The sequence below is a fragment of the Kordiimonas sp. SCSIO 12603 genome, assembly GCF_024398035.1.
GTDB lineage: Bacteria > Pseudomonadota > Alphaproteobacteria > Sphingomonadales > Kordiimonadaceae > Kordiimonas.
In genome coordinates, this window is record NZ_CP073748.1 from 3,710,393 (window position 1) to 3,768,063 (window position 57,671).

Annotated in this window: 57 protein-coding genes (1 of these 57 cut by a window edge); 20 read left to right on the top strand and 37 right to left on the bottom strand. The window is 46.9% G+C overall.

The window, feature by feature from the left end:
- Window positions 1–6 precede the first annotated feature (6 nt).
- The 7 genes from ahcY to KFE96_RS17475 all read right to left on the bottom strand — a co-directional run bounded on the left by ahcY (window position 7) and on the right by KFE96_RS17475 (window position 5,886).
- A complete protein-coding gene (gene ahcY, locus KFE96_RS17445; protein ID WP_255833820.1) occupies window positions 7–1,293 on the bottom strand; it encodes an adenosylhomocysteinase in 1,287 nt (428 codons plus the stop codon).
- A 126-nt stretch (window positions 1,294–1,419) separates the two neighbouring features.
- Window positions 1,420–1,701 (bottom strand): HPr family phosphocarrier protein, encoded by a 282-nt coding sequence (locus KFE96_RS17450; protein WP_255833821.1) that lies wholly within the window; start codon window positions 1,699–1,701, stop codon window positions 1,420–1,422.
- A 7-nt stretch (window positions 1,702–1,708) separates the two neighbouring features.
- The gene (locus tag KFE96_RS17455; RefSeq protein ID WP_255833822.1) at window positions 1,709–2,107 is read right to left on the bottom strand and encodes a PTS sugar transporter subunit IIA; all 399 of its coding nucleotides are present in this window, start codon (window positions 2,105–2,107) and stop codon (window positions 1,709–1,711) included.
- Between the two features lie 38 nt (window positions 2,108–2,145).
- Entirely contained in the window at window positions 2,146–3,045 is a 900-nt protein-coding gene (gene rapZ, locus KFE96_RS17460; RefSeq protein ID WP_255833823.1) for an RNase adapter RapZ, read from the bottom strand.
- Window positions 3,038–3,478 carry an HPr kinase/phosphorylase gene (locus tag KFE96_RS17465; RefSeq protein WP_255833824.1) on the bottom strand — a complete coding sequence of 147 codons (441 nt, stop codon included), beginning with the start codon at window positions 3,476–3,478 and terminating at the stop codon, window positions 3,038–3,040. The genes rapZ and KFE96_RS17465 overlap by 8 nt, the downstream gene beginning before the upstream one ends.
- Before the next feature lie 39 nt (window positions 3,479–3,517).
- Window positions 3,518–5,074 (bottom strand): stimulus-sensing domain-containing protein, encoded by a 1,557-nt coding sequence (locus KFE96_RS17470; RefSeq protein WP_255833825.1) that lies wholly within the window; start codon window positions 5,072–5,074, stop codon window positions 3,518–3,520.
- Window positions 5,075–5,175: 101 nt separating this feature from the next.
- Window positions 5,176–5,886, bottom strand: coding sequence for a response regulator transcription factor (locus KFE96_RS17475; RefSeq protein ID WP_255833826.1), 711 nt, complete (start codon window positions 5,884–5,886; stop codon window positions 5,176–5,178).
- Window positions 5,887–6,239: 353 nt separating this feature from the next.
- Here KFE96_RS17475 and KFE96_RS17480 point away from each other — a divergent pair, with 353 nt between their 5' ends.
- Entirely contained in the window at window positions 6,240–7,799 is a 1,560-nt protein-coding gene (locus KFE96_RS17480) for a phosphoenolpyruvate carboxykinase (RefSeq protein WP_370650606.1), read from the top strand.
- Window positions 7,800–7,940: 141 nt separating this feature from the next.
- Window positions 7,941–8,474, top strand: coding sequence for a hypothetical protein (locus KFE96_RS17485; protein ID WP_255833828.1), 534 nt, complete (start codon window positions 7,941–7,943; stop codon window positions 8,472–8,474).
- Window positions 8,475–8,706: 232 nt separating this feature from the next.
- Here KFE96_RS17485 and KFE96_RS17490 read toward each other — a convergent pair whose 3' ends face one another.
- The 4 genes from KFE96_RS17490 to KFE96_RS17505 are packed head-to-tail and all read right to left on the bottom strand — an operon-like array spanning window position 8,707 to window position 13,166.
- Window positions 8,707–9,945 carry a PepSY domain-containing protein gene (locus KFE96_RS17490; RefSeq protein WP_255833829.1) on the bottom strand — a complete coding sequence of 413 codons (1,239 nt, stop codon included), beginning with the start codon at window positions 9,943–9,945 and terminating at the stop codon, window positions 8,707–8,709.
- 18 nt (window positions 9,946–9,963) lie between these two features.
- Entirely contained in the window at window positions 9,964–12,000 is a 2,037-nt protein-coding gene (locus tag KFE96_RS17495) for a TonB-dependent receptor (RefSeq protein ID WP_255833830.1), read from the bottom strand.
- A 45-nt stretch (window positions 12,001–12,045) separates the two neighbouring features.
- Window positions 12,046–12,441 (bottom strand): hypothetical protein, encoded by a 396-nt coding sequence (locus KFE96_RS17500; protein WP_255833832.1) that lies wholly within the window; start codon window positions 12,439–12,441, stop codon window positions 12,046–12,048.
- Between the two features lie 47 nt (window positions 12,442–12,488).
- A complete protein-coding gene (locus KFE96_RS17505) occupies window positions 12,489–13,166 on the bottom strand; it encodes a DNA-3-methyladenine glycosylase I (protein WP_255833833.1) in 678 nt (225 codons plus the stop codon).
- Window positions 13,167–13,351: 185 nt separating this feature from the next.
- Here KFE96_RS17505 and KFE96_RS17510 point away from each other — a divergent pair, with 185 nt between their 5' ends.
- The gene (locus KFE96_RS17510) at window positions 13,352–13,873 is read left to right on the top strand and encodes a DnaJ domain-containing protein (RefSeq protein ID WP_255833834.1); all 522 of its coding nucleotides are present in this window, start codon (window positions 13,352–13,354) and stop codon (window positions 13,871–13,873) included.
- A 66-nt stretch (window positions 13,874–13,939) separates the two neighbouring features.
- Window positions 13,940–14,848 (top strand): DMT family transporter, encoded by a 909-nt coding sequence (locus tag KFE96_RS17515; protein WP_255833835.1) that lies wholly within the window; start codon window positions 13,940–13,942, stop codon window positions 14,846–14,848.
- Here the strand turns inward: KFE96_RS17515 and KFE96_RS17520 are convergent.
- The 3 genes from KFE96_RS17520 to KFE96_RS17530 are packed head-to-tail and all read right to left on the bottom strand — an operon-like array spanning window position 14,845 to window position 16,484.
- On the bottom strand, window positions 14,845–15,516 hold the full coding sequence (locus KFE96_RS17520) for a GNAT family N-acetyltransferase (protein WP_255833836.1): 672 nt from the start codon (window positions 15,514–15,516) through the stop codon (window positions 14,845–14,847). The genes KFE96_RS17515 and KFE96_RS17520 overlap by 4 nt on opposite strands.
- Window positions 15,517–15,825 carry a DUF1272 domain-containing protein gene (locus KFE96_RS17525; protein WP_370650525.1) on the bottom strand — a complete coding sequence of 103 codons (309 nt, stop codon included), beginning with the start codon at window positions 15,823–15,825 and terminating at the stop codon, window positions 15,517–15,519. It lies immediately after the preceding gene.
- A complete protein-coding gene (locus tag KFE96_RS17530) occupies window positions 15,825–16,484 on the bottom strand; it encodes a pyridoxamine 5'-phosphate oxidase family protein (RefSeq protein ID WP_255833837.1) in 660 nt (219 codons plus the stop codon). The genes KFE96_RS17525 and KFE96_RS17530 overlap by 1 nt, the downstream gene beginning before the upstream one ends.
- Before the next feature lie 93 nt (window positions 16,485–16,577).
- Between KFE96_RS17530 and KFE96_RS17535 the strand changes: the two genes are divergently transcribed.
- The 4 genes from KFE96_RS17535 (at window position 16,578) to KFE96_RS17550 (ending at window position 21,111) form a co-directional block, all read left to right on the top strand.
- Window positions 16,578–17,996 (top strand): PLP-dependent aminotransferase family protein, encoded by a 1,419-nt coding sequence (locus tag KFE96_RS17535; RefSeq protein WP_255833838.1) that lies wholly within the window; start codon window positions 16,578–16,580, stop codon window positions 17,994–17,996.
- 72 nt (window positions 17,997–18,068) lie between these two features.
- Window positions 18,069–18,818 (top strand): carbonic anhydrase, encoded by a 750-nt coding sequence (locus KFE96_RS17540; RefSeq protein ID WP_255833839.1) that lies wholly within the window; start codon window positions 18,069–18,071, stop codon window positions 18,816–18,818.
- Window positions 18,802–19,620, top strand: a complete 819-nt coding sequence (locus tag KFE96_RS17545; protein ID WP_255833840.1) for an SPOR domain-containing protein — start codon at window positions 18,802–18,804, stop codon at window positions 19,618–19,620. Before KFE96_RS17540 ends, KFE96_RS17545 begins: the two co-directional genes overlap by 17 nt.
- A gap of 147 nt (window positions 19,621–19,767) precedes the next feature.
- The gene (locus tag KFE96_RS17550; protein WP_255833841.1) at window positions 19,768–21,111 is read left to right on the top strand and encodes a sodium-dependent transporter; all 1,344 of its coding nucleotides are present in this window, start codon (window positions 19,768–19,770) and stop codon (window positions 21,109–21,111) included.
- 48 nt (window positions 21,112–21,159) lie between these two features.
- On the opposite strand, the gene KFE96_RS17555 is transcribed toward KFE96_RS17550, so the two are convergent.
- Together KFE96_RS17555 and KFE96_RS17560 are read right to left on the bottom strand one after the other, a co-directional pair.
- On the bottom strand, window positions 21,160–21,579 hold the full coding sequence (locus tag KFE96_RS17555) for an XRE family transcriptional regulator (protein WP_255833842.1): 420 nt from the start codon (window positions 21,577–21,579) through the stop codon (window positions 21,160–21,162).
- A gap of 138 nt (window positions 21,580–21,717) precedes the next feature.
- Window positions 21,718–23,436 (bottom strand): amidohydrolase, encoded by a 1,719-nt coding sequence (locus KFE96_RS17560; RefSeq protein ID WP_255833843.1) that lies wholly within the window; start codon window positions 23,434–23,436, stop codon window positions 21,718–21,720.
- 169 nt (window positions 23,437–23,605) lie between these two features.
- On the opposite strand from KFE96_RS17560, the gene KFE96_RS17565 reads away from it, so the two are divergent.
- Entirely contained in the window at window positions 23,606–24,982 is a 1,377-nt protein-coding gene (locus tag KFE96_RS17565) for a putative O-glycosylation ligase, exosortase A system-associated (protein ID WP_255833844.1), read from the top strand.
- Here KFE96_RS17565 and KFE96_RS17570 read toward each other — a convergent pair.
- Complete coding sequence (locus tag KFE96_RS17570; RefSeq protein ID WP_255833845.1) at window positions 24,979–25,308, bottom strand: hypothetical protein; 330 nt, start codon at window positions 25,306–25,308, stop codon at window positions 24,979–24,981. The genes KFE96_RS17565 and KFE96_RS17570 overlap by 4 nt on opposite strands.
- A 39-nt stretch (window positions 25,309–25,347) precedes the next feature.
- Window positions 25,348–26,382 (bottom strand): phage shock protein operon transcriptional activator, encoded by a 1,035-nt coding sequence (pspF, locus tag KFE96_RS17575; protein ID WP_255833846.1) that lies wholly within the window; start codon window positions 26,380–26,382, stop codon window positions 25,348–25,350.
- A gap of 486 nt (window positions 26,383–26,868) precedes the next feature.
- Between pspF and pspA the strand changes: the two genes are divergently transcribed.
- The 3 genes from pspA to pspC are packed head-to-tail and all read left to right on the top strand — an operon-like array spanning window position 26,869 to window position 28,233.
- Entirely contained in the window at window positions 26,869–27,576 is a 708-nt protein-coding gene (pspA, locus tag KFE96_RS17580) for a phage shock protein PspA (protein WP_255833847.1), read from the top strand.
- A 47-nt stretch (window positions 27,577–27,623) separates the two neighbouring features.
- Window positions 27,624–27,854, top strand: a complete 231-nt coding sequence (gene pspB / locus KFE96_RS17585) for an envelope stress response membrane protein PspB (protein WP_247017534.1) — start codon at window positions 27,624–27,626, stop codon at window positions 27,852–27,854.
- A complete protein-coding gene (gene pspC, locus KFE96_RS17590) occupies window positions 27,841–28,233 on the top strand; it encodes an envelope stress response membrane protein PspC (protein ID WP_255833848.1) in 393 nt (130 codons plus the stop codon). The genes pspB and pspC overlap by 14 nt, the downstream gene beginning before the upstream one ends.
- 58 nt (window positions 28,234–28,291) lie before the next feature.
- On the opposite strand, the gene KFE96_RS17595 is transcribed toward pspC, so the two are convergent.
- Complete coding sequence (locus tag KFE96_RS17595) at window positions 28,292–29,626, bottom strand: MFS transporter (protein WP_255833849.1); 1,335 nt, start codon at window positions 29,624–29,626, stop codon at window positions 28,292–28,294.
- Between the two features lie 148 nt (window positions 29,627–29,774).
- On the opposite strand from KFE96_RS17595, the gene KFE96_RS17600 reads away from it, so the two are divergent.
- A complete protein-coding gene (locus tag KFE96_RS17600) occupies window positions 29,775–30,185 on the top strand; it encodes a SufE family protein (protein ID WP_255833850.1) in 411 nt (136 codons plus the stop codon).
- 57 nt (window positions 30,186–30,242) lie between these two features.
- Here the strand turns inward: KFE96_RS17600 and KFE96_RS17605 are convergent, their stop codons facing one another.
- On the bottom strand, window positions 30,243–32,270 hold the full coding sequence (locus tag KFE96_RS17605; RefSeq protein WP_255833851.1) for a S9 family peptidase: 2,028 nt from the start codon (window positions 32,268–32,270) through the stop codon (window positions 30,243–30,245).
- Between the two features lie 166 nt (window positions 32,271–32,436).
- Here KFE96_RS17605 and KFE96_RS17610 point away from each other — a divergent pair, with 166 nt between their 5' ends.
- Window positions 32,437–34,050: an EAL domain-containing protein gene (locus KFE96_RS17610; protein WP_255833852.1), complete on the top strand. Its 1,614-nt coding sequence runs from the start codon at window positions 32,437–32,439 to the stop codon at window positions 34,048–34,050.
- 225 nt (window positions 34,051–34,275) lie between these two features.
- Here the strand turns inward: KFE96_RS17610 and KFE96_RS17615 are convergent, their stop codons facing one another.
- From KFE96_RS17615 to KFE96_RS17625, 3 genes are all read right to left on the bottom strand, one after another.
- Window positions 34,276–35,109, bottom strand: a complete 834-nt coding sequence (locus KFE96_RS17615) for a hypothetical protein (RefSeq protein WP_255833853.1) — start codon at window positions 35,107–35,109, stop codon at window positions 34,276–34,278.
- A 317-nt stretch (window positions 35,110–35,426) separates the two neighbouring features.
- Window positions 35,427–37,229 (bottom strand): translation elongation factor 4, encoded by a 1,803-nt coding sequence (lepA, locus tag KFE96_RS17620; RefSeq protein WP_255833854.1) that lies wholly within the window; start codon window positions 37,227–37,229, stop codon window positions 35,427–35,429.
- Between the two features lie 69 nt (window positions 37,230–37,298).
- A complete protein-coding gene (locus KFE96_RS17625) occupies window positions 37,299–38,291 on the bottom strand; it encodes a D-glycerate dehydrogenase (RefSeq protein ID WP_255833855.1) in 993 nt (330 codons plus the stop codon).
- A gap of 113 nt (window positions 38,292–38,404) precedes the next feature.
- Between KFE96_RS17625 and KFE96_RS17630 the strand changes: the two genes are divergently transcribed.
- The 5 genes from KFE96_RS17630 (at window position 38,405) to KFE96_RS17650 (ending at window position 41,420) form a co-directional block, all read left to right on the top strand.
- The gene (locus KFE96_RS17630) at window positions 38,405–38,899 is read left to right on the top strand and encodes an SH3 domain-containing protein (RefSeq protein ID WP_255833856.1); all 495 of its coding nucleotides are present in this window, start codon (window positions 38,405–38,407) and stop codon (window positions 38,897–38,899) included.
- A gap of 124 nt (window positions 38,900–39,023) precedes the next feature.
- Window positions 39,024–39,977, top strand: a complete 954-nt coding sequence (locus tag KFE96_RS17635) for a helix-turn-helix domain-containing GNAT family N-acetyltransferase (RefSeq protein ID WP_255833857.1) — start codon at window positions 39,024–39,026, stop codon at window positions 39,975–39,977.
- Window positions 39,978–40,451, top strand: coding sequence for a GNAT family N-acetyltransferase (locus KFE96_RS17640; protein ID WP_255833858.1), 474 nt, complete (start codon window positions 39,978–39,980; stop codon window positions 40,449–40,451).
- The gene (locus tag KFE96_RS17645; RefSeq protein WP_255833859.1) at window positions 40,441–40,902 is read left to right on the top strand and encodes a GNAT family N-acetyltransferase; all 462 of its coding nucleotides are present in this window, start codon (window positions 40,441–40,443) and stop codon (window positions 40,900–40,902) included. The genes KFE96_RS17640 and KFE96_RS17645 overlap by 11 nt, the downstream gene beginning before the upstream one ends.
- Window positions 40,899–41,420: a GNAT family N-acetyltransferase gene (locus tag KFE96_RS17650; protein WP_255833860.1), complete on the top strand. Its 522-nt coding sequence runs from the start codon at window positions 40,899–40,901 to the stop codon at window positions 41,418–41,420. The genes KFE96_RS17645 and KFE96_RS17650 overlap by 4 nt, the downstream gene beginning before the upstream one ends.
- On the opposite strand, the gene KFE96_RS17655 is transcribed toward KFE96_RS17650, so the two are convergent.
- The gene (locus tag KFE96_RS17655) at window positions 41,417–41,986 is read right to left on the bottom strand and encodes a hypothetical protein (RefSeq protein ID WP_255833861.1); all 570 of its coding nucleotides are present in this window, start codon (window positions 41,984–41,986) and stop codon (window positions 41,417–41,419) included. The two genes, KFE96_RS17650 and KFE96_RS17655, sit on opposite strands and share 4 nt — an antisense overlap.
- 184 nt (window positions 41,987–42,170) lie before the next feature.
- Here KFE96_RS17655 and KFE96_RS17660 point away from each other — a divergent pair, with 184 nt between their 5' ends.
- Window positions 42,171–42,545 carry a DUF4440 domain-containing protein gene (locus tag KFE96_RS17660; protein WP_255833862.1) on the top strand — a complete coding sequence of 125 codons (375 nt, stop codon included), beginning with the start codon at window positions 42,171–42,173 and terminating at the stop codon, window positions 42,543–42,545.
- A gap of 49 nt (window positions 42,546–42,594) precedes the next feature.
- On the opposite strand, the gene KFE96_RS17665 is transcribed toward KFE96_RS17660, so the two are convergent.
- From KFE96_RS17665 to ybeY, 13 genes are all read right to left on the bottom strand, one after another.
- Window positions 42,595–43,989 carry a nitronate monooxygenase family protein gene (locus tag KFE96_RS17665; RefSeq protein ID WP_255833863.1) on the bottom strand — a complete coding sequence of 465 codons (1,395 nt, stop codon included), beginning with the start codon at window positions 43,987–43,989 and terminating at the stop codon, window positions 42,595–42,597.
- An 83-nt stretch (window positions 43,990–44,072) separates the two neighbouring features.
- Window positions 44,073–46,247 (bottom strand): polyribonucleotide nucleotidyltransferase, encoded by a 2,175-nt coding sequence (gene pnp, locus KFE96_RS17670; RefSeq protein WP_255833864.1) that lies wholly within the window; start codon window positions 46,245–46,247, stop codon window positions 44,073–44,075.
- 193 nt (window positions 46,248–46,440) lie between these two features.
- Window positions 46,441–46,710 (bottom strand): 30S ribosomal protein S15, encoded by a 270-nt coding sequence (rpsO, locus tag KFE96_RS17675; RefSeq protein WP_247017570.1) that lies wholly within the window; start codon window positions 46,708–46,710, stop codon window positions 46,441–46,443.
- 22 nt (window positions 46,711–46,732) lie between these two features.
- A complete protein-coding gene (gene truB, locus KFE96_RS17680; RefSeq protein WP_255833865.1) occupies window positions 46,733–47,635 on the bottom strand; it encodes a tRNA pseudouridine(55) synthase TruB in 903 nt (300 codons plus the stop codon).
- A gap of 9 nt (window positions 47,636–47,644) precedes the next feature.
- Window positions 47,645–48,067: a 30S ribosome-binding factor RbfA gene (gene rbfA / locus KFE96_RS17685; protein ID WP_247017574.1), complete on the bottom strand. Its 423-nt coding sequence runs from the start codon at window positions 48,065–48,067 to the stop codon at window positions 47,645–47,647.
- A gap of 40 nt (window positions 48,068–48,107) precedes the next feature.
- Window positions 48,108–50,789, bottom strand: coding sequence for a translation initiation factor IF-2 (gene infB / locus KFE96_RS17690; protein WP_255833866.1), 2,682 nt, complete (start codon window positions 50,787–50,789; stop codon window positions 48,108–48,110).
- A 1-nt stretch (window position 50,790) separates the two neighbouring features.
- Complete coding sequence (locus KFE96_RS17695) at window positions 50,791–51,474, bottom strand: DUF448 domain-containing protein (RefSeq protein WP_255833868.1); 684 nt, start codon at window positions 51,472–51,474, stop codon at window positions 50,791–50,793.
- A 39-nt stretch (window positions 51,475–51,513) separates the two neighbouring features.
- Window positions 51,514–53,142, bottom strand: coding sequence for a transcription termination factor NusA (gene nusA, locus KFE96_RS17700; protein ID WP_255833869.1), 1,629 nt, complete (start codon window positions 53,140–53,142; stop codon window positions 51,514–51,516).
- A 57-nt stretch (window positions 53,143–53,199) separates the two neighbouring features.
- The gene (gene rimP / locus KFE96_RS17705; protein WP_255833870.1) at window positions 53,200–53,706 is read right to left on the bottom strand and encodes a ribosome maturation factor RimP; all 507 of its coding nucleotides are present in this window, start codon (window positions 53,704–53,706) and stop codon (window positions 53,200–53,202) included.
- Window positions 53,707–53,980: 274 nt separating this feature from the next.
- The gene (gene trmB, locus KFE96_RS17710) at window positions 53,981–54,703 is read right to left on the bottom strand and encodes a tRNA (guanosine(46)-N7)-methyltransferase TrmB (RefSeq protein WP_255833871.1); all 723 of its coding nucleotides are present in this window, start codon (window positions 54,701–54,703) and stop codon (window positions 53,981–53,983) included.
- A gap of 40 nt (window positions 54,704–54,743) precedes the next feature.
- Entirely contained in the window at window positions 54,744–56,354 is a 1,611-nt protein-coding gene (lnt, locus tag KFE96_RS17715) for an apolipoprotein N-acyltransferase (protein ID WP_255833872.1), read from the bottom strand.
- On the bottom strand, window positions 56,344–57,255 hold the full coding sequence (locus KFE96_RS17720) for a hemolysin family protein (protein ID WP_255833873.1): 912 nt from the start codon (window positions 57,253–57,255) through the stop codon (window positions 56,344–56,346). The genes lnt and KFE96_RS17720 overlap by 11 nt, the downstream gene beginning before the upstream one ends.
- Window positions 57,255–57,671 carry the 3' portion of an rRNA maturation RNase YbeY gene (ybeY, locus tag KFE96_RS17725; RefSeq protein WP_255835616.1) on the bottom strand. The gene runs 144 nt beyond the window's last position, so 417 of the gene's 561 nt are visible here — the last part of the coding sequence; its start codon lies beyond the right edge, outside the window; the stop codon is at window positions 57,255–57,257. Before ybeY ends, KFE96_RS17720 begins: the two co-directional genes overlap by 1 nt.

Sequence of the window (57,671 nt, forward strand, 5' to 3'; positions counted from 1 at the left end):
CACCGCTTAGTAGCGGTAGTGCTCCGGCTTGAATGGGCCTGCTACATTGAGGCCAAGATATTTTGCTTGATCTTCAGTAAGCTCGGTTAACTTTGCACCAAGTTTTGCTAAATGTAGCTTCGCAACTTTTTCATCAAGGTGCTTCGGCAGAACGTACACTTCCTTACCGTAGCTTTCAGAATTATTCCAAAGCTCAATTTGCGCCAGAACCTGGTTCGTGAAGCTTGCAGACATCACAAAACTTGGGTGACCAGTTGCACAACCAAGGTTCACAAGACGACCTTTTGCAAGAACAATCAAACGCTTACCGTCAGGGAAAATAACTTCATCTACCTGTGGCTTCACTTCTTCCCACTTGTAGTTATCAAGTGCAGCAATTTGGATTTCGCTGTCAAAGTGCCCGATATTACAAACAATCGCACGGTCTTTCATCTCGCGCATATGATCAAGTGTAATAACGTCTTTATTGCCTGTTGTTGTAACGAAGATATCGCCGTAGGAAGCAGCTTCTTCCATAGTTGTCACTTCATAGCCTTCCATAGCAGCCTGAAGCGCACAAATTGGATCAATCTCGGTAACAAGAACACGCGCACCCTGGCTACGCATAGATTCAGCAGAACCTTTACCTACATCACCATAACCACAGATAACCGCAACTTTACCAGCGATCATCACGTCAGTCGCACGCTTAACACCGTCTACAAGGCTTTCACGGCAACCATAAAGGTTATCGAACTTAGATTTAGTAACACTGTCATTCACATTGATAGCCGGCACCATCAAACGGCCTTCTTTCGCCATTTCATAGAGGCGAAGAACACCTGTTGTTGTTTCTTCAGAGATACCTTTGATATCTGCCATCAATTCCGGGTAATCATCGTGCATGATCTGTGTAAGATCACCGCCATCATCGAGAATGATATTTGGCACCCAGCCATCGGGACCTTTAATGGTTTGGTGGATACACCATACAGCTTCTTCTTCTGTTTCGCCTTTCCAAGCGAACACCGGAATACCTGAAGCAGCCATTGCAGCGGCCGCCTGATCCTGTGTTGAAAAGATGTTACAGCTAGACCAACGCACTTCAGCGCCAAGTGCTGTAAGCGTTTCAATAAGAACAGCTGTTTGAATTGTCATGTGCAGACAACCAGCGATACGTGCGCCTTTAAGAGGCTGGCTTTCACCATATTCTTCACGCAGAGCCATCAGGCCCGGCATTTCAGTTTCTGCAATATTGATTTCCTTGCGGCCCCATTCAGCCAGAGAAATATCCGCAATCTTATAATCAGTCATGATGGCTCCTGCATACAGAATAACTTTATTCAGCATGACTTATAACAGCAGAAGCTAAAAAGATAAAGATTTCTTTATATAATGGTTAATTGATACTTAACGGCAAATATTAAAGCCTTGATTTTACTATTCTTCTTCGCCAAACAAATCACTCACAAGAGCAATAAGTGTATCGAGAGCCTGTTGTGCCTGCAGGCCAGATGCCGCAATCGTAATACTATCGCCCTTGGCAGCACCCAGCATCATCAACCCCATAATAGATGTACCAACAACACTGTTCCCATCTTTGGAGACCTGGACTTTTGCATCAAAAAGCCCAGCTTCCTTAGCAAAGCGAGCAGAAGCACGTGCATGCAAACCACGACGATTCGCAATCTGCACTTCATTTGAAATTTCTGTATCGGTCATAAAAGAATCAAGCTCCAAGAACTTGGCTAGCTACATTAATATATTTGATACCTGCTTCTTTCGCTGCTTCAACTGCTTCCTGCAGAGAAAGATCAGCCCGAACACTTGCAAGCTTGATAAGCATTGGTAGGTTGATGCCAGCTACGACCTCTACACGATCTTTTTCAAGAAGCGATATCGCAAGATTGGAAGGTGTCCCTCCAAACATATCTGTAAGAAGTACAACACCATCACCTTTATCGGTGTCCTTGATAGCATCCATAATATCCTGGCGGCGCTTTTCCATATCATCATCAGGACCAATACATATTGCTTTCATTTGATCCTGTGCGCCAACTACATGTTCTGTAGCAGCTACAAATTCATCGGCCAAACGTCCGTGGGTTACTAGCACCATGCCTATCATAAGGATTCCTCTATATACTCTACTTACCCAAACACGGGTTACCTCTTTTCATCACCAATCAACTCACGGTGATAAAGATTAACAGCCATATTATCGCCTGTTGCGCGTGCGGCAAGTGCTTCTGCTGTTGCTACAGATCGGTGGCGACCACCAGTGCACCCAAATGCAATGGTCAAATATGATTTTCCTTCATCTTTATAGCGCGGCAATAGAAAATCAAACAAGTCCTCAACCTTATTTAAAAACGGTGCAAACCCTTCATCTGCCCTTACATAGTTGGAAACCTTTTTATCCCTACCCGTGAAGGGGCGTAGCTCTTCTACATAGTGAGGGTTACGGAGAAAGCGCACATCCAGAACCAAATCTGCATCACGTGGTACACCATTGGAAAAGCCAAACGACATAAAGGTTACAATGAGTTTTGGTTCATTATCGCCAGCGAATCTTCGGCGAATAATACGTCTGGTTTCAGCGCCTGTTCGAGCACTTGTATCAAGAATACCATCGATATAATCGCGCACAATAACCATCATTTCGCGCTCTTGCTTTATGGCTGCTCTCAGCAGCTGTCCTTCCCCGAGCGGATGTGGTCTTCGTGTTTCAGAAAATCGCTTCATCAACACTTCGTCTGAAGCATCCATAAACAATACATGCAGGTTTACATCATCGCATGTGCGTAGCTGCTTGATAGTTCCTACAAAGTCTTCAGGCGAGAAATGCAAAGTGCGCGAATCAACACCGATCGCCAGTGAGCTTTCTTCAGCGCCAGCGACTGCATCATTTACCAATCCCGCAACCATGGTAAGTGGCAAATTATCGATTGCCTGAAAACCTATATCCTCAAAAGCGTGTAAAGCTGCGGATTTTCCGGCGCCAGAAAGGCCCGTAACAATGACAAGTTGACGCTTACTGTTCTTCGCAGGTTTAGTATCAGTCACCAGGCCCTCCCCCACCAATACGAGATAAATCTCTGAGCGCTAATTCTATTTTAATAGGAGTGGAATGTTCAAATGCATTTAACTTTAAACAGTGAATTTCTGCTCCAAGGATGTGTTCAACCTCCCTATCTGGCAGACGCGGAACATTTAATGCTGAGGTTAAATGCACAATAAGACGTATATAGGAGCCACCTGTAACTGGCATTGAAACAACACCCAGCCCTCTAATTTCCAGATACCCCCTTATTGCTTTTGGCGCTGTTGCATATACGCCCTTCTCACGAGACGTTAAGCATATTTGATCATCTGTCACCAGACAGGCACCTCGATCTATAAGCCGCAAAGCCAGATCGGATTTCCCACTCCCGGATTCGCCACAAAGCATGACACCGCTTCCCGCGATATCAACCACTGTTCCGTGTACTCTCTGCATACCTAATTCCGTTATTCTCCGGAATTTAATCCGGGGTGACTATAGACCAACAGGCAATCGAACTCTAAAACAGGCCCCCATAACATTGCCTTCTTCATTCATTCGGTTTTCAGCAAATATTTGACCGCCGTGAGCCTCAATCACCTGCTTACAAATTGACAGCCCAAGTCCTGAATGGCTACCAAATTCTTCACTATTTGGTCGCTCGGAATAGAAACGCTTAAAGACTTTATTTTCAGCCCCATTAGGTAACCCCGGGCCTTCATCTTCTACGGTCAACGTAACAAAGCGATCCTTGGTGCTGAGGCTTATGAAAACAGTGCCACTTTCAGGGCTGAAACTAAGTGCATTATCGATAAGGTTCCGCCACACCTGTCCAAGGCGACTTTCAATGCCTTTCACAACAAACACATCGGCTTCTTGTTCAGAATACTCAAGCTGGGTGCCATCCTTGCAAGCTGTTGTATGGTATGCGTCTGCAAGCATATTGAGCATAACACCCAAATCAATTCGAGCCATCTTACCTCGGGTGAGTTCCGCATCCACCCGAGACGCATCGGAAATATCAGTGATCAATCTGTCGATGCGCTTTACATCATCCTCAAGGATACCAAACAGTTTCTGCTGTACCTCTGGCTTATCAGTCATCTGAATAGTCTCAAGGGCACTGCGCATACTGGAAAGCGGATTTTTGATTTCGTGAGCCACATCTGCAGCAAATCGCTCCACGCCATCAATTTGCCTGTATAAAGCACTGGTCATATCAGAGAGTGATCGGGAGAGGTCGCCAATTTCATCCATACGCTCAGCAAATTCAGGAATACGCTCTTCCTGACCAATGCCGCGCCTTACCCGTTCTGCAGCACGAGCGAGAACTCGAATTGGCCGCACCAATGTTCGGCCAAGGAAGAAGGATAGAAAAATTGTAAAGATTAATGTTCCGAGAAAAATCTTCACTGTCAGCATCTGTTCCGCACGAACAATTTTCTGAATATTCTCGGTTTGAGCCGTGAGAAGCATGACACCCAGTACACGCCTGAAACGCTGAACAGGCACTGCAATGTTAATTACAAGGTTACCATCTTCACGTACCCTCAGCTGAGTTGTAAGTTCCCCTTCCAGCGCGGTCGACACCTCAAGAAAATCACTGGCCCTTACCGAAGGACGATCAATAGAAGGCGGCACATCTGGTTGCCGTGTGAAGCTATCAAGAAATGCATGAAGGCTTTCGGTAATACGTTCCCGAAAACCAGCTCTATAACCAATATTTTCAAGTCGTTCTTCAACAAGCCGTTTATCGCCCGCAAGAAACTGGCTATCCGCAAGCAAACCGCCATTGGGTGCAAAAAGGCGTGCACGATTTTCCGTGGGGCTTACAAGGCGTGTGATAATATCCCGTGCTGGCGCGATATCAATTTCTGTCGCCTCAGGCCCAACAGACGCGCTTTCTCCAAGTGCTCCCGCAATAATTTCCGCCTGAATGGTGAGGCTCTCCACTTCAGCTTCAATAAGATTACGCTGGAATTGGTTCAGGTAAAGAACGCTACCCACAAGAATAACAAGCGCCATCACATTCACCGCCATAATACGGGTCATAAGGGGCGAAAGCCCTCGGGTATAGTGCCGAGGGCGTGTTGCTTGGCGATCAGTATTCGCTGTATTTTGTGGTGTCGGTTGCGTAACCGCCTCCTTCAGGCTTATTCTTTATAACGGTAACCAACACCATACAGTGTTTCAATAGCGGTAAAATCATCCGCCACCGCACGGAACTTACGGCGCAGGCGTTTGATGTGGCTATCAATTGTGCGGTCATCTACATATACATCATCAGAATAAGCGGCATCCATCAATTGGTCACGGCTTTTTACGTGCCCTGGATGCTGAGCCAGCGTTTGCAAAATGAGAAACTCTGTTACCGTAAGAGTCACATCTTTACCGTCCCAAGTTACGCTGTGACGGAGCGAATCAAGCACAAGCTTGCCACGCACCATCTGGCTTTCTTCTTCCTCTTCAACAGGTATTTCCACTTTATCCTGCTGACGCATTTCAGAACGACGTAACAAAGCCCGGATTCGCTCGATCAAAAGACGCTGAGAAAATGGCTTGCCAATATAATCATCCGCCCCCATCCGAAGCCCAAGAAGCTGATCAATCTCTTCATCCTTAGATGTAAGGAGAATGATAGGCATATCAGTTACTTCCCGAAGTTTCCGAAGAAGCTCCATACCATCCATACGCGGCATTTTTACGTCAAGAACCGCTAGATCAGCTGGGTTTTTCGACAAGGCTTCCCAGCCTTTCTGCCCATCAGGGTACGTGCGAACACGGAAACCTTCCGCTTCAAGCGCGATTGTAACAGATGTCAGAATATTGCGATCATCATCAACAAGTGCGATGGAATGCGTCATAAAAACCCTCTTATTATTATGTGCCTATCCGTTTGGTACACACTACTCACTTTCAGTCTCTGAGTTAAGTACGATTTACGACAAAATAATGGCGCGGTTGCGCCTTGATTGTGACCTATGTGCAATCATCTGCAATGAAATTTAGAATCCGGTTGATTTTGAAGCTTTTATGAGCATCCTAAGCGGACTCATCCGTTCGTTAGAAACGGAGTATAAAATAAAGGAACCCACCCATAATAAAAACAGGGTTCCGTACGGTTTTATCGGTTGCGATAAAGCAGCCCCAAAAGTTACTGGAAGGAAAGACGTTGCAAGTCTTTGGCGCCTGCTCGAACAGAGTGAGCCTTGATGCTATGGGTATCACAGGCACTGGGAATCAATTTTGGAATTTAGGTACAGAAGCGCTTTATGAAGAAGCTATCAGCCGCGGTGAAGGCAAGATGGCAAAAGGCGGTGCTCTTGTTGTTAAAACAGGGAAGCATACTGGCCGTTCCGCAAATGATAAATTTACTGTTCGTGACGAACATACGGAAAATACGGTTGATTGGGGCAAAGTAAACCGCCCAATGACATCCGAGCAGTTCGATACACTGCACGAAGCATTTCTTGAGCACATCAAAGGTAAAGATGTATTTGTTCAGGATCTATGGGGTGGTTCTGACCCTGAGAACCGCGTTGCGGTTCGCACGATCGGTGAATATGCATGGCACAGCCTTTTCTGCCGCACCATGCTTGTGCGCCCGGAAGCTGCTGAACAGCAGGAAATGAACCCGCAGTTCACAATCATCAATCTACCAAGTTTTCGCGCGAACCCAGAGACGATGGGTTGCCGCAGCGAAACAGTGATTGCTGTGAACTTCGCCAAAGGCCTTGTGCTTATCGGCGGTACAGAATACGCAGGCGAGAATAAGAAATCTGTCTTCTCAATCCTTAATTACCTGCTGCCTGAAAAAGGCATTATGCCAATGCACTGTTCTGCCAACATTGGTCCTGACGGTGACGTAGCTATCTTCTTTGGTCTTTCTGGCACAGGTAAAACAACACTCTCAGCTGATAGCAGCCGTACCCTTATCGGTGATGATGAGCACGGCTGGTCAGACGATAGCGTGTTTAACTTCGAAGGTGGTTGTTACGCGAAAATGATCCGCCTGTCAGAAGAGGCAGAGCCAGAAATTTACGCAACAACAAAGCGTTACGGCACAGTACTAGAAAACGTTGTTATGGATGAACACACACGTGTGCTTGATCTGGATGACAACACACTGGCTGAAAACACTCGCGGCGCATACCCGATTGATTTCATCCCGAACACATCTGAAAAGAACCGTGGTGGGAAGCCTAAGAATATCATCATGCTAACAGCTGATGCTTTTGGCGTTCTACCTCCTATTTCAAAGCTCACACCTGAGCAGGCGATGTATCACTTCCTAAGCGGTTACACTGCAAAGGTTGCTGGCACAGAGATCGGTGTGAAAGAACCACAAGCTACTTTCTCAACCTGTTTCGGTGCACCGTTCATGCCGCGTCACCCAAGTGTATATGGTGATCTTCTCCGTAAGAAAATTGCGGAAACTGGTGTAAACTGCTGGCTTGTGAACACAGGCTGGACAGGCGGCGAATACGGCACTGGTAACCGTATGCCAATTAAGGCAACACGTGCGCTTCTGCACGCTGCACTTGACGGTAGCCTTAACGATGCGCCAATGCGCAAAGATGAAAACTTTGGCTTTGATGTACCGACAGAAGTTCCTGGCGTTGATACTGCAATCCTTAACCCACGTGGTACATGGGCTGATAAAGATGCTTATGATGCAAAAGCTAAGTATCTGGTTGAACTGTTTGTTGAAAACTTCGAAACATTCTCGGATCACGTGGATGATGAAGTAAACGCAGCAGCACCTAAAGTTGCTTAGTTAAAAGCATATGAAATGATTTTAAGCAGAGGCAAATTGCCTCTGCTTTTTTATATCCAGCTGATATCTCTCGCGAACGTGACTGGTGCATAACCAAGGCACACCATAAATCCTCTAAATCCATTAATTAGAGGAGACTATATGTTAAAAAACATCGCCCTGATCATCATGGGCTTAACTTCACTAGAAGCAGTCGCAGATGATCAAACCGTTAATCAACGTGACCCTGTCAAGCTTGCTCAATTTATGAACAACCTTTCCGGTCAGTGGAACTGCGAAGGCGGTACCGCAGGCGGCACAAAAACCGCTGCGACTATTGAGTTTAAAGGCAGGCACAACAACCAAGTTTACACTTTCACACAGGTGGGCACAAAAGGGCATACCAATACGCTTGAAAGTGTCTGGGCCTACGATGCACCAAACCAAAACCTTATCGTGAGCCGCCGTTATATGAGCCCGACGGGCGTTTCTACCGATATGTTCGAAGCCGAAAGCTGGGATGCGACAACTCTTCTACTGAATGCACGAGAGCTTTGGAGCCCTCTTTTTGCGGAACACCGTTTTCTTTTCCAGATTAATTCCTCTGAAAAGTTCGAAGTAACCTGGGAAGTAAAACGCGGCGAAGGCGGTTATAAAATGGGTGATTATCTTTCTTGTAAGAAGTCAGATACATAACACATAAACTAACATGGGCTGTCGGCGCCCATACCCATACACTATCTCAGCATCTTAATGCTGATAATATATTTCATTCCCGCTTCCTAAGTTAGCAACTATTATATTTGTCTTCCCGTCACCATTAATATCCCCTGCCGCGATACAGGCAGATAAATAGTTTTCAATGGAAAGATACATAACACTATCATTGCTATAAGAGGGACGAGCTTCTCTCGCCCCTATTGGTTAGTTATACACCCTTAAAACTCTTCAGTTTTTCAAACGCCGCAATTAATATCACGCTCGCCCCAAAAAGTGGAAACACAGCCGCTAGAATTACAAGCAGTGCGACGATCCCATACCCTACACGCCAATGGTCAGGCACCTTGGGCAATCCCCATTCCCCGGCAGGCTTCCGTTTAATATATGAAATCAACCCCGCCAGGGTGCTGAGGGCAAAAACAAGGGCGGTCAGTAACACCGCATACCAGCTGATAAGGCCGTATTCCCCTTGGTGAAGACGCATAGCCACCTGCCGCATATCCATTAGGATACCAACATCATCCCATGTATGGCGCTTGATAAGGTCACCGCTGTACTGGTCAAAATGCAGCACCTCCTGATGGCGCAAAAGCAATGACCGGTTAGAAACAGATATAACTCCTTCTGTCCCCTTAGGGAATTTGATGGTTATTTGCCCTTTCAAGCCTAACCTTTTCGTAATCTCCACTGCCGCATCCAACGATATTGGTTGACCGTGAGCCACTGATTTCAAACCCGCCGGGCGCTGCCATGTTTTGGGATATCCAGTATCTGTTTGGGCTTGAACCCATTTAAGCTGAGATCCAAAAATATCGGTCCAAGGCATCGCGCCGGAAAGCAAAACCAGCATGAAAACTGAAAGCCAAAAAGCCAGAACAGAATGAAGATCACGGTAAAAAATCCGTTTCCCTTTGCTGGTCCGAACCGTAAAGAACCCTGCCAGCGCAAAACCAGTTGATGGCCACCAAACATAAATGCCCGTTAGGATCAAAACGACGAACCAACTGGCTGCTAGCTCAACAGTATAAGTGCCGCCTTTCCCCAGCAGCAGTTCACCGTGAAGTTTACGCACAGTCATCATCAGGGTATCAGCAGCTTTCACTGCGCCCAGAGCTTCACCCGTATAAGGATTCACATAAATCGTACTTTTGCCTCTGCGCATACCAGAAACAAATTCTGTCGCCTGTGTTAGCTCAGTTGGTAAAACAACACCCGTGATCGGCTGCTTAGCCAAGGCTTGTGCCGCCTTCAATTGATCCGCATAGGGAAGGGTTTCTGTACCAATCTCAACCTGCTTAAGATGGCTGTAAACACTATCCTCATAATCACCTTTAAACAGGTAAATTATCCCGGTTACCGCAAGCAGGATCATCAAAGGCAGGGTGATAAGCCCTGCAATAATGTGCCATTTCCATAGCCAGCGGTTCAGATGTTTATGCTTTTGCATAAGCCTGTTCCTTCCTGCTTAAAATCTGAATGCAATGCCGCCGTAGAAAGTACGGCCATCAATAATGCGGAAATTCCTGCGCCCCGGGCGCCCACCACGCGGCGGGCTATAGCTTACTCGGTCAGCAAGCGTATCCGTCAGGTTCAAGGCATGGAACCAGATATCCCACTGACCAAAACTGTAGGAAGCGCGGAAATTAAGCCGTTCCCCACGGGTAAACTTACCGTCCGGATCAATAGAGTTATCATCACGTGTATAATAACCGGTATAGAAATCACCTTCGCCTTCAAGAACCAGATTTTCAATAGGCGACCAAGCGGCCCGTACGTTCAAATGGTGATCAGGCGAACGGCTGATGCGGTTACCACTTAAATCATTGTCACCGTCGTCATCGGGACCAAAGAAAATATCATAAACGTTCTTTGCATATGTATGCGTAGCGCTGAAACGCCATTCATCACTAGGTGCATATTCAATAACTGATTCCACGCCCTGCACAGTTACCTGCCCCGCGTTAGTCACCGTTTCAACTTCGCCGTCATCTTCTGTTACAAGGAAATTATCAATACGCGTGTGATAATAGGATGTGTTGATATTCACATCACCAACATTGCCGCGTACACCAACTTCAAAATGATCTGCTTTTTCAGCGTCCAGATTTGGATTAGCTTCAGGACGATCAAGAAATAAATCCCCAATATCAGGCGGCAAGAAACCGCGAGAATAACCACCCCAAATCTGAATTTTATCCGTGATGTCGTATGTCACGCCAAACTTGGGCGATGTGTTATTAAACTTCCGCTCGAAGATCTGACCATCATTAAGGTCATTAGTGGTATCAAAAAGAAATTCCGTTCTGAGCGTAATATCCTCATGGCGAACACCCACGGTGATGTTCAACCTGTCTGTCAGGTTGATACTGTACTGAGCAAACAAAGATTTAATCTGAAGATCGCTGTTAGAACGGGTAAGAACATCACCTTCCATCGCAATATCATCACCAGCGTATTCGTCCGTCAGGATATCACCATCAAAGATTTCACCACCTATGATCAGGTTTGACGTTTTAAAATCATATCGGTAACTCAGCCTTACATCAAAGCTTTTGTCGGCAGTATCACGCGGCGGAGAAAAGCGGCCATCACCTTGTTCATCTTCAATGCGTCTTACTGCACCAAAATCAAGAAAACCAAAGCCGAAATCGTGCTCTAGTTTGAAAGAGTATGCATTGGATTTTGTGCGTTCATTAGAACTCGCAGTACGACCAACCACCGTTGGATCAGAGAAAAACTCATTGGCGCGCAAATCACCGGGGAATACTTCATCCCTGTTTAGATGTTCATAACGCACAAAAACACGAGTAGCATCGGATGGGCTGTAGATAAGTTTTCCGCTGAACTGATCACGATCATTTTTAAATGTATCTCTAAGGCCATCCAGATTTTGGGTGTTTGCATCAAGAAAGAATCCAAAATCACCAAATGTACCTGCGGCACTCACGCCTGCTCGGCGGCGGTCGAATGACCCTGCTTCCGCCCAAACACGGCCCTCAAACTCCTCAGGCGCATCACGCGTCACCACATTGATCACACCACCAAAAGCATTATTGGCAAACAGCGCTGAGGATGGGCCTTTGATCACTTCAACACGCTCAATATCAAACGAATTCACAGTGGTGATATCTTGCGTTGCACCATTATAGGGGCTTGCGAGCGGCAAACCATCTACAAGCGGTACGGTATAGCTTTTACCACCAGCCGGAATACGCAGGTTCCTCACCTGCGTTTCGCCAGGGATACGGTCCAGAAGTTCGTCTGGGTCCACGAACCGCAACCGATCAATTTCCGCCCGGTTCACAACATGAGACGCGAGCGGCAACTCAGAGAGGTTGGTACCGCCAAGTGTTGCGTTTTTAAAAGCGGCTTCACCAATCACTGTGATAGTTTCAATATCATCGGTATTCGCCTCAGATGGTTCAGTCTCAGTCCGTGCTAAAGCACTTGCTGCAGGCAGCACAGGCAAGGCCGCAAATGCAGCCAGATAAAGGTATTTCATTGTCTGATACTCTTTTAACTTTGATTCAAATTTCGAAAGCAAAAGTTAAAAGATTGGAGGTGCTCTAAGCCCAACAGGCACAAACACTGATGAACGGTAATCAGGGCCTGTCGCCTCTATAATCGCGCCGCTATCCGATACCGCAACAAAAATGGGTAGGTTCAGGTAGCTGGTATCATTTTCAGTGGCGGCAAAATTGAAGCAGAATTCACAATCAGCTGCAGTACCATCTACCTCCTCCCCTTGAAGGGCCAGTAGGTATTTGATGTTAGCAACGGCAGCTGGTGGCAGGCGGCTTTCGCCACAAAGATAGCCAAGGCCACCACTGGCCGCGTGCTCTGTAGCTTTAACGGCGGCTTGTCCCTGCACGAAAACAACCAGCGCAATAAGCATATATTGCACTGTTTTCAGGAATATATTGTTGTTAAGCCGCTTCCTCATAACGCTCCGGTATCATAGAAACCAAAGCGCCACAACCGGATATATTGTTACATGTTGGGGCCAACACTAAGCGCAAGTGCTCGAGAAATATGAGCAAACGGCCGACCGCTCTCTGCAGCACATTTACTGAATGCAGCCTGTACAGCGCGCAAGGCCGTTTTCGATGTCGGGTTTTTATCCACAACGCCGTCTCTTATCAGGGCCTGCACCACATCTCGTGAAAGCACCCAACCATCCCGGCCAATAGACCGCAAGAAATATGGGCCACTATTACCGCCAAGACGGTTTCCACGTTTCTTGAGCATTTCTACGAGCCCTGCGAAATCATCCTGAGGCCATTCAGCAATACATTTTGCGGCAGAACCATATTCATATTCCAGATCACAAAGCAGGATTGCGTTGTCTCGTACAGAAAGGATTTTGGCGCCGTGCCGGACGATACGTGTATCTTTGAGCAAGCTATCCAGATCATCGTCCGACATAAATTTCCAACGTACAGGTACAAAACCTTCAAACGCTTCCTCAAAGCCCGGCCACTTATTACGGATCACTTTCCAGCTAAAACCGGCCTGAAAAACGGCTTGGGCCATCGCCGCTAAAATACGGTCATCACCCATTTGCTTGATTTCTTCAGCTGAAAGGATATCTGGCATCAGGCTCAGTACTTCATCAGCACTTCCCCGATAAGCCACCGCCATTTCAACAAGTTCATCAAACGTACGCACAGTAATTTCCTTTTTTAGTTTATAATAACTTATGGATATGCAGCATTCTGGTCCAGCCTATTTACTGGACCCTCTCGAGGAATTCCTTTAAATATATAGGTTGATGCCTTCATAAAGATAAGGTGTTTAATATTACTGAGTAATCACACGGGGCAAGGCCATAAACGGCTTTGTGTTAAAGAGTTATGGCAAGCGACTATATTAAAAGTTTTGGTTTTCCTCGTTGGGGTGAATATGGCCTCAACAAAGAAACAGAAGCGCTCCAAATGTGTGATTATGTTGGCTGTAATGAGGTAGGACCTCATCCCGCGCCGAAATCCCCTGGTTCTAATGAACGCTGGTATTTCTGCAAAAAACATGCGGCGGAATATAACCGTAACTGGGATTTCTTCCAAGGTATGAGCGACGAGGAAGCTCAGCGCCACATGCATGATTCAAGTGAAAGCTCAGACGCGTTCGCAAGCGCCAAAACCTTCGAATGGGGCGGTGCGATGGATGAAGACGGTTTCACATCCACAGAGCAATCTGCATTCGATACGCTTGAGGTCGACAGCACAGCAACTCAGGAAGAAATTAAACGCCAATACCGGAAGCTTGCAAAGCTTTACCATCCTGACACCAATCCGGGCGATAGCGTGGCAGCGGAAAAGTTCCATCAAGTTCAACAAGCTTATGACCTGCTCCGCGAGAAAAACTTCCCTGGTTAAAACTGGTTTTACATCCAGTTCACTCTACCTTCTTTCATCGTTCCCGTATGGCTTTGAAGGCTCAAGATGACAACCGATCCACAGCAAATGCGCAAAGGCATGATAATGGGGGCTATTGCGACCCTCATTTGGGGTGGCTGGCCGGTTGTTACTGAACTTGCAATTGAAGACAATCTAAGCCCCTATCAAGTTGTTCTCCTCAGAACCTTAGTTGCTTTTCCTATTCTTCTACCTTTTCTGTTTCGCGGGAAAAATACGATCAGAGCATGGGGACAGGTGATTTTTCTCACCATCCTTGCCGGGGCGCCTTACAGCCTTCTGGTATCTACCAGCTTTCAATACACCAACGCTACTCATGGTGGGGTTATCATTCCTGGCACCGTTTTATTATTTGGGCTCCTCTCCAGCCATTTTATATTAAAAGACCGATTAACCAGAAATCGCCTTCTGGGTGGCGGCGCAATTATAACTGGATTAGGCCTTCTGGCTTTCGGGGGCAGTTCAGGCGGTGATCAAGCATCACTTCTCGGGGATACACTGTTTTTCGTAGGCGGTTTAATGTGGGGCACTTACACCTTAATGCTCAGGATATGGCCGACAGATGCCATTCTGCTAACAGCGCGAATTGCTCTTGTTTCCACCTTTATTATGGGGATCTATTATCTCTTTACAAACCAGCCAGGGTTAGAGGCGCTCCCCACCAGCACAATTATCTTTCAGGGGCTTTGGCAAGGTGCCTTATCTGGCGCGCTTGCTGTGATTTTATTCTCCAAGGGTGTCGCTTTGATGGGTGCGGCCAAAGCGACAGTTATCAATTCCCTTATTCCCGTGATATCGACGGTGCTGGCCTTTTTTATCCTGAATGAAATTCCCAACATGCTTGAAGCCATTGGGTTAATTTTCATTCTGGGAGGCATCACCATTGCGCTTTACCAAAAGCGACAAAGCCCTGCTTTCAACGCCGACAGAACTTAATGGAAGTTTTCCAGTTTTTCGATTTGTTGGCCTAGGGCATCAAAATTAATGGGTTCAAGCCACGCTTGATATCCAGCTTTTAACTCTGGCCAATCGCTATCAATCATAGCGTACCAAGCTGTATCTCTGTTAACGCCTTTTGAAACCATATCATTACGGAAAACACCTTCAAAACGAAAGCCGTAGCGTATCGCAGCACTCATAGACGCTTGATTGGCCGAATTGCATTTCCATTCAAAACGCCGGTACCCTAGATTATCAAACAAATGTGCCGCCAGCAGATAAAGGGCTTCTGTGGCAATTCTAGTGCGCTTTAGCTTAGCGCCATAAGCTACACACCCTACTTCCGCGCTGCCATGCTCTGCACGGATACGCATCAAGCTGAACATCCCCAGAATTTCACCTGATGCCCGCTCTTTGATAACAAGCGTTTCCCAATCACCCTCTTCATGCACTTTACATAGGAAGTTTGCGAAATCAGCCTCGCTAAGAAATGGCCCAACCGGCATATAGTGCCAGATTTCAGCATTTTCTTGACCACCCACCGCAGCAAACAATCCTGCTAAATGTTCTTGCCTTTGGTATGGTTCGATAATGGCATAGCTACCCACACATATTTCTTGGCCCGGATGCTTGCACCCTACCCAGTTTTTCAAATTACGTGTCATTTACCTTTGCTCCGGCGGGATGTTTTTAATCTCTTGTGCAAAAACTGCATGTGATGTTTTGTCCACCGGCTTCAGAACGCGCTTTCTAGATACGGGTTGATGCTGCAGCGATACACCTGAACAGTGTTCGGTTTGCACCCGTGAAGGCCGATGGAAAAAACCTCCTCCACAATTGGGGCAAACATTTTCCAAAACATCTTCCACACAATCCCTACAAAAAGTGCATTCATAGCTACAGATCATGGCCTCCCTACTATTCGAAGGTAGATCACAATCACAATTTTCACAGTTGGGGCGCATCTCAAGCATTATCGGTTCCAATCATACTCGGGCATTAAGCCATGATTTAAAGGTGCTCTTTCGCCTTCCGGTGCAACTTGAGCCGATTGCTGACTGGTACTAAAAGGCACGACACCAGCCCATACCGGATACTCTGCTTCTTCTGCGTCACCTGGCGGTGCTGACCGAACCTTTGCTGAAGCATCTTCAATTTCCATCACAAGAAGCCCGGTGGCTTTTCTTTCCTGATCTGTCATTGGTCTTAATTGAGGCCACCGCCCAGGGGCAAGCATTTCAAAAAACAGCTCCATCTGTCGGTCAAATTCTGCTTCATCTGTAACCAGTTCTGGCATGCCGTAACAAATTACAGACCTGTAATTAACACTGGTACTAAAAGCCGAACGTGCCAACACTAAACCATCCAAATGCGTTACACTTACGGCTGCAGGCTTCCCTGCGGCCAAATGCCGGATCATCATGCTTTTGCTACTGCCATGCCAATAAAGCTTATTACCCTCTCGCCAATGACACGTGGGAATAATGTGTGGTTGCCCTTCTATCTCAAAGCTCACATGGCACAGAAAATGACTATCCAAGATGCCGTATACTGTCGCTTCGTCATAAAGTGCTCTGTTATGTCCACGCTTTACGCGGTTGCGAGGATTAATTTCAAAACTACCGTCAGCCATAATCTATCTACCTTGTGCCTTTAACTATGGCAAAAGTGACGTTAAAGTAATCCTATTAGAAGAACCATTTTTTATAAAAATGATAGAACCACTATGAAAAACTCTATAGCTGATCTCTGGCACTTCTCCCTTTCTCCAGCAGGCCAACACACCTTGCAGGAACAACTGCATGACCAAATCAGAGATCAGATACTAAGCGGTACTATCAAGCCAGACATTAAAATGCCGTCTTCCCGCATGCTGGCATCAAGACTTGGTATTGGCAGGAACACAGTGGTTTATGCCTATGAGCAACTCGTTGCGGAAGGATATTTGGAAACCCGGAAGGGCGCAGGCACCTTCAGTTGCCATAAAGTTCCAGATGAATTTTTAAACGCTGGGGAACCAGCTTATTCGTCACCTCTACCTTCTGGAAATACTGCAAGCTCAAACCTGCATTCAGGCATGGCAGCGCTTGATCAATTTCCCCATGAAATTTGGACTAAATACACTAACAAAGCATGGCGGAAAGTAACGAAGCAGCAGCTCCATCACGACGACCCAATGGGGTATTATCCTCTCAGACAGAATATCGCAGAATACCTACAAGCAAGCCGCAACATTAAGTGTAACCATGAACAAATAATGATCGTTTCGGGTTTGCAACAAGGTTTATTCATCTTATCAAAATCACTTCTTCACAGTGACGATCAGATTATTCTGGAGGACCCAGGATACTACGGTCTTGTTGCTTCAGCACAAGCTAGTGGCTTCCCAATTCATAACCTACCCATTGATACATCTGGTGCTACGTTACCCAAACAAACAAAAGGCCTGCTGGTCACCAGTCCATCCCGGCAGTACCCTCACGGCTATACCATGCCACATGGTAGGCGAGCGGAGCTGCTCAAATGGGCATATGAAACAGAAAGCCTCATCCTTGAGGATGATTATGATAGCGAGTTCCGGTATAGCGGGCGTCCACTTAACAGCATGCAAGGTCTTGATGGCGGTAAACGTGTTATCTATGGCGGAACATTTTCAAAAACCATATTCCCCGCCTTCAGGCTGGGGTATCTCGTAATCCCAAAACACCTGATCGAGCCGGTACTAACATTCAGGAAAGCAATCGATAGCTATCCTGGCCTTGTAAACCAGCTAAGCCTTCATGCCTTTATGGAAAGTGGTGAGTTTGCACGCCATATCCGTAAACTACGAAAGATACATGGCCGGCGACAAAAGACCTTCATTGAGCTTTTCACCAAACATCTTGGAGACTTGTTTGCTCTTTTGCCGAGCGATGGCGGCTTGCATCTGGTTGCCACCCCACACAGTACAGTGTTAGGCAAAGACACACGGTGGTGCGAACTAGCACATAATGCAGCTATTGGCGCTGCTCCCCTGAGTCAATGCTTCAGAGCTACAAGCAAAAAGCACGGTATGCTTCTCGGGTTTGCCGATATACCGGATATTGATTTAGAAGAGCGCCTGAAAAAATTCTCAAATACCATCCGTTCAGAAACAGACTATTAATCAATTCCTGTCCATAGTAACGTTACCGAAAGTAAGCGTATCTGGTGGGGACCTTAAGGTCAGGAGTGAAATATGAAAAAGCATGTAACTGCCGCACTTTGTGCTGGGCTATTAGCAAGCACAGCAATCGCGGCAGATGATGATTGGGGTTATGGCGCAAACGATGGCCCGGCAAAATGGGGAGACCTTAACCCAACATACGCAGCCTGTTCGCTTGGAACCTTACAATCACCTATTGATCTTGAAGGTACAGAACCTGTGGCTATGCACCGCCTGAGAACACATTATGACGTTTCAGGTGTGAATATGCGGAATGCTGAGCACACGATTACCGCAACATATGATATGGGCAATATGCTTCATGTTGGCCCAAAAAGCTTTATGTTGAAGAATTTCAAATTCCATACCCCTTCTGAACACACAGTATCCGGCGAACGCTTTCCCATGGAAATTCAGTTTATGCATGAAAGCGCAAACGGCACGCCTGCTATTGTTTCAGTTCTTGTAAAAGAAGGATCGGAAAACAAAGCCGCCAAAGAGTTATGGAACTATCTTCCGCTTGAACCGGGCCAATCATCCAAAAACGACAAAATTTATATAAATGCTCGCGATTTTATGCCGCAGGATAAAAGCTACTACCGCTACATGGGTTCTTATACCACGCCGCCGTGCGCTGAAGGGGTTAATTGGTATGTGTTAAAAACACCAGTTGAAATGTCTTCCCAGCAAATCTCAATGGTACGCGGATTGATTGGCAGTGGTACCGCACGCCCTACACAGCCACGAAACAACAGGATTATCCTAGATGCAAACCCAGAATAAGACATTCGGCAAAGCAACTAAGACCAGCCTGTTCATTCTTGCTACAACGTTAGTTGCAGCCTGTTCAGGCGGAGGCAGTTCAAAACTACCGACAGCTCAAACAGGGCGCACTATCGAAATGCCTCGTGCAGCGCTTTCCGCTTTGTGTCAGAACGCCCCGGTGGAAGCACTAGACCTGCTTTCTGAAGAACCTATGGCCTCACCGGCAGATCGTTTCTTTGTGGCCACAGCCCTTGAGCGTGGCGGCATGGTAACGCGAGCCAGACAAATTTATGCAGGCCTGATGCAAACCAACACCCGCGAGAGTGTTTCTATTCTGTGTGGTGATGAAATTATCGCATACGGGCCTGTTCCCAATGAGGCAGGCAGGCGTTTAGCTGTAATTTCCCGGGATATGGCACTTTTAGACGCCAATCTCAGGCCTAATCGCCCTCTTCACAAAGGCCTACCTGCAAGCAGCAAACCACAACAAACTGTTTTGCCCGCGGCTGGCAAGCCAACACCAAGGCGCACTAAGGGCCCCGTAACCAGCCTACCCCGACCGACAACTAACAGCCCATTTGGCAACTGGTTTGTGCATTTATCTTCATACCGTTCAATGGATAATGCCATTAAAAACCGCCCTACTCTGGAAGCTAAGTACCCAGCATTAAAAGGGTTTATAGACCAGTGGGAAGTAGACAGCGGCGGCACAGCTATTCGCCTGGGTGTTCGCCTGCAAGATAAATCGGAAGCAGACCGCCTGTGTGCAGCCGTTAAAAACAGCGGCAATTACTGCGCGGTAATGGATACATCACGTTAAAATCTAACCCAGCCTGATAATAAAAATTTCATATTCAGGCTGGCCTTAAACGTGCGCGATACCTATGATGGCGCAAATTTTACTGGTCAGGGTTGGGCCAGCATAACAATAATACACTCTGTAATGATTTAAGGGGAGAATGGGATTATGGCTGGAGCTACTGGTCACCAGCAGTGGTCATCACGCTGGACTTTTATGCTCGCGGCAGTCGGTAGTGCTGTTGGGCTTGGTAATATCTGGAAATTTCCATATGAAGCAGGCGAAGGCGGCGGCGGCGCATTCGTACTTGTGTATCTTGCATTTGTATTCGCTATCGGCCTGCCGTGTCTGATTGCCGAGCTTTCGCTTGGGCGCCGTGGCCAACTTTCACCGATTGGCTCCATGAGCAAAATCGCCGAGGAAGAAGGCCGCAGTAAGCTTTGGTCTCTTATTGGTTGGTCTGGCGTTCTAGGCGGTTTTATCGTTCTTAGTTTTTATTCTGTAGTAGGCGGTTGGGTTCTTTACTATATCGTTGAAGCTTTCACTGGTTTCGAAGGATATGATGCCGCGAAATCTGGCGCTACATTCACTGCCTTTATCACTGATCCTACAAAACCGATCATCGCTCACGCTGCATTCCTCTTTATTACACTAGGCATCGTGGCACGCGGCGTTCAGGGCGGCTTGGAGAAGGCTGTAACATTCCTAATGCCAGCACTTTTTGTTCTATTGCTCGGCTTGATGATTTACTCCGGTATCACCGCAGATTTTGGTGCGGCTGTTAACTTCCTTTTCAGCCCTGATTTCAGCAAGCTGACAGGTGACAAAGTGTTACAAGCACTTGGCCTTTCATTCTTTTCGCTATCACTAGCGCTTGGTTCGATCATGACCTACGGTTCGTACCTGACAAAAGATATCAACATCACACGCTCAGCTTTCACAATCGCAACAGCGGATAGTGCCGTAGCTCTTATGGCTGGTCTTGCGATTTTCCCGATTGTATTCGCATATGATTTGAACCCAGGGCAGAGCGTTGGTCTTGTATTCACAACACTACCCATTGCCTTTGGCCAGATGCCTTCTATCGTGGCAATCCTGTTCTTCTTCCTACTAACTGTAGCAGCGGTTACGAGTGCGATTTCGCTGCTTGAGCCTGCGGTTGCCTATGTGGAAGAACGCACAGGTATTGACCGTAAAAAAGTGGCTATCATTATTGGTCTGGCAGCATTTGTACTTGGTACACTTTCCGCATGGGGTCAGAGCGGTAACTTGCTTGGCGATGTGAAGCTCTTTGGCCTCGATATCATGAGCATTAAAGATTATCTCACTAACAATATCATGATGCCGCTTGGCGGTATGTTTATCGCAATCTTCGTAGGCTGGTTTGCAAGCCGGAAGAACATGATGGAAGAACTAGCTATGGAAGATAGCACCTTTAAAATCTGGTACTTCCTTGTGCGCTTTGTGTGCCCGGTTGCGATTGGAGCTGTATTTGTTTCACTGATTATCTAAATCAGCTTGCATAAAGATAAAAGAAAGGCCCTCGATTGAGGGCCTTTCTTATTGGTCGTCCGCTTCGCTTTTATTGATAAGCTTAAGCAGATGAAGCAAAAGCATATTCGCCCACACCAAGGCTGCCCACAGCACACCATCGCTTGACCAGTCCATCATATGTGAAAGAGCTGCGATCCACGAAATCACCGCCATGTATACTGCCAAATGGATAAAGAAACCCTTCCAATGAAGGTTATTCACCTGTTCTTCCATTGTTTCCGCAGCATCCTGCTTTGCATAGGAAGACAGCTTTAACTGCAAATCAGAAAGCGATAGCCCGAAAGCCGCTGCAAGGGCATTTTGAGAATCAAGCCCCGCATTCGCGCCATTTTCAATACGCTGAATAGTACGCCCGCTAACACCGCTAATATCTGCCAACTGTTGCTGTGACCATCCTCGCTCCAGTCGCAACTTTTTAATATTCATTAAATTGTCCATTACTGTTTCCAGATGAGTGAAGTATTAGACGAACAGCAGGTTATTTCACCACGTCTGCATAGGGACAGTGGGTCGACACCAGTATGACACATTCACGAAAAAGGGGCATAAAACCCCTTCTTTCAGTTATTCCGATCGCAGATAAATAATATTGCCGTCCACCATAGTCATCATGGCTCTAGCTTTTGGAATATCACTCTCAACAGTTGTCATCAGATCCGTATCAAAAGCTGTTAGATCGGCCTTTTTACCTACTACAATGCTGCCAAGGTCGTTTTCCTGAAAAGAAGCTATCGCTGGCCATAGCGTAAACATCTTTAACGCTTCTGCCCGTGTCAGGGCCTCTTCTTCATGCCAGTTTTCAGCCTGAAAACCATTCAGATCTTTCCGGGCAGTTGCCGCATAAAACTCAATAAGCGGATCACCCTTTTCGACAGGAGCATCCGAACCACCAGCGATAATAACACCGCTATCGATCAAGCTAGACCATGCATAAGCGCCATCAAGGCGTTCATCGCCCAAACGGGCTGGTGCGAAGTGCAAATCACCAATCGCGTGCGAGGGCTGCATACTTGGGATAACTCCAAGCTGCTGATACCTGAGAATATCCTCCTGATTTACGATCTGGGTATGTTCATCGCGCCACCGCGGATTCTCAACAGGCCGCGCTATCGCAGGTACAGTGTTCATAGCTTCTTCAAACCAATCAAGAAGCATACGGTTTGCACGGTCACCAATGGCATGCATGTTCACCTGAATGCCTTCATTCAGTGCTTCAACCAGCATTGGCATGGTGTCTTCTTTGGTGATCAACACAAGACCTGAAGTATCTGCGTCTGAATAGGGCTCAATAAGAGCTGCACCACGAGAGCCTAGTGCACCATCCATATAAAGCTTGATCGCACGGGTAATAATTGTGCCGTCATCACTGGCACGAGCACCAGAAGCAAAAAGATCAGCAGCAGCTTCCGGCACTACACTATTATACACGCGTATTTTCACACCATCGCTATCAGACAGTTCTTCCAGCTGGTCAACTTCACCCCAACTTACAGACATGTTATGCATGCCAGTCCAACCACGGGAGGCATAAACTTCACTCCCTTTAACCAAACGCTCTGCAATATCTTCGTCTGTTGTTTCAGGCACCAAATCATTCAGCAGAGATTGAGCGGCATCCACAAGCATACCTGTATTTTCACCAAGTTTGTTGCGAACAATTTCACCTCCAAACGGGGCATCAGTTTCACTGGTGATACCAGCCAACTCAAAAGCTTTGGAATTAGCAACAAGCGCATGACCATCTGCCCGTCTAAGAATAACCGGCACATCTGATACAACATCATCAATATCCCAGCGCGATGGAAAACGTTTTTCCGGCCAGTGCGTTTCAATCCAGCCTCGACCGGTAACCACAACATCATCGGGATGCGAAGCCCGCCACGCCAACACCGCACCTTTAAAAGCAGCAAGGGATTTTACGGTATCCAAATTCAGTGATAACTCTCGGTTTCCAATACCTGAAAGATGAGCATGAGCATCGACGAAACCCGGGAATAACGTATTACCATCCAGATCGATAATTCGTGTTTCCACCCCTTGCAACAACTCTACTTCAGCTCTTGATCCAACAGCGATAAAACGTCCATTTTTAATAGCGACAGCCTCTACTTGCGGCTTTGCATCATCAGCGGTGTAGATCATTCCGCCCCATATGATAGTATCTGCAACCTGCCGCTCTTCAGCAGCCGAAGGTGCCGCATCTTCCTGCAAGAAATCATCCTGTGCCCAAGCTGGGGCTACAAGTACCATAGCTAAAAACAGTGACTTGAGATATCGCATCATTAAAGGCCTCTCTTGAATGTTGCACCTATGCTAGTCTTGCATATAGACAAGTACAAGAATGAACAGAGGTTGGATCAATTTTATAGGCTAAATTTTCTTTTACTTGCGTGGATTTATGCTATTCGTCAGAATATAGGTCCTTGTCTTTGCCAGAGGGAACAAAGCACATATGCGCGGCTTACTAGTTGCATTGATGATATTCATCTGGATGCCATTGGCAGTCTTCAAACCACAAATAGGGGTTTTGGTTTGGAGCTGGGTGTCGCATATGGCTCCTCAAAGCTATACTTATAACTTTGCCAGAGGCTTCCCATTTCTTGTGACAGTGGCTGCCGTAACCATTATAGGCATGTTTCTTAGTCGAGATAAAAACCGCCTCGTCGGACACCCCGCAATCGTAGCTATGCTCATTTACTGGGCTTGGGTGGTTACAACCACCTTTACCGCCATGGAACCAAGCGTTTCTCAAACAAAGCTTATCCACATGTCCAAGGTGATGCTCTTTGCTATTTTATCAACTGTTATCATGCAATCGGCCAATCGCCTGAAAGCTTTTGTATGGGTTATGTTTGCATCCCTCGCTTTCATTGGCATTAAAGGCGGTTTATTTACTGTTCTAACAGGCGGAAACTCTAGAGTACAAGGCGCAGGCGGCATGATGGGGGATAACAATCAACTCGCCATGGCTATGTCCATGCTGCTACCTTTCGCCATCTATATGGCTATGCATCCACCCGCAAAAATACTGAAGTGGCCACTTCGTATTTCTGCTATTTTAATTCCGATTTCTGTTGTCGGAACCCATTCACGTGGCGGCTTTGTTGCGCTGGCCGGAGTGATTGGTATGCTTGTTTTGAAAACTAAGCGTAAGTTTTTAACCCTACTTGTTATTGCTGTAGTAGGTGCTACAGCAATAACTTTTATGCCCCAAAGCTGGAAAAACCGCATTGAAAGTACTGAAGGTGCAACAGAAGATAGCAGTTTCATTGGTCGCGTATCCATGTGGAAGTTCTCAACAAATGTCGTAAAAGACGAGCCTGTTTTTGGTGGGGGGTTTGATATTTTCTATGTTCGGCATGCTGCTGAACTTTGGATGCCGCCGGGCTACAAAGCGCGTGCACCACACTCCATCTACTTTGAAGTACTAGCAGAACACGGTTACACGGGGCTTATTTTATTCCTAACCATGCTTTTCACAGGTTGGTACGCCGGTGGCACACAGGCCAAACTCTATCAAAGGTATGAAGAAACAAAATGGATTGGTGATTTATGTTGGGCATGTCAGCTCAGTATGGTTGCTTATGCCATTGGTGGATTGACTGTAAACATCGCTACGTTTGATGTGTTTTATCATATCCTAGCAATATTGGTGATGAGCTCTGTCGTAGGTGAACAATTACGCGCCGGGAAACTTACCCTTATATCAACAGGGGAAGTATATGGTGCAAAGCAAGAGAATACCAAATGGACACCAGGAGGTGCCGCCGCTGCGCAAACATCTAGAGGCGATAAAGAAAAATCCACACAGGTACGACTAGACCGCTAGTCTTTGATATTTTCATCATTTTGCTGATAAATAGAAACAGCATCCGTGCTTTTTCTGGCACCGAATTTTGCAACCAGCACTCCGACAATTGCTCCAGCACCGATAATGGCAGCAAACATCAAAAGAAATGCAAAGACAGACGTCCATAAGCTGTAAGTGCTTTCACATGCGCCGTCACAAGCTGCATCGTTAACGCCACCATATTCAGAATAAAAACCCAGATATATAAAACCAGATAACCCTACCAGCATTAAGATAGCTTTTGTGGTGATAAACGGGCGGTCACGTAGCCGCTTACGTTTCTTGATATATTGGTTCTCAGACATAGCCGCAATATGGGCGCATGCTCCCCAACAATCAAGCAATCAAATATCAATAGAATGTTTCTTTAAAGCATGCCTGAACTGATCATAACTTAGCCCGGTGAACTTTGCCGCTGCTCTTTGATTATACTTATTCTCTGTCAGAGCATGTTTCAGAAGCTCTGTTTCGTAGGCATTCACTTGCGTACGGAAACAAAACTCATCAGTAGGCAAGGCAACACTTGGTTCTTTTGAGATCTCAGTTTCGGCCTTTGGCGTGTCTAACTCTTGTTGGCGGCGATTTGTTTTAGTTTTAGGTCTGTAAGGACTATCGAAAGGATCAAAGATAATATCACCCACCGGTGCTTCACCATCCCACGCACAGTAAATTGCCCGCTCAACCACATTCTTCAATTCACGAATATTGCCCGGCCATGCATATTCAAGCATGGCATCCATGGCATCTTTTGTGAACCCTGGGAACTGGAGCCATTCCAGATCACTTGCCATTTGCATCCCGAAATGCTCTGCAAGCACTGGAATATCTTCTGTACGTTCCCGAAGTGGCGGCACGGTAATCACGTCAAAAGCTAAACGGTCGAGAAGGTCATGGCGAAACTCGCCTGCCTCAGCCGCAGACGGCAGATCAATGTTCGTAGCTGCTATAATACGTACATTAACAGTAAGCGTTTCCGTACCGCCAACACGTTCAAATTCACCATACTCGATAACCCTGAGCAGCTTTTCCTGAGCTGCGGCACTCATGGTACCAATCTCGTCAAGGAACAGGCTACCGTCATCAGCTACTTCAAAGCGCCCCTTACGGCGTTTTTGCGCGCCCGTAAAAGCGCCAGCTTCATAACCAAACAACTCACTTTCAAGCAATGTTTCCGGAAGTGCCGCGCAATTCACCTTTTGGTATGTGTTGTTCCAACGGTTGGAAAGATAGTGCAAGCGGGCTGCAATCATTTCTTTACCCGTCCCGCGCTCACCGATGACCAACATGGGCTTATCAAGAGGAGCTGCCCGACTGATTTTATCCATCATATCAAGAAGCGCAGGAGATGATCCGATCATCTGATCCGAGTGATTTGCCATTTGCCAATCCATAGTAATTTTCACTAACTATTAGTAATTATTTATTTCCTAAATAACAGTTATTCAAGCACTCAAAAATAAAATCATTTAAAAACAATAACTTAATTTTTTTCTCAAAACTGGCACACCCCCTGCAAAGTATAGGACGTCAGCAAACAAAACGACTGACAAACATAAAAAAGAATACAGACAGCGAAATTAAAATTAGAGGAAACAGAACGATGCAAACACAATCAGCAAATACAAAAAGAGGCCTCGAAGCCCAACTTGCTGAGGCTCGAATCCCTGCGGGCACAAGTCGTTCACGTCGCCTAGCGCGCCGTCGTCGCCGATAATTTTAATACTTCAGCCCGGCGATTGCGAGGACGCCGGGCTGAGCGGCCCCGATAAGAAGCATAAGCTCAAAGAGGTCGTTCACGGAGGCGCCCAAAAAAGTGGTCAACACCCCGGGCACATAGCGAGGAATAATAAGAAAGGAACTTAGTTATGGGTATTTTTTCCCGCCTGACAGACATTGTTAATTCAAACATTAATTCGATTCTTGATCGGGCTGAAGATCCGGAGAAAATCATCCGTATGGTTATCCAGGAAATGGAAGATACACTTGTTGAAGTACGTTCCAGTGCTGCCAAGTCTATCGCCGACCAGAAAGATGTAGAACGCCGACTTAAGAAGCTTGATAAAGCACAAGCTGATTGGGAAAAGAAAGCCGAACTAGCAATTTCCAAAGGTCGCGATGATCTAGCGAAGGGTGCTCTTATTGAGAAGGCCAAAGTAGCTGATATGGCTGCTCACCTTCAGGAAGAGTTGAGCCAGCTTGCAGAAGCGCTTACACGTAATGAGGAAGACGTTGTTAAGCTTGAAGCAAAGCTTCGCGAAGCACGCGCCAAGAAAGCAACCATTCAGGCACGCCATAAAACAGCCTCTGCTCAGGTTCGCGTGAAAAAGAACCTTTATGATGGTCGCATTCAGGACGCATTTGATCGCTTTGACAAAGTAGATGCTCGTCTTGACCGTATCGAAGCGGAAGCAGAAGCGATGGATCTCGGCAAAACACAGACGCTTGCTGAAGAAATCGCTGGCCTAGAAGCTGACGACGACATCGAAAAAGAGCTTGAAGCACTGAAAGCAAAAGCATCATCGGGGGCAAACGATAATAAGGCAGCTCCAAAGAAAAAAGCGGCGTCGAAATAATCGGCGCCCCTCCGGGTCAAAAAAATAAAACATAGGGAACCCTGACAATGGATGAAGCCATTCCAATAATGATAATTCTGTTTGTGATTTTACCGTGGATTATCTTCCACTACATCACAAAATGGAAAGCAATGAAGGGCATTTCGCCAGAAGATGAAGCTTCTTTCTCAGACTTGAGAACTTCAGCAGACCGCCTTGAGGAACGCTTGCGCACAATGGAGCGCATTATGGATGATGAAATACCGGACTGGAGGAGCCGTCATCATGAGAAGTTTTGATCACAGACCAACCAAACTTTATAAAATCCCGCAGCGCGGACGTGTTGCAGGTGTATGTGCCGGAGTTGCTGATTACCTAGATATCAGCACAGGTGCCGTAAGGTTTATGACAGTTGTTCTGGCGCTTTTCACTTCCATAATTCCAGCTTTGATCATCTACGCAATACTTGCGATGGTCTTGGACGCAAAACCATATGACCTTTACGAGGATGAGCAAGAAGAAGAATTCTGGAAACAAACACGTAAAGCACCGGATTATACAGCAGCAGAACTACGTCGCCGTTTCCGGGATATAGAGCGCCGCACCAGCGATATGGAAGCATACATGACCAGTAAACGCTTCCGCCTGGAACGCGAACTACAGCGATTAGAAGACTAAAAATCTTCATACACAAAGAAAAAGGGCAGTGAAATCACTGCCCTTTTTCTTTTTACCCTTATGAAGCCGCTGCGATCCGGCTTTCTTCCTCTTCCAGGGCTTTTGCATAAGCCTTCCGCCCCCAAAGATAGAAACCAATACTAAGCGGTGTTGCCGTTGCAGCCAGCAATGCCATCGAATAGTTCAGCATCATTTCATCGCCGAACAAGCTATCTGTAAAGAAGCCCAAGAGGAACGGGCCTGCACCATATCCGATAATACTGGTACACAAAACATACATGGCAATAATCTGACCACGCATTTGGTTTGGCGTAATAAGCTGAAGGCTTGCGTAAGCTACCCCCGACGGCAAATTAATGAAGAAATTCGCAAACCCAAGAAGCACCCAAACCATTGTAGTATTTTCCATAAAAGGAAGCACTAATGATGGAATACCATATCCAAGCGGTGCAACCAGAAGCGCAATAACGTGTGCATCCTTACGACCCATTTTATATAGTTTGTCAGCTATAAAACCGCCAAGCAGCAAGCCGCCGGTTCCTGTAAATATTGAGATGGTACCAAACGTCGTACCAACCTCTGCAGGGCCAACACCGTGGAATCGGTCAAAGAAAAGCGCAAGAAAAGTAACGCTACCAAAGCCAAGGGCCGCATTAAAAGAAACACCCAAACATATGCTGGAGTATGCTCTGAAACGCTGCTTTACGTGCCCCCAAACCTCTTTTACTGGAATGGCCTTCGCATCACCTGACAAACCTTTACGCTCAGGTTCCTTGATTGTGAACACCAGAAGTGTAAGCAATATGCCCGGCAGACCAACCATAAGGAACACCTTCTGCCAGCCAGTAAGCAGGCCAAACCCTGGTACCGAGATATCAGGCACAGAACCAGCGAGCGCAATCACCTGCCCGCCCACAATAAAGGCGAGTGCGGAGCCAACAGGAATACCCATCGAGTAAACAGAAAGCGCCGTTGCCAACCGCTCCTTTGGGAAACTATCTGCAAGCAGTGAATTAGCAGCAGGTGCAAGCGTTGCTTCACCAACACCAACACCGATACGAAGGAGGAACAGCTGGCCAAAGCTTCGCGCAAGCGATGAAGCTGCTGTCATCAAGCTCCATACAAACAGCCCTACCGCAATTAAACCCCGACGGGACCGAGTATCCGCGATTCTCGCGCAAAACAGGCCAAAAACAGTGTAAAACACCGCAAATGCAAAACCTGTAAGCAAACCAAATTCCGTATCAGAAATCTGAAAATCTGCCTTAATTGATGAACCAAGCAAGCCAAGAATTTGGCGATCAATAAAAGAAAAAGTATAGATAAGTAGCAGAAGGGCCACCATATACCAGGCATAAGCCGGGCGTGGGTAACCGTTAGATTGGTCTGACATAAGCGCTCCCCTCGCTATCAAATCGAGACTATACAGAGAATTAGCTCTTTTCTTATTGTAGCCAATTCTATAGAGGTCGTGAGCATTAGGTTGGATGAATGACCAAACTGTCAAGGCCTCTTGTTGCGTAACTATATTGGAATAAACCATGTCGCTTGAAAATACAACGATCGTTGAAATTTTGGATACTTTTGAATTCCTCGATGATTGGGAAGAGCGCTATAAATATATTATCGATCTTGGGAAAAAGCTTACACCGCTAGCCCCAGAAGAAATGGTTGATGAAAATAAGGTTCGTGGTTGCCAGAGCCAAGTGTGGCTTGTTGCAGAAACAGATGTTGACGGCAAAATTCACCTACGCGGCGATAGCGATGCCTTCATTGTAAAAGGCTTGGTTGCGGTAGTTCTTCTAATTTTCTCTGGCAAGACTGCCGCTGAAATTCAAGCAACAAATGCTAAAGAAATTCTGGATCAAATGGGCCTTTCCGCCCACCTGTCCCCTCTTCGCGCCAATGGCCTTTTCTCCATGGTGGAGCGCATCGAACGCATGGCTGCATAATCCAGACACAAAAAAAAGGGGCCAATCGGCCCCTTCTGTTCTTCAAGCGCATCCGCTCTAATCTTTATATTTCTCAAACCAGGCCAGAATATTACCAACCTTCTGCGCCAGATTACTTGGCTTGGCAGCAATTCCGTGGCCAACGCCTGGTACACGCACCATAACCGTATCCACGCCCTGAAGTTTAAGCGCCTGATAATATTGTTCAGTTTCAGACATAGGCGTGCGGTAGTCATTCTCACCTGTCAGCAGCATTGTTGGTGTTGTCACGTTACCAACAAGCGATAGCGGCGAACGTTCCCAATAATGAGTAGGGATGTTCCACGGCATATCAGGGAACCAGTACTGCGTGAAAAACGGGCTGAAATCAGCGGTAAGAACAAAGCTAGCCCAGTTAATCACAGGCTTTGCAACAACAGCAGCCTTGAACCGTTTGGTTTTACCGACAATCCATGATGTAAGCACACCACCGCCAGAACCACCAGTTACATACAGCTTATCTTCATCAACCATGCCGCTTGCGATTAAACCATCTACTGAATCCATCAGATCGTTATAGTCAGATGCTGGATATTTATGGTGGATTTCATTGGCGAATTCCTCACCGTATGATGTACTGCCCCGTGGGTTTGTCCAAAGCACAACATACCCAGCGGCTGCATAAAGCTGAACCTCCGCACTGAACTGCGGACCATAAGCTGCATGTGGGCCACCATGAATTTCGAGGATAAGCGGATATTTTTTGTTCGGATCAAAGTTCGCAGGCTTTGCAATCCACCCCTGTACTGTCAGGCCATCAAGGCTCGACTGAACGGTGAACTCCTCAACAGTTGCCATACCTTTGCCCGAGAGAATATCACCATTGAGGTTGGTCAGTGATGTAACGCGGCCAATACGGTCTACAACTGCAAGGTCAGCGGGGCGGTCAGTCTCGCTACGCGTAAACACCACGCGGCCATCACCCACCGCGCGGAAATCACCGCTTGTATAGGGGCGACCAAGTGTAGTACCGCCAACAGCATTTGTCAGAATACGGCTACCACCAGCAAGTGTGGCGTACCCAACAAGCCGTTTGCCTTCATTATCATAAGAATAATAGATACCCTGACTATCTGGCGCCCACTGAACCCCTTGAATATTCCGGTCCAGCAGTGTTGTAATTTCCTGCACGCCACTGCCGTCCACATTCATAATATGCAGCGCTGCATTTTGGTGTGAAAGCTTTTTATCTTCAAAGCTTGTGAAAGCGATCTTGGAACCGTCTGGGGAAATGACAGGGTTACCGTCTGGTCCTGAACGCGTTGTTAGCTGCGCTAGATCACCACTATTTATGTCCACACGGTAAAGATCAGCTTCCCGTGGGTTCAGTTCCCAGTTTTCAGTGCGGTTCGCGGAAAAAATAATACTGCCACTATCAGGCATCCACGCAAGGCTACCGCCATTATTAAATTCGCCTTTGGTAATTTGGCGAGGTGTGCCACCATCCGCCGGCACCACAAAAACCTGGGTATAACCACTTGGCAGGAAGCCTTGCCCATCTGCTCGGTACGTTACTTTATCAATAACCTTTGCATTTCCTGCCCACTTAGCACCCTTAGGTTTTGCTGGCAGCGTGAACAGCGGTTTGTTTTTCTTTGGCACGAACATGGTGAAGGCAATTGACTTGCCATCAGGTGACCAGCTTAAATTACCTGGACCATATTGAAGATCAGTAACACGTGCGGTCTCACCACTATCGAGCCAGCGCACATAAATCTGGTTTTTACCTTCAACACTTGAAACATATGCCATACGGGTACCATCAGGCGAAAAGCGAGGCATCCGGTACTGCGCTTTACCTGACAATAAAGGGCGATGCTCTGTACCGTCTAAATTCACCATCCAGATATTAGACCGCATGCCATCTGTCATAATATCCATAGAGCGTCGTTCATAAACCACCGCCTCACCATTCGGTGTGATGCGCGGCCCTGTTGCATATTCCAGATTAAAAATATCTTCGTATGAGAATTTTTCTTCCTGCGCATGAACATTCATCGACGCAGCCGCCAATACTGTCCCAAGCAGTAATTTAAACCGTTTCATGAGTATCTCCCCGTGTGTTTAAAGCACCCTAACAAAGAGAACAGCGGATGCAAGCCAACAAAACCTATGGTTTGTGCACAATTTATTCATACTTACCCATTTAAAGTGACTAAGGTGGTGATATTCAGTATATTTCTATAATCAATTCCATGCTCTTGGGGGGGCTATGTCCGGGTTACTTGAAGAAACCAGAAAAGAACGTGAACGGTTTGTGGCCTTTGCTTTTGCCGCTGCTGAAATCTTTCTGGAACTGGATAATTCAGGAAAGATTCTATTTGCTGGCGGCGCATCTGATCGCATCACACCACAAGGTAAAAGCCTTATTGGGGAAAGCATCGACAGCATCGTGGATAAAGATGATATCGATATCTATCATGCCCTTGTCACCCATCTGAGCCACAAAGGCCGTATCGGACCTTTACCACTTCGTTTCAATACAAACGACGGTAGATCAATTGCGCTGCGCGCATTTGCACTGAACATGCCACAGCAAGAAGGTACTCATACCTTTCTTGCTTTGCGCTCAGCGCCGCTTGGCACGAGTGTAAGCGATAGCGCTGTAGATGAGGAAACTGGTCTTCTCACACAAGATGCCTTTATGGAAATGGCATCCAGCACCATGGCAAACACACCAAGCTCCAGCAATCTCTATATGACCACCGTGGCTGTTGATGGCTTTGAAGAGGCAAAAGAGAAATTTGGTCCACGGTATATGCGGCAACTTCTGAAGCGTGTTGCCGCCCATATGAAAACCCTGTCTGTTGACGGACAGTCCGCAAGCCAGATTGGGGAAAAAGAATTTGCCTTCCTGCATAAGAACAAAGCAGATGGTGAACACCTAACCAATAGCCTTAAATCCGTCGACGAAAACGTAACCCTGACAGCCAGCAGTGCAACGATTTCCGCTGAGGGGGGCGATGTTTCTGAAGATCAGATTTTGAGAACACTTTCCTATATTCTCAATCAATTCTGTAAAGACCCAAAGAATGTTACCTTCGAATCTCTAACTAACGCCTATGAGGACATGGCGGGTGCTGCACAAAAGCGTGTCACCAACATGCGCAGCATGATAGAAAGCGGTAACTTCAACATCGCTTTCCAGCCAGTGCTTGATCTGAAAACCGGTGATATTCATCATAACGAAGTACTCTCCCGCTTTAACAACAATATGGGTGATAGCACACCTCTTGAGGTAATCCGCTTCGCTGAAGATGTTGGCATTATTGAAGAATTCGACATTGCTCTATGCCATAAAGCCATTGATTATATCCGTAAAATGAAAAAGCTGGGAACCCCAGTTACGCTTGCTGTGAACCTGTCCGGGCGTACGCTCGATAGCGGCAGGTTTGTAGACCCTTTGATGAAAACACTTCTGAGTGCAAAAGACATTGCCCATTCACTATTGCTTGAGCTTACCGAAACCACGGGTGTAGAGAACTTTGAAAAGGTCGAAGCAATCCTGAATGACCTGAAAGCTGCCAATTACCGTGTTTGTCTTGATGATTTTGGTGCGGGTGCTGCCGGATACCAGTATCTCAGGGCTTTCAATGTTGATTTCGTAAAAATTGACGGCGCTTACGTCCAAGATATGAATGCGCCAGGTTACCGCCCCACATTCCTGCTTTCTATCGTGAAACTCTGTAACGATCTGGGCGTAAAAACTATTGGCGAGCATGTTGAGAATAAATTCCAGGCTGAATTCTTGAAAACACTTGGTGTTGACTTCGGCCAAGGCTATCATTTCGGAAAGCCGGATTTCACACCAAGAACAAACCTCTAATTATGACAACATATTATCTTATCGGTGGCATGTTAGCCTGTTGCTTCGTGTACGCCATTGCTGCCTGGAAGCAAAAGCATAAGCAAATTGGCCAAGTACCTATCGTTCCTTATTATTATTGGCAGTTTTTTGCGATGATGGGTTTTCTAATTCTGGCCGCTAATTTAGTAGCCCATGTAACAGGCATTACATGGGAGTCCCCTTTCGGCGGAAGGCGTTAATATATTAGCTTGCAGGCTCTTCTTCAGCGGCAGCTTCTTCAATTGAAGTTTCAAACAGTTTCATACCCAGGCGGGCATATAGTACCGCCCACAATCTAGACTGAAACAATCTACGCTTCCCTGTTTTACCAACAGCAAGATAAACACCTGAAGGGTGGCGATGCACGTATTTGGCAACTTCAGTAGACTCTTCAATCAGCTGATCTTTCACTTTACTAGATAAACGTACCCTATGTTTCTGCATCGGCTTATGGCGTTGGCGAGGTTTCCTGCCTTGCTTAAATCTGTACATCTTCAGCCAAACAACAACCACGATAATCCCAAAAGCTACAATCATCATAAAAGTGCTTAACAGATAGATGTAATCAAACTCATCTCCCATTTCGATCCGGTTCACAGTTTCATCAAACGCTTGATCCACAGTTAAACTAGAATCCGTTGTCTCTCCCTCCACTCGGAAGCTGAGAATAAGACCATCACGCCGATCAAAACCTGATAATATACCGTTACCGCCGAAAACACTAACAAACCCATTAGAGGCCACAGTCACGCCATACAACGGGTCTCCGGAGCATTTTACTTTTAAGTCAATCAGATTGGGACGCTGCTGAAATACCTGATAATCAGTTACACGGGTGCAACGGTAACGAAACAATTGAATAATATCACGTAGCTGTAGAGCAAGGCTTTCCGGCAACACCTCGCGGTTAATACCAGCATAAAGGTCAAGCGACATTTGCCTTGGATCGGTCTCGTTCAAGCCGCTCTGTGCTTGAGCAGATGAAAAACCAACTGATAGAAAACCTGTAAGTATAAATATTCGCAGCAGATTTCGCATAATATTACCCGCTTGTTACCTATGCCTATTGAAAAACATACCGGTCAACAATGCAATCATTATTCGAGTTTGGAAGAAGCATAAAAAAACGGAACCGCATTCGGGGGAGGACATGCGGTTCCGCGCGACACAGTCAGATCAAGGGAGCTATTAGGCTGTATCAGCAGTATTAGGTTCTCAAACTTATGTTAACAACACGTTAAAAAAATATATTCTATGCCTTGTTTTTAGAAAATCTCTCCAAAAAGCATAAAAAAATCCCGCCTATTTGAAATAGGCGGAATGTTTAACTTGAGAAAATTGATCCGATTCAATCTTTAATTTTCTCTCATCTTCAAGGCAGCAATAAATGCACTGTGCGGTATTTCCACCTTACCATACATACGCATCTTGGCTTTACCCTTCTTCTGTTTCTCAAGAAGCTTTTTCTTACGGGTAATATCACCGCCATAACATTTCGCTGTTACATCTTTACGCATAGCGGAAATGGTTTCACGGGCAATAACCTTACCGCCAATCGCTGCCTGAATAGGAATTTTAAACAGCTGGCGCGGGATCAAATCCTTTAGGCGTTCACAAAGCGCACGGCCACGGCTATCTGCCTGCGTGCGGTGCACAAGCATGGAAAGCGCGTCCACTGGCTCAGCGTTCACAAGGATAGACATTTTCACAAGATCTGATTCTTCATAACCGCGAAGCTCATAATCGAAACTTGCGTAACCACGGCTTACAGATTTAAGGCGGTCATAGAAGTCATAAACCACTTCGTTGAGCGGCAGCTTATACTTAAGCATTGCACGAGCACCAACGTAAGTAAGGTCTTCCTGAATACCGCGCTTGTCTTCACAAAGCTTCAGAACTGTGCCCAGATGCTCATCCGGCACAAGGATTGTTGCGTCAATCCACGGTTCTTCAATACGGTCAATCTTGGTCACATCAGGCATATCAGCCGGGTTATGCAGCTCTACCCGTTCACCGTTCTTCATATAGATATGATAGATCACGCTTGGGCTTGTGGTGATAAGCTCAATATCAAACTCACGGTTGATACGTTCCTGAATAATCTCAAGGTGCAGCATTCCAAGGAAACCACAGCGGAAACCAAAACCAAGCGCTGTAGAGCTTTCGGTTTCAAATTCAAAGCTGGCATCATTCAAGCGCAATTTCGCCAGCGCTTCCTTAAGCGCTTCATATTCAGACGTATCGGCAGGGAACAGGCCACAGAATACTACAGAACGGCTTGGCTGGAAGCCTGGCAATGCTTCCTCACACGGCACTTTAATATCAGTGATCGTGTCACCTACGTGAGTGTCAGCCACTTCTTTGATAGACGCTGTAATAAAGCCAACTTCACCCGGCCCCAGTTCCGGCACCATCACACCCTTTGGTGTGAACACGCCAACGCGGTCAATTTTATGCTCACTATCAGCTGCGAGCATTTTAATGGTCTGGCCTTTTTTGATGGTGCCGTCGATCACACGCACAAGAACCATCACGCCCAGATAACTATCGTACCAGCTATCCACCAGCATGGCTTTAAGCGGTGCATCCGGGTCACCTTCTGGCGCTGGCAAGCGCTCAACGATACCGTCCAGAACTTCTTCAATACCAATGCCCGATTTCGCAGAACATTCGATAGCTTCAGAGGCATCAATACCAATCACATCTTCAATCTGAGTACGCACCCGCTCAGGCTCAGCCGCTGGCAGGTCGATTTTATTGAGAACTGGAACGATATCATGATCATTTTCAATCGCCTGATATACGTTCGCCAACGTTTGCGCTTCCACGCCCTGGCTGGCATCCACTACAAGAAGCGAGCCTTCACAGGCAGAAAGGCATCGGCTTACCTCATAGGCAAAATCCACGTGGCCCGGCGTGTCCATCAGGTTCAGAACATATATCTCACCATCTTTCGCACGGTATTCAAGGCGCACTGTTTGCGCCTTAATCGTAATACCCCGCTCGCGCTCAATATCCATGGAATCAAGCACCTGCTGCTTCATTTCGCGATCTTCAAGAGCACCTGTGTGCTGGATCAAGCGGTCAGCAAGTGTGGATTTTCCGTGGTCAATGTGCGCAACAATTGAGAAGTTGCGAATGTTCTTTAATTCGGTCATGGCCGTTACTTATTACTTTTCTTGTTTTTAACTGCGGCAAATACCGCGCTGTATTATTCAGGCTAACGCTTAATCTGGGATAACCCGGTCCGGCAAACGGTGCTTATCGGCAAATGCCCGGATGTTAATAAGCACTTTTTCACCCATTGCAACCCGTGCCTCTATTGTAGCAGAACCCATATGCGGCAGCAGCACTACATTTTCAAGCTCTAGTAGCTTTGGATTAATGGTTGGTTCTTCCTCAAACACATCAAGGCCAGCACCAGCAATTCGGCCCACTTCAATAAGATCAGCGAGCGCTTCCTCATCCACCACTTCACCACGAGCAGTATTAATCACAATCGCATGTGGCTGCAGCTTCTTAAGGCGTGCGCGATTAAGAAGACGGAACGTTTCATCTGTAAGCGGGCAGTTGATGGAGATGAAATCCATACGGCTCAGCATCTCATCTAAGTCTTCCCAGTATGTCGCTTCAAGCTCACCTTCGATCTGTTCAGGCAAGCGTGAACGCTTATGATAATGAACAGCCATATTAAAGGCTTTAGCGCGCCTTGCCACCGCCTGACCAATACGGCCCATACCAATAATACCAAGGCGTTTACCTTGAATACGGTGGCCCATAAGGAATGTTGGTGTCCAGCCACTCCACTCGCCAGCACGAAGAATTTTTTCACCTTCAAAAATGCGGCGCGGTACTGACAAGAGAAGCGCCATAGTAAGATCAGCCGTATCTTCGGTGAGTACGCCCGGTGTGTTTGTAACCGCGATCCCTTTTTCTTTGGCAGCCGCCATATCAATATGGTCCACGCCAGCGCCAAAGTTAGCTATCAGTTTCAATTGGTCACCAGCCGCGGCCAAAACCTCTGCACTGATAGAATCAGTTACGGTTGGCACAAGCACATCCGCTTCAGCAACAGCGGCTTTAAGCTGCTCTTCCGCTAAGGGCTTATCTGCCAAATTCAGCGTTACATCAAATAGTTCAGCCATCCGCGTTTCAATGCTGTCTGGCAGCTTGCGCGTTACAATTACCTTAGGCCGAATACGGTTTCCTGTTTGACTCATGATGCAAAATAACCTTTTCTGTCGAGCGAGAAAAGCGCTCGAGCACAGACTTAAGGCTTCTGTACCAGAAGGGAGCGCTTGTTTCAAACGCCAAGCGAGGGGGAATCGCGGTTATGAGGCATTTTGTTATACTTGTGGTGTGTTTATGCGCCTTTTCAATAACAGGAACCAGTCTTGCCCAGAATGTGGGCGCAAGCGGAAATCCATTGCCGCGGTTTGTTTCCATGAATGCAACAGAAGCTAACATGCGCACTGGTCCGGGCCGCCAGTATCCCATCATGTGGGTATACAAACGCAAATACCTACCGCTTGAAGTTATAGACGAGAAAGGCCCATGGCGGAAGGTCAGAGACCATGAAGGCTCCACAGGATGGATACATCTTGCACTTTTAGTAGGGCGTCGTACCGCAATGATGATGGGGGGCACCAAATCACTATTTCGCAGCAAAGACACGAATTCCCAACTCGCTATTACAGCTGAGGAGGGTGTAATCGGTCACATCATTGAATGTGCGGATGATTGGTGCCAACTGGAAATCGAAGGTACGAAAGGCTGGATTGAACGTCATCACCTGTGGGGCGTATATAGCCGCGAAGTGATTAATTAAGCCTTCCCCCCCTATTAGGTTCACAAGATTTATTCAAATAATGGCCTGCAATTTCTTTCTTGAATAATTTATGTAAGTACTTATATAATTTCTTATCCTACCTGACAGTGAGGAGTTTGCGTATATGTCACAGGAAGAAATTTATCTGGAGCTTGGGATTGGCACCCGTATCAGGCGGCTTTATGAGGCTATGTCGGCAGACGCTGATAAGCTTTATGAAGAAGCCGGGCTTAATTTCCGTGTGAGTTACTTCTATGTGATATATGCGCTTGCACTGCGCGGTGCGATGCCTATCGCAGATATCGCGAAGCTTGCAGGCTTTAGCCATTCTGCTGTTAGCCAAACAGTGAAGAAACTGATTGCTGAAGATTTAGTAGAAACTGATGCCACCTCAGACGGGCGTCAAAAGCTCGTAGCACTTTCCGCAAGAGGCAAACAACTTGCTGATGATTTGCGCCCTTATTGGCAAGCTTTAGAGGCCAGTATGAAAGATGTAATGGAGGAAGCAAACATCAGTCTCCTTGACGCCATCTGCCGTACTGAAGAAGTTTATAACCAGAAAAGCCTTTATGATCGGGCCAAAGAAAAACTCGCCGCAGATACCAATGATGTAAGCTTTTCCATTGAACCCTACAGCGCCAACTACAAACAAGCTTTCTATGATTTCAATGTTGCATGGTTGAAGAAATATTTCGTGGTGGAACCAATAGACGAAAAGGTGCTCTCGCAGCCTGAAGAATATATTCTCAGTAAAGGCGGGGAGATATTTTTCGCTGTTGATAAAGGCAAGGCTATCGGCTGCGTGGCGATGAAACCAACGGGCGACGGTGTTTTTGAACTTACCAAACTGGCGGTTGACCCAACCCTTCATAAAGGCGGTGTTGGTACAGCCTTATGTAACAAAGTAATTGAGCGTTTTCAGGCACGTGCTGGTAGCAAACTATTCCTTGAAACCAACACGCTTCTTGAACCTGCAATCCGTATCTATAAACGTATCGGATTTGTCGAGCTGCCGAGCCCTTTTGAAAGCCCTTATGAACGGGCAAACTATTATATGGAATGGCGAGAGGATGCATAGATGACTGGCCGTATTATTTCCTATGACCCGAAATACAAAAAAGCTTTCTATGACATCACCATGGCGTGGCTATCTAAGGACTTTACCGTTGAACCTCAGCATACAGAGATGCTGACCAAGCCTGAGGAAGTATTGCTGAAAAATGGCGGTGAAGTTTTCTTTGTGCTGGAAGGCGATGAAGTTATTGGCACCGTTGGCATGAAAAATCATGGTGATGGTGTTTACGAACTGACAAAGATGGGCGTAACGGACCAAGGCAAAGGGAAAGGTTACGGCCGCTTACTTGGTGAAGCTGTGATTGAACGTTTCAAAACAGTAGGTGGCAAAACCTTATTCCTTGAAAGCAACACCATACTAACTGCGGCCGTCGCACTCTATAAAAAACTGGGCTTTGAAATGGGTGAACACCCAAACGGCGGTGAATATCTTTGCACCAACTGTTATATGGAATGGCGTGGCGATCATGAAAAATAAAGTAACTATCGCACGGGCTGAAACCGCCGAAGATACCGCTGCTGTTAAACGGATATTCGAAGCGTTTGTTGCTTTCCTGCCTATCGATCTTGGATTTCAGGGGATTGATAGCGAGATGGCAGAGTTCCCAAAGATTTATGAATTTCTTCTTCTGGCAAAGATGGATGATAAACCGCTAGGCGCGGTAGCGCTCAAGAGACACAGCGATGATGTGTGCGAGATGAAGCGCCTTTATGTTTTACCTGAGGCGCAAGGAACAGGCGCAGGACGTGCACTTTGCGACGTGCTGCTTACAGAAGCTAAAAATGAGGGCTACAGTACCATGCTGCTTGATAGCCTGAGGCGTCTGGAAGCAGCTGTTAATCTCTATAAAAAGCTCGGCTTTGAAGAAACAGCCCCTTATAACTTCAACCCAGAAGATGACGTTGTTTATATGAAACGGGCCTTATGACCACCAAGCCTTATACTTTGTTCCAAGCTACAGATAACGATACACAAGCTATTGTTACGCTTCTGAAAGAAAGCTTCAGAGCGGCCTACCCCGACCGGTACCAACCCGCAGATATCGAAGAATATTTTGATCTCAATTATACGGAAGCAAAAGTGGACAGTTGGCTTTCTACTCCGATTACATCTGTGTGGTTAGCTAAACGGGAACATGATCTGGAAGGTGTTTTTGTGTTTCATGATAAGCCGAGCTTACTAGAGCCGGATACTCCTGCCTTTGAAATTGATAAGCTTTATCTGATGCCCTCAGCCCACGGTACAGGGTTGGCAGCAACATTCTTGAAAAAACTGGAAGAAACAAACAGAGATATGAAACTACATTGGCTGCTCGTGGCACAAAAAAATATTCGTGCACAACGCTTTTACGCCAAACATAATTTCAAGATTATGGCTGATGGTCCAAGCCTCATTGTCGGGCAAGAGCATGCTGCTTCATTCGTGATGCACAGAGAGCTTGGCTAGCCAAAGCTCAGTTCATCACTGTCATCATCGTTAGCAGGCCCAGGATTGTTTTTGCCGCTTCTACGTTCCACCGAAACAGGTACATCAACAATGCGCCTGCTAGGACCTGTATAATCTGCAGATCGGACGAAAGGCTGCGGGTGCAGTATGAACGGCTCTGCGATAGTTTCAAATCGTTCAGCATTAAAGGGCTGTGGCAGGATACAAGTTACACCGGCCTGCCGGGCTTCCATTATTTCATTATTCGCTTCAATCAAGTCCATCTCATCAGTGCTGGACCGGAAAAAGATCACATGAGCCTCAGCCATTGGCCCTTCACACATACGTATGAAACGAGCGAAGTCTACACCAACTATCAACTTACGAAGATCTTCATGTGTCGCTAGTAGCTGACCATCTATGACAAAGAGGGAAATCTCTGTCTTCAACATATAATCAATCGCTTCATGCATACAGTCAGCTGTACGCACACGCTTGATACCTTTAGAAATTAAGAATTCACAAACACCTGCTGATAGTTCTGGGGAAGAAACTGCAACAAGCGCATTCAACTCTTCATACGACATTTAAACCACTTTCCAATCACGCAGATTAAGTGTAGCGGCATAATCTTTAGAAACTTTCTCCAATTCCTTAGAATTTTAACTAGTTGAAGAGTGATTATTAAGGTTAACTAGGAAATAAGAAAGTGATTCAAGCCACTTACATGCAAGCGTGAGACCTAAGAACATAATAACATCAGTTAGTTACATGATCAATGAATCCGAGAAAAAAGCTCTTTATACGCTAGAGAAAAAACTAGCAAAATCCACCTGCCGGACAGATAAAAATTTTCTGCAAAATATTTTGTCAGATAACTTCAAAGAGTTCGGTTCTTCTGGTCGCATTTTCAGTAAAGCTGAGATCATGGACCTACTGGCTACTGAAACCAGCTTTACAGACTATGAGTTAGAAGATTTTCAGGCGGTATCTATTGATGAAAAAACCGTGCATGTCACTTATTTGATTCCGCCGCGCACACTAACAGATGATACCGCGAGAAAAGGGTCTCTTAGAAGCTCCATATGGTCACGGATAAACGGCGATTGGCAGATCCTTTTTCATCAGGGAACCTTGCGCCCATAAAAAAAGCCCGGTTATCCAACCGGGCTTCTCTAAAACATGTTCTGAAGGCTTAATCGCCTGTCATGATACGGTCAACCAACTGCTTCACTGACGGCACAAACCCGTTCGAGTAGAATGGATCAGAACCAAAACGGAAAGCATTATGACCTGCGAAAAGAAGGTTCTTTTCGATGTTACCATCATGAGCCACGTCTTCGAGTGTTTTCTGAATACAGAAGCTACGCGGGTCAGCAAGTCGGCCTGTTGAATTCTTCTCATTATCCGCCCAGCTAGAAAAACGGCACTGGCTCAAACAACCAACACAGTCTTTTTGGTCCTTACGGATTTCAGTTGCCTTATCAGCATCCACAAACAAGAGCGTATCATCAGGTGTTTTCATCGCCTGGTCGTAACCAGCCGCTACCCAGTTTTCAATTTTCGCTGCATCTTCACCGCGTACGATATATTTCTTACGAGCAACCATTACTTCGGTGTTGAACTCTTCATCTTGCTCGGTGCGGAAGTCTACCTGACGGTCACTACGGCCAACAAGCTCACCAAGGAAGCTGTTCTTAATTGCGCTTGAGAAAAAGCCTGTCGGGCTAAAATTCTGCAAAAGAACATCGCCTGATTTCAGTTCAAGAAGCTTCTTCTTCCAGCGCTCAGAAATCGGGCTTTCTTTTGTAAGAAGTGGGCGCGTACCAAATTGGAAAACAATCGGACCAAGCTCTTTGTTATCGATCCAGTCTTTCCATTCTTTCAGGTTCCAAACACCACCCGCCATAATGATCGGCACATGGTCCAGGCCAAGCTTGCGCATGATTTTACGTAACTCTAATACCCGTGGGTACGGATCGCCCGGCTTTGTTGGGTCTTCTGCGTTTGAAAGGCCATTATGGCCACCTGCACGCCAAGGGTCTTCGTAAACAACACCGCCCAGAAGGTCAGCCGCGTTTTTATACGCACGGCGCCACAACAGGTTAAAAGCACGGCCTGAAGATACGATTGGATAATAATGCACACCGTATTTTGAAGCCAGTTCCGCCAGCTTAAACGGCATACCCGCACCACAGGTAACCCCGTGGATCATGCCTTTGGTTTTTTCCAGAACGCCATGCAGAATTTTCTGCGCGCCGCCTAGTTCCCAAAGCATATTAATATTGATATGGCCTTCGCCTTTTGAAATTTCCCAAGCTTTACGCACCTGATCAATGGTGCCCTTAATAGAAAAATCAATCATCTCATTATGGCGATCACGGCGGCTTTTACCCATGTAATCATGCGGGATGATATTACCGTGTTCATCATAGCTATCTGCGATAACAGCAGAAATAGTACCAATTCCACCAGCTGCAGCCCAAGGACCACTGCTTGCCCCAGTTGAAATGGCAACGCCTTTACCACCTTCGATAAGTGGCAACACCTCTTTACCACCCATACGGATCGAATTAAGGCTAAAACTCATTAAACTCTCCCAAGTTCCCCTGCCCCTCGCAGGAGTAGCTGGCGCAGGAAATTCTGCACCAGTATAACATTTTTTATCGGAAATTAATCGCGGTCTTTACGTTGGCCACGCTTTTTCTGCGGAGCAGCTTTAGCAGGGCGTGCATCAGGATCTTCTTCACCAGTTTCCTGATCAACAACACGCATAGACAGACGAACCTTACCGCGGCCATCAATCTCAAGACACTTCACGTAAACTTCGTCGCCTTCTTTCACAACGTCAGTCACATTTTCAACGCGCTCTTCAACAAGCTCTGAAATGTGAACCAGACCATCACGGCTACCCATGAAGTTAACAAACGCACCGAAGTCCATAATACGAACAACTTTACCTTTGTAGATTGTGCCAACTTCTGGCTCAGCAACGATACCGATGATCCAGTCTTTCGCTGCTTCAATCTGTGAAGCAACAGAAGATGCGATCTTGATTGTACCGTCGTCTTCGATGTTAACCTTCGCACCAGTAGTTTCCACGATCTCACGGATCACTTTACCACCTGTACCGATCACTTCGCGGATTTTGTCCACAGGGATCTTCATTGTTTCAATGCGAGGAGCATGCTCAGAAAGCTCTGTACGAGCGTCAGCAAGACCTTTGTTCATCTCATCAAGGATATAGGCACGACCACGACCAGCCTGCTCAAGCGCAACTTCCATGATCTCTTTTGTGATACCAGTAATCTTGATATCCATCTGCAGTGCAGTGATACCTTCAGATGTACCAGCTACTTTAAAGTCCATGTCACCAAGGTGATCTTCATCGCCAAGAATATCAGAAAGAACAGCGAAATCATCGCCTTCTTTAATCAAGCCCATAGCAATACCAGAAACTGGACGTGTGATTGGAACACCAGCATCCATCATGGATAGAGATGCACCACATACAGACGCCATAGAAGACGAACCGTTTGATTCAGTAATCTCTGAAACAATGCGGATTGTGTATGGGAATTCTTCAGCTGTTGGCAGAACTGCGTTCACAGCGCGCCATGCAAGCTTACCATGACCAACCTCGCGGCGACCTGTGAAACCAACACGGCCACATTCACCAACAGAGAATGGAGGGAAGTTATAGTGCAGCATGAAGTTTGAACGGTATGAACCTTCAAGACCATCAATGATCTGCTCATCTTCGCCTGTACCAAGTGTCGCTACAACAAGACCCTGAGTTTCACCGCGTGTAAACAGTGCAGAACCGTGTGTACGTGGCAGAATACCTGCTTCAGCGCGGATATCACGCACATCATCAAGACCACGACCATCGATACGTTTCTTAGTTTCAAGGATGTTGCCGCGAACGATAGCGCTTTCAAGCTTCTTAGTGAGATCACCCACCATCTGCTCTGTAAGCTCTTCGTTTTCTTCAAGTACCGGAGCTACAGCTTCAGCAATTGCAGCTTTCACTTCGTTGATTTTCGCGACGCGGTCCTGCTTAGAAATAATTTCATAAGCAGCACGTAGATCAGCTTCAGCAACTTCAGCAATTTTCGCTTTAAGAGCTGATGTATCTGGACCTTCTGCAAGTTCCCATGGGTCTTTCGCAGCTTGCTCAGCAAGATCAATGATAGCATCAATCACTGGCTTACATGCGTTATGACCGAACTCAACAGCACCAAGCATTACATCTTCAGAAAGTTCTTTTGCTTCTGATTCCACCATAAGAACAGCATCTGATGTACCCGCAACAACAAGTTCAAGATCGCTTTCCTTAACACCTTCAAGTGATGGGTTCAGGATGTACTCGCCATCTTTATAGCCAACTTTCGCACCAGCGATTGGCCCCATGAACGGCAGACCTGATAGGCAAAGAGCAGCAGAGGCACCAATCATTGCAACGATATCGCTATCGTTTTCAAGATCGTGGCTTACAACTGTACAGATAACCTGCACTTCGTTTTTAAATCCGCCTGGAAATAGTGGACGGATTGGGCGGTCGATCAGACGGCTAACAAGAGTTTCTTTCTCTGTTGGACGACCTTCACGCTTAAAGAAACCACCAGGAATTTTACCCGCAGAATAGTATTTTTCTGTGTAGTTAACAGTAAGCGGGAAAAAGTCCTGACCCGGCTTTACTGATTTGGCACCAACAACAGTACACATCACTGTTGTATCACCATATGTTGCCATTACAGCACCGCTTGCTTGTCTCGCAATGTGGCCAGTTTCGAGAACCAGAGTACGACCACCCCACTCAATTTCTTTACGATAAATATCGAACATTTTTTTCCTTTCGCGGAACCACCGGAAAAATACTTACCCAACCGTATGGTTCCCGGCATACCCCCTTGGGCATACCCCGCTAAAAATATAACCTCACACGGCCCCATTGCCGGGCAAGGTATGCGTTTTACTTTCAGGCAACCCACCTGAAAAAGAAAAGGCCGGTCCAAATGAACCGGCCTTCGCTAAATTCTTACTTACGGAGACCTAGACGAGAAATAAGCGACTTGTAGCGCTCCTGGTCTTTGCCCTTCAAGTAATCAAGAAGCTTACGACGCTGGTTAACCATCTTGATCAGACCACGACGAGAGTGGTTATCTTTCTTGTGATCTTTGAAGTGCTCTGTCAGCGTAGTGATACGTGAAGTTAGAATAGCAACCTGAACCTCTGGGGAACCTGTATCGCCTTCTTTCACTGCATATTCTTTAATAAGCTGTTCTTTAACATCAGCTGCAATCGACATCGATCTTCTCCTAAAAATAAAGTTACATATTGAAGACCCGCAGGGGACGAACAAGTTCGTCACTGGCTTCAGCAATCGCCAAAGGCGTATCACCGACCATCAGCACATAAGTGCCATCCCGCTTAGCTTTGGAAGTTTGGAAACTCCGACCAAATCTGATCTCTTGAGCCTCCGTTTCCGTAACGGCTAGCACCGGGATGTCGTCTAGTGCAGTCGTTACAGGAAGAAGTGCTTCCACAGCGCGCGCACTATGGCCCAACTCCTCAAGCTTTTCCAGCGAAATCGCTTTGTTGAGAGTAAAGGGGCCAACACGCAGCCTGCGGAGAACGGTGATATGGGCACATGTACCAAGTGCTTTGGCGATATCGCGTCCAAGCGAACGCACATATGTACCCTTACCGCATGTTACGTGAAAACTGGCTTCATTAGCCTTTTCATCAAAATCAGTTAACTTAAGTGATTGAATTTCAACGGTTCTGGCTTTGAGCTCCACCTTTTCACCATCACGTGCAAGTTTATAAGCTCGCTGACCGTCTACCTTGATGGCACTGTATGCGGGCGGAACCTGCTCAATAGAACCAGTAAACTGAGGCAGAAGATTTTCTACTTCTTCTTTTGAAGGCGTTCGACCGCCAGTTTCTATCACTTCGCCTTCTTTGTCATCCGAATCGGTGGCAGTTCCCCACTGAACCGTAAAGGCATATTCTTTTGAAGCGTCCACAATATAAGGCATGGTCTTGGTTGCCTCACCAAGACCAATTGGCAAAATACCTGAGGCTAGCGGATCTAGCGTACCGCCGTGGCCTACCTTTTGTGCTTTTGTATGGAACTTAACAGCGCCAACCACCTTTGCACTTGAGATACCAAGCGGTTTATCAATGATCAGCCAGCCATCAATCTTGTTGCCTTTGCGTTTTCTCGCCAAGGAAGTGCCCTATTCTTCGTCGTCCGATACGTCAGCCAGAGTTTTGATATCCTGCTGAACACGAGGGTCGCGGAGGATCGCATCAATATGGCTTGCTTCATCGAAGCTTTCATCAAGCTTGAACTTAAGGCGCGGCATATATTTCATATGCACAACCTTGCTCATCTGGCCTCGGATGAACGCACTATTTTTGTTCAGTGCTTTGGTTACCTTGCCATCTTCATCGCCGCCTAACGGCATAACAAAAACCGTAGCATTCCGAAGATCAGGGCTAATCCGAACTTCAGAAACAGTTACAGAGGCAGTCTCTAGATCAGGGTCCTGCACATCACCGCGTGCAAGAATGCTTGAGATCGCATGGCGTACATTTTCGCCCACGCGCAATAGCCGCAGGCTTGGGGAACCATCCCCATCAAACCGTGACTTGGACATAACTTTTACCTAAGTAAGCAGCCAGAAGGCCGCACGCCCCTTAAAGGATACGTGCGATTTCCTCTAGCTCGTAAACTTCAAGAACATCACCAGCTTTGAAGTCATGATAGTTTTCAAATGTCAGACCACATTCCTGACCAGATTCAACCTTCTTCACGTCATCCTTGAAGCGGCGTAGGTTTTCAATCTGACCTTCGTAAATGATCACATCATCACGGAGGATACGGGCCTTAAGATCGTTGCGAATGTTACCTTCAGTAACCATACAACCAGCTGCCTTACCGGCTTTACCAGCCTGGAAGGCTTCCTGAATGTTCGCACGACCAACAACGTTCTCTTTATACTCTGGACCAAGCTGGCCAGCCATCGCTGCTTTCACATCATCAATGAGATCATAGATAATGTTGTAGTATTTGATGGTAATGCCGTCTTCTTCAGCCTGCTTACGAGCCTGAGTACTTGGACGAACATTAAAGCCAATTACAAGTGCGTTCGACGCCTGAGCAAGACCGATATCTGTCTCAGTAATACCACCTACAGCACCGTGGATAACACGACATTCGATTTCATCGTTACCAGCTTTCACAAGAGATTGCTGAATAGCTTCAACAGAACCCTGTACGTCACCTTTCACAACAACATCAAACACCTGCTTACCATCGCTCTCTTTAAGCTGAGTAAAGATGCTTTCAAGCGTCTTCGGAGCAGCAAGAGCAGCTTGGCGCTTCTTACGTTGTTGATCTTGGCGATATTCAGTAATTTCACGAGCACGCGCTTCACTATCAACAACCGCAAAGTCATCACCAGCACCTGGTGTTGCATTTGAACCAAGAACCTCAACCGGCTGTGAAGGACCTGCTTCTTTAACCTGCTGGCCTTTATCATTGATAAGGGCACGAACTTTACCCCACTCAGCGCCAGCAACAAAGATATCACCAACCTTCAGAGTACCACGCTGAACAAGAACCGTTGCAACAGGGCCGCGGCCTTTATCAAGCTTCGCTTCCACAACCACACCTTCAGCAGCACGGTTCGGGTTGGCTTTCAGTTCAAGGATTTCAGCTTGAAGCGCGATCGCTTCTTTAAGCTTATCAAGGCCAGTGCCTTTAAGCGCAGAAACTTCCACTTCCTGTGTATCACCAGAGAAGCTTTCAGTTACTACTTCATACTGAAGCAGTTCCTGACGAACTTTATCTGGGTTAGCACCTTCGCGGTCCATTTTGTTGATCGCTACAATCATCGGGACGCCAGCGGCTTTGGAGTGGTTAATCGCCTCAATAGTCTGCGGCATAACGCTATCGTCAGCAGCCACAACCAGAATTACGATATCTGTTACAGAGGCACCACGTGCACGCATTTCAGTGAAGGCTGCGTGACCTGGTGTATCAAGGAATGTCAGAAGGTCACCACCATCTGTTTTCACCTGATAAGCACCAATGTGCTGTGTGATACCACCTGCTTCACCCGAAACCACATTCGCTTTGCGAAGAGCATCGAGAAGTGATGTTTTACCGTGGTCAACGTGACCCATTACTGTCACGATCGGCGCACGAGAGATCAAGTCCTCGTCTTTATCTTCTTCACCAAAGAGGCCGATTTCAACATCTGCTTCGCTTACACGTTTTGCAGTATGACCAAACTCTTCCACAACAAGCTGTGCTGTATCCTGATCAAGAACCTCATTGATCGTTGCCATGATACCAAGGCCCATAAGAACCTTGATTACTGCAACGCCTTTTTCAGCCATACGCTGAGCAAGTTCCTGTACAGTAATACCTTCAGGAATTGTAATTTCGCGGCTCTGGCGTTCTTGCTGTTGCTGACGTCCACCCATTTCAGCAGCACGTTTCTTAGCCTGCGCACGCTTGTATGACGCTAGTGAACGTTGACGCTCACTATCACCTGTAGCACTTGAAATTGTCAGACGGCCTTTGCGGCGATCATCACCGCCACGACCGCGAGCACCACGTTGGTTACGATCGTTTTGGTTGTTACCTTTTTTAACGTCCTTACGCTTAGGCTTAGCTGCCCGGCGTGTATCTTCTTTATTGGCATCGGTTGCACCGCCAGCAGCAGGTGTTTGACGCGCTTCATTTGCTTTCTTCAGCTGTACAGCACGCGCTGCAAGAGACGCTTTTTTCTTCGCGTCTACAGCGGCTTTTTCTTTTGCTGCAGCATTATCAGCTTTTTTCTTCTCTGCTTCTGCAGCAGCTTTTTCGGCAGCAGCAGCTTCTGCTTTCTTCTTCGCGTCAGCAGCAGCCTTTTCTGCAGCAGCAGTTTCAGCATCACGTGTAGCTTTCTCAGCCGCTTCGCGCTTCTTGCGTTCAGCTTCTTCCACAGCACGCCGTGCTTCAATTGCAGCTTTTTCTTTAGCCTGCTCCTCAGCGCGTTTCTTCGCCATCTCTAGCGCACGAACACGAGCTTCCTGCTCAGTGCTTGATAGAACACGGCCATCATTTTGCGGTTTCTTTGGGGAATAACCACGAGGCTTTCTTGGCTTATTGCCACCCGGCTTCTGACCACCACCCGCTGGCTTTTGGCCTGCTGGTTTTGCTGGTTGTTCTGGCGCGCCGCCTTTTGTTAGTACACGCTTTTTCTTGCGCTCAACAACTACCGCCTTGCCGCGTCCCTGACTGAAGTTTTGACGAACCTGGCCCGTTTCAACCCCTTTGCTTACACCAAGGGTTTTGCCGGACAGGGTTAATTTCTTATCGTCGCTCATACTATTCTTCGTTCCCTTGCGCTTCACAAGTCAGCGGGGCGAGGCCTCGCATACTTAACAAACGGCTGACATCAGCCATAAACTTCTCGGCACCGCCACTTTCAAACAAAAGTCCGTGCACTACATTATCACGACCCAGCGCATCAGATAGCGCATCCCGGTCAAACACTGCAACTTCAGGCACATCGCCTACAGCTGCTTTTATCTTTTTTCGCCCATCATCGCCGCTGTCAGAGGCAGTTACCAGAACCGCAGGCTTTATGCCAGCTTTTCCTTTACCCGCTTTGGTCATAGCTGCCTTGATTTTATCAAAGCCTGTAACCAAATTGCCTGCCCGGCGTTCAAGGTTTAATCGGTCAAGTACTCGTCGAACCAGTAAACGATCAATCAAATCAGCAAGATCACCCTGAACCGCATTCTTCAAAAGTTTGGCTTTCAAAGATCTGCATGCAGCTTTATGGAGCTGACCGTTTTCAACCGCTTCACGCAGCTTGGGCCCATCTGCTGAAACCCAGATACCACGTCCTGGCAAGCGCTCTGCCAGATCAGGTACCAAAGTTCCATCTGGTCCCTCGACCAACCGAACCAAATTTTCCGTTGGTTCGGTTTCGTTTGTTAAAATGCACCGACGCCCATTTTTCCTGCGCGACTTTGCGCTTGTGTCAGGCTTTTCATTTTCTGGCATTATACGCCTTCCAACAAATTCAGTGCACCTATTCTGTGATTAAGCTTCTGCTTCTTCAGCTACAGCTTCAACCTCAGTAGTTTCTTCACCTTCCGCTTCCTCAGCCTCTTCAGCAGTGTCTTCTTCTACACCACCAAAAGCTTCTTCAGCTGTAATCCAGCCAAGAGCAACACGTGTAGCCATGATCATATCACTAGCTTCGTCCTGCGTCAGAGAGAAGGCTTTCAGAATACCATCTTCCTTGCTTGTTAGCTCATCCGCGGCACAGCCAGCGAAATCTTCAAGCGTTTTCACTTCATCTTCGCCAAGAGCTACAAGCATCTGAGGTGTCAAGCCTTCAACATCCGCTAGCTCATCAGCTACACCAAGCTCGACACGCTTAGCTTCAGCTTCACGAGCGGCCGCTTCAAGATGATCATTTGCACGGCGCTGAAGCTCAACAACGAGTTCCTCTTCCAGACCTTCAACAGAAAGAAGCTCTTCAGGCTCAACATAAGCAATTTCTTCAAGCTCAGTGAAACCTTCAGCAACGAGAAGATGCGCAAGTGTTTCATCAACATCAAGAGCAGCAACAAATGCTTTACTCTGAGACATGAATTCTTCCTGACGGCGTTCGCTTTCTTCAGCTTCCGTCATGATATCAATCGTCCAGCCTGTAAGCTGTGATGCAAGACGAACGTTCTGACCACGACGACCGATTGCCAGAGACAGCTGATCATCAGGAACCACAACTTCAACACGGTTGCTTTCTTCGTCCATCACTACCTTTGCAACTTCAGCGGGCTGAAGCGCATTCACGATGAAAGAAGCCACATCAGGTGACCAAGGAATAATATCGATCTTCTCGCCCTGCAGTTCATTTACAACAGCCTGCACACGGCTACCGCGCATACCAACACATGCACCAACAGGATCAATTGAATTATCATTTGATAGAACTGCGATTTTCGCACGGCTACCAGGATCACGCGCTACAGAACGGATCTCGATAATATTATCATAAATCTCTGGCACTTCCTGAGCGAAAAGAGCGCCCATATATTCAGGCTTCGTACGAGACATGAAGATTTGCGGACCACGGTTTTCACGGCGTACTTCATAAATGAAACCACGGATACGTTCATTCTGGCGAATATGCTCACGCGGGATCACTTGATCACGGCGCATAATTGCTTCCGCACGACCCAGATCGACAATCACGTTGCCATATTCAACACGTTTTACAAGACCCGTGATCACTTCACCAACGCGGTCTTTGTATTCGTTATACTGACGCTCACGCTCAGCATCACGTACTTTCTGAACAATAACCTGCTTTGCAGTTTGCGCTGCGATACGGCCAAAATCCATTGGAGGAAGGCTTGATGCAAGGAAGTCACCCACGACAGCGTCTGGCTTATCTTCGCGCGCATCTTCAACGCTGATTTGAACCGCTGGCTCTTCAACTTCTTCAACAACTTCAAGCACACGGAACAAACGGATATCACCGTTATTCTTATCAATCTGTGCTCTGATTTCGTTTTCCGCGCCATATTTGGAACGGGCAGCTTTCTGGATAGCTTCTTCCATAGCTTCGAGAACGATATCTTTATCGATAGATTTCTCGCGCGCTACCAGATCTGCGATTTGCAGTAGCTCAAGACGGTTTGCACTGACAGCAGATGCCATCGACTTCACTCCATTGCTAGGGGACAAGCCCCTGAAAGTTAACCAATCGGCGTAACTTTACTCATTGGCAGCTTGATCCGGCGCATTCTTTTGCACCGCTTCAAGCAGTTCATCAGTTAATAACAGCTTGGCTTTTGAAACATCTGCATAAGCCAGATCAAAATCACCCTCATCTGTAGAGATGGAGATGGTTTCACCATCAAACTTCAACATCTTTCCTCTGAAACGACGGCGTCCATCAAGCTGTTCATTAAGCTCAATCTTGGCATCAAATCCGATCCAACGCTCAAAATCTTTCACGCGTGTGAGCGGACGATCAATTCCAGGAGAAGATACTTCAAGCAGATACTCTTCAGGCAGCGGGTCTTCCACATCCAACAGGAGGGAGATTTCCCGCGATAGCGTCGCACAGTCATCAACATTCATTGTGCCGTCAGGCCGTTCCGCCATAATCTGCAGGGTCGGCTTACGACCACCGCCATATGTTACGCGAATCAACTCAAAGCCAAGCGACTCTACAGTCGCCTCAATGATATCAGAAATTTTATCTGCGGCTTCGCTCACCAAGCTTGTCCTTTCCTTCTTCTCCAAACTCAACTCATCTACGGCGCCAAAACTGCTACAAACTGCGCCTTAGATATAGGTTATCGTGGCTGTGAGCCTAGGCTCACCCCTTGAATAATTAACCAATACTCTAGGAGAAGTGGCCCCTATATACCCCCAAGACACCCCGGGGGCAAGGGCAAAAAGCACGCAATCCTGCGCTTTTTAGCTAAAGCACAGGATTCAACATAGATTCTTTATTTTTCGAATCGGTATAGAGAAAAGAGAGGAACTTCTATTTACGGGGCAAACGCGTGAAACGGAAGTATGTTGCATGCCCTTCAAGGGCCTTTACTTCATACCGAGTCTCAGGCCAGTCATCAGGACGAATAAGCCAATCCGATGGTTCTTTGGCTTGCCACTCGAAATCTTCGCGGGCAGACATCTGTAGTGCTGTCCATTCACGGTAGATAGGATGATCTGTCCCCACCCGGAACTCACCACCATCCTTAAGTACACGAGCAATTTCATTGAGATTATCTGGGTTCATAAAACGGCGGCGTGCGTGACGCTTCTTCGGCCACGGATCTGGGTGAATCAGGAAAACTCGATCAACACTCGCATCTGGCAATTTCCAAAGCACATGACGCGCATCATCACCATAAACACGGATATTATCGATTCCCTGCTCTTCAATCTGCGTAAGCAGGCCTGCAACACCATTTAAATAAGGTTCGCAACCGATCATACCTTTGTCAGGGTTATGTTGACCCTGCCAGGCCATATGCTCACCTTTACCGAAACCGATTTCCAACCAAACCTCTGCCTTCTTTGCGCCAAACAAAGCTTCCAGATCAATCTGCTCATCATCCCCTTCAGGGATTTGCACACTGATACGCGGCAGAAGGCCATCCATCAGGCCTTGCTTACGGTCAGACAGAGAAGGCCCTTTACGGCGCCCAAAAAAGCGCTGTGTTGGCGGGAGGAATTCTTTTTTTGTATCGGCTGTATCGTTCATGAGCGCCCCTATAACCGAAGTTAGCCGCCGGAGCCAAGCTTTATTTGCGCCTTGAGCCTACGTAAGAAACAACCGCAAACCCGATAACAAGCCCAAGACACAGCGTAAGAACTGCATATACACGCACAATAGTTTCAACAGCTGGTGCTTCCAGTGCAACAGGAAGCGGGAGATCAAGCACTCCCCGCTTGTTTAAACCCATAGCACCCACGGTACGGCCAAAGCTATCGAGAACGGCAGAGATACCTGTGCTGGTTGACCGTACGATTGGCATACCTTCTTCAATTGCACGAAGACGTGCCAGCGCCAGATGTTGGTAGGGACCACTTGTTAGGCCAAACCAGGCATCATTACTGATATTCAGCATCCATTCAGGACGTTCATCATTTCTCACGACCCGCCCAGGGAAAATAGCTTCATAACAAATAAGAGGAGAGAAAGATGGCACTCCTGGCAAATTAATTGTCTGTAATTCAGCACCTGAGGAAAATGGCACACCACCTGTTAGTTGACCAAGCCCCACCGCTTCAAAGAGAGACGCAAACGGTACATATTCACCAAAAGGGACTAGGTGATTTTTATCGTAGCGCGCGTAAATGTCGCCTTCAGAATTCACTGCCACCAAACTGTTAAAATAGTGAATACGGTTATCACGGCGTTCAAAACGCGGCACACCAGTAACAGCAAAATTACCGTACTCCAAAAGACGTGACATACGCCAGCGTTGCAGAGATCCTTCTCGATCAAAAGTTTCGCGCTGCACAGCTGTTTCTGGCCAGATAAGCAGCTTTACATCACGCGCCTTACCGTCAGCATCATTGCCGCGAGAAAGCTGCATATGATTATCGAAATGGTCATTGATCAGATAGGAACGCCATTTGTCACGCTGAGATACATTCGCCTGTACAAGTCGAAGCGTTACACCAAGATGATACCGTGTTTCATTGGCATCTAAACGACTTTTCCCTGTAAAAGACATAACTGGCAAAACAAGCAAAAGCGGCAATACAACAAAGGCATTTTTCTTAAGCGAACCGCCTGTTACCAACAGTGCCAAACTACCAGCCGCCAGTACTGTTATAAAAGAAAGCCCATAAACGCCTGTATAGTGAACAGCCTGCGCAACTGAAAGCCATTCAGACCAAGCGGACCCCACCAAATGCCACGGAAAGCCCGTAAACAACATCCCGCGTGCGCCCTCAAAAAGGGTCCAACTGGCAGCAAACAAAACCACACGGCCAATTCCGCGGGTATTAATGCGCCAGGACAACCAGAACGTCAGGCCAATATAAATCGCCATCAACGCAGAAAGGCCAAACACAGCAAAAGGCCCTAATATGGCAGGAACATTATCCTGCTGGGTAAAGGAATGGCTTATCCAGTTCAGGCCGATAGATAGAAACCCAAAGCCAGCCCACCAGCCACGGCCAAAAGCCTCACCACCTGTACGTGCCCGATCAACAAGCAAAACAAAAAGCGGGAACACGATAAAAAGGGCAGGAAAAAAATTACGCGGCGCGAAAGCCTGCGCAAGCAGTGCTCCACCCAGAAAGGCAATCAGCGCAATTCGAAATCGCCCTTGCCCATCTAGAAAATTGAGAAGCCGCGCAGCATAGCCTTGCGGTTGGCTCTGTTGAGATTTAGTCGCCATTTTTGGCTATGTATTCCCTCGCTGGTGGGTGAATACGCAATTTTTGTATTCTGCGCGGATCAGCGTCCACCACTTCAAATTTATATCCGCTTTCATGTAGGATTACTTCACCAATCTCTGGCACGCAACCCGCAAGCGCAAAAACAAGCCCACCCAGGGTATCTACATCTTCATCTTGATCTTCTGGCAAGAAGTTAATCGCTAGCAATTCCTCTAGCTCGTCAATTTCCACACGAGCATCAGCATCATAGCCGCCACCATCAAGAGCTACCAGATCAGCTTCTTCGATTTCATCGTGCTCATCTTCAATTTCGCCAACAATTTCCTCAACAATATCTTCCACGGTCACAAGGCCGTCAGTACCGCCATATTCATCAACTACGATGGCCATATGGGTACGCCCTTGACGCATTTTAGAGAGCAGATCGATTGCTTTCATAGAAGGTGGCACAAAAAGAACCGGTCTCTGAATACTCTCGATACTGAAAGCTTCAGGGTCCTTACCGTCCGCTACTTCCTTGAGCGCGTCTTTCACATGCACCATACCAAGCACATCATCCAACGTTTCCCGAAACACGGGGATACGAGAGTGGAAAGCATCCGCAAACACCTTCACTAATTCACTGTATGAAATATCCTGCGGAACAGAGACAATATCAGCACGCGGCACCATCACGTCAGTCACCCGGAGCGTACCATATTCAAGCACATTGAAGAGCATCTCCCGCTCTTCATCCCCCAGTGCTTTTATTCGGTTTTCCTCTTCATGCTCCTCAAGCGCTTCTTCAAGGCTTTCCCGGAGAGAGGTCTCACCGTTTTTAAATCCAAACTTTTCTTTTAGTCCCTTCCAAAAGCCGCCGTTAGGCCTACTACTGGATGGTTCGCTCTGTTCGTCAGGCATTAGTCTTCCGTCTCGTAAGGGTCTGAGATACCGAGGCCTGCCAGAATTTCACGTTCCAGCGCTTCCATTTCCTCTGCTTCCTCATCCTCTATATGGTCATAGCCCAGCAAATGTAAAACCCCATGCACCACAAGATGGCTCAAATGATTTTCAATGGTCTTTTGTTGCTCGGCTGCTTCGCGGATAACAACATTATCCGCAATCATTAAATCTCCCAGCAAGACCGGCGGGCCGCCCTTTAGGGCCTCAAGAAATGCTGCGGGGAGATCATCTGGCTCAATACCAGGGAAAGACAAAACATTTGTTGGTTTATCTTTTCCGCGATAATCACAATTAAGCTGCTGGCTTTGCTCGTCATCCACCAGTTCAATATAAAGCTCCATCGGAGCATTTTTCGTAGATAACCCACCCGAAAG

Excerpts from the sequence above, each read along its gene's own strand:
- ahcY (WP_255833820.1), bottom strand. The coding sequence starts at position 1,293 with ATGACTGATTATAAGATTGCGGATATTTCTCTGGCTGAATGGGGCCGC.
- KFE96_RS17450 (WP_255833821.1), bottom strand. The coding sequence starts at position 1,701 with ATGACCGATACAGAAATTTCAAATGAAGTGCAGATTGCGAATCGTCGT.
- KFE96_RS17455 (WP_255833822.1), bottom strand. The coding sequence starts at position 2,107 with ATGATAGGCATGGTGCTAGTAACCCACGGACGTTTGGCCGATGAATTT.
- KFE96_RS17465 (WP_255833824.1), bottom strand. The coding sequence starts at position 3,478 with ATGCAGAGAGTACACGGAACAGTGGTTGATATCGCGGGAAGCGGTGTC.
- KFE96_RS17470 (WP_255833825.1), bottom strand. The coding sequence starts at position 5,074 with ATGACCCGTATTATGGCGGTGAATGTGATGGCGCTTGTTATTCTTGTG.
- KFE96_RS17475 (WP_255833826.1), bottom strand. The coding sequence starts at position 5,886 with ATGACGCATTCCATCGCACTTGTTGATGATGATCGCAATATTCTGACA.
- KFE96_RS17480 (WP_370650606.1), top strand. The coding sequence starts at position 6,240 with ATGGGTATCACAGGCACTGGGAATCAATTTTGGAATTTAGGTACAGAA.
- KFE96_RS17485 (WP_255833828.1), top strand. The coding sequence starts at position 7,941 with ATGTTAAAAAACATCGCCCTGATCATCATGGGCTTAACTTCACTAGAA.
- KFE96_RS17490 (WP_255833829.1), bottom strand. The coding sequence starts at position 9,945 with ATGCAAAAGCATAAACATCTGAACCGCTGGCTATGGAAATGGCACATT.
- KFE96_RS17495 (WP_255833830.1), bottom strand. The coding sequence starts at position 12,000 with ATGAAATACCTTTATCTGGCTGCATTTGCGGCCTTGCCTGTGCTGCCT.
- KFE96_RS17500 (WP_255833832.1), bottom strand. The coding sequence starts at position 12,441 with ATGAGGAAGCGGCTTAACAACAATATATTCCTGAAAACAGTGCAATAT.
- KFE96_RS17510 (WP_255833834.1), top strand. The coding sequence starts at position 13,352 with ATGGCAAGCGACTATATTAAAAGTTTTGGTTTTCCTCGTTGGGGTGAA.
- KFE96_RS17515 (WP_255833835.1), top strand. The coding sequence starts at position 13,940 with ATGACAACCGATCCACAGCAAATGCGCAAAGGCATGATAATGGGGGCT.
- KFE96_RS17520 (WP_255833836.1), bottom strand. The coding sequence starts at position 15,516 with ATGACACGTAATTTGAAAAACTGGGTAGGGTGCAAGCATCCGGGCCAA.
- KFE96_RS17525 (WP_370650525.1), bottom strand. The coding sequence starts at position 15,825 with ATGCTTGAGATGCGCCCCAACTGTGAAAATTGTGATTGTGATCTACCT.
- KFE96_RS17530 (WP_255833837.1), bottom strand. The coding sequence starts at position 16,484 with ATGGCTGACGGTAGTTTTGAAATTAATCCTCGCAACCGCGTAAAGCGT.
- KFE96_RS17535 (WP_255833838.1), top strand. The coding sequence starts at position 16,578 with ATGAAAAACTCTATAGCTGATCTCTGGCACTTCTCCCTTTCTCCAGCA.
- KFE96_RS17540 (WP_255833839.1), top strand. The coding sequence starts at position 18,069 with ATGAAAAAGCATGTAACTGCCGCACTTTGTGCTGGGCTATTAGCAAGC.
- KFE96_RS17545 (WP_255833840.1), top strand. The coding sequence starts at position 18,802 with ATGCAAACCCAGAATAAGACATTCGGCAAAGCAACTAAGACCAGCCTG.
- KFE96_RS17550 (WP_255833841.1), top strand. The coding sequence starts at position 19,768 with ATGGCTGGAGCTACTGGTCACCAGCAGTGGTCATCACGCTGGACTTTT.
- KFE96_RS17555 (WP_255833842.1), bottom strand. The coding sequence starts at position 21,579 with ATGAATATTAAAAAGTTGCGACTGGAGCGAGGATGGTCACAGCAACAG.
- KFE96_RS17560 (WP_255833843.1), bottom strand. The coding sequence starts at position 23,436 with ATGATGCGATATCTCAAGTCACTGTTTTTAGCTATGGTACTTGTAGCC.
- KFE96_RS17565 (WP_255833844.1), top strand. The coding sequence starts at position 23,606 with ATGCGCGGCTTACTAGTTGCATTGATGATATTCATCTGGATGCCATTG.
- KFE96_RS17570 (WP_255833845.1), bottom strand. The coding sequence starts at position 25,308 with ATGTCTGAGAACCAATATATCAAGAAACGTAAGCGGCTACGTGACCGC.
- pspF (WP_255833846.1), bottom strand. The coding sequence starts at position 26,382 with ATGGCAAATCACTCGGATCAGATGATCGGATCATCTCCTGCGCTTCTT.
- pspA (WP_255833847.1), top strand. The coding sequence starts at position 26,869 with ATGGGTATTTTTTCCCGCCTGACAGACATTGTTAATTCAAACATTAAT.
- pspB (WP_247017534.1), top strand. The coding sequence starts at position 27,624 with ATGGATGAAGCCATTCCAATAATGATAATTCTGTTTGTGATTTTACCG.
- pspC (WP_255833848.1), top strand. The coding sequence starts at position 27,841 with ATGAGAAGTTTTGATCACAGACCAACCAAACTTTATAAAATCCCGCAG.
- KFE96_RS17595 (WP_255833849.1), bottom strand. The coding sequence starts at position 29,626 with ATGTCAGACCAATCTAACGGTTACCCACGCCCGGCTTATGCCTGGTAT.
- KFE96_RS17600 (WP_255833850.1), top strand. The coding sequence starts at position 29,775 with ATGTCGCTTGAAAATACAACGATCGTTGAAATTTTGGATACTTTTGAA.
- KFE96_RS17605 (WP_255833851.1), bottom strand. The coding sequence starts at position 32,270 with ATGAAACGGTTTAAATTACTGCTTGGGACAGTATTGGCGGCTGCGTCG.
- KFE96_RS17610 (WP_255833852.1), top strand. The coding sequence starts at position 32,437 with ATGTCCGGGTTACTTGAAGAAACCAGAAAAGAACGTGAACGGTTTGTG.
- KFE96_RS17615 (WP_255833853.1), bottom strand. The coding sequence starts at position 35,109 with ATGCGAAATCTGCTGCGAATATTTATACTTACAGGTTTTCTATCAGTT.
- lepA (WP_255833854.1), bottom strand. The coding sequence starts at position 37,229 with ATGACCGAATTAAAGAACATTCGCAACTTCTCAATTGTTGCGCACATT.
- KFE96_RS17625 (WP_255833855.1), bottom strand. The coding sequence starts at position 38,291 with ATGAGTCAAACAGGAAACCGTATTCGGCCTAAGGTAATTGTAACGCGC.
- KFE96_RS17630 (WP_255833856.1), top strand. The coding sequence starts at position 38,405 with ATGAGGCATTTTGTTATACTTGTGGTGTGTTTATGCGCCTTTTCAATA.
- KFE96_RS17635 (WP_255833857.1), top strand. The coding sequence starts at position 39,024 with ATGTCACAGGAAGAAATTTATCTGGAGCTTGGGATTGGCACCCGTATC.
- KFE96_RS17640 (WP_255833858.1), top strand. The coding sequence starts at position 39,978 with ATGACTGGCCGTATTATTTCCTATGACCCGAAATACAAAAAAGCTTTC.
- KFE96_RS17645 (WP_255833859.1), top strand. The coding sequence starts at position 40,441 with ATGAAAAATAAAGTAACTATCGCACGGGCTGAAACCGCCGAAGATACC.
- KFE96_RS17650 (WP_255833860.1), top strand. The coding sequence starts at position 40,899 with ATGACCACCAAGCCTTATACTTTGTTCCAAGCTACAGATAACGATACA.
- KFE96_RS17655 (WP_255833861.1), bottom strand. The coding sequence starts at position 41,986 with ATGTCGTATGAAGAGTTGAATGCGCTTGTTGCAGTTTCTTCCCCAGAA.
- KFE96_RS17660 (WP_255833862.1), top strand. The coding sequence starts at position 42,171 with ATGATCAATGAATCCGAGAAAAAAGCTCTTTATACGCTAGAGAAAAAA.
- KFE96_RS17665 (WP_255833863.1), bottom strand. The coding sequence starts at position 43,989 with ATGAGTTTTAGCCTTAATTCGATCCGTATGGGTGGTAAAGAGGTGTTG.
- pnp (WP_255833864.1), bottom strand. The coding sequence starts at position 46,247 with ATGTTCGATATTTATCGTAAAGAAATTGAGTGGGGTGGTCGTACTCTG.
- rpsO (WP_247017570.1), bottom strand. The coding sequence starts at position 46,710 with ATGTCGATTGCAGCTGATGTTAAAGAACAGCTTATTAAAGAATATGCA.
- rbfA (WP_247017574.1), bottom strand. The coding sequence starts at position 48,067 with ATGTCCAAGTCACGGTTTGATGGGGATGGTTCCCCAAGCCTGCGGCTA.
- infB (WP_255833866.1), bottom strand. The coding sequence starts at position 50,789 with ATGAGCGACGATAAGAAATTAACCCTGTCCGGCAAAACCCTTGGTGTA.
- KFE96_RS17695 (WP_255833868.1), bottom strand. The coding sequence starts at position 51,474 with ATGCCAGAAAATGAAAAGCCTGACACAAGCGCAAAGTCGCGCAGGAAA.
- nusA (WP_255833869.1), bottom strand. The coding sequence starts at position 53,142 with ATGGCATCTGCTGTCAGTGCAAACCGTCTTGAGCTACTGCAAATCGCA.
- trmB (WP_255833871.1), bottom strand. The coding sequence starts at position 54,703 with ATGAACGATACAGCCGATACAAAAAAAGAATTCCTCCCGCCAACACAG.
- lnt (WP_255833872.1), bottom strand. The coding sequence starts at position 56,354 with ATGGCGACTAAATCTCAACAGAGCCAACCGCAAGGCTATGCTGCGCGG.
- KFE96_RS17720 (WP_255833873.1), bottom strand. The coding sequence starts at position 57,255 with ATGCCTGACGAACAGAGCGAACCATCCAGTAGTAGGCCTAACGGCGGC.